This window comes from Wenzhouxiangella sp. XN79A (assembly GCF_012272825.1).
Lineage (GTDB): Bacteria > Pseudomonadota > Gammaproteobacteria > Xanthomonadales > Wenzhouxiangellaceae.
The window spans coordinates 1-53,868 of the sequence record NZ_JAAWWS010000167.1 but is presented as its reverse complement, the minus strand read 5'-3'; the positions used below and the strand labels follow the sequence as shown (position 1 = coordinate 53,868).

Below are 53,868 nucleotides of genomic sequence, written 5' to 3'. Positions count from 1 at the left end.
TGATCGGGATGGGCGCCGGCTCGGAGGGCCTGTGGGAGGCCGGTTGTGCCGGGCGAAGGGTTGCCCGACCGGTTCGCGCGGAATCCGCCCTCCCACAGTCGAAACCGACGGAGCACCCCTCTACGCCTCGGTCATCCCGGGGCGCCGAACGCGAACCCGGAGCGGTCAGAGTCGCTCGCGACTCGTCCTGACCACCCCGAGACTCGCCTGAGTCGAGACATCTCGTGACGAAACCGCCCTGCGAACCCAGGCCCCGAAGCGATCGAGCATTGAAGCAACCGTTTGATCGGACCGCAATGCGTCCGGCTACTCGGATGATTCGAAGGTCTTCCCGCCGGCGCGCTGCATGGCACGCGCCAGCCGGGCGTCAAACGTCGCCAGGGTCGAACCCGTGCGCATTGCCAACTCGAGGTAGGTTGCGTCATAGGTGCTTAGCTGAAACTGACGGCCGAGGGCCATGATGATTTCCTGGCGACGCGAGATCTCGGCATCGTCCGTGACGATGGGCAGCTTCGAGAGCCGCTGCAGGTAGTCAACCACCTGAGCCTCTTTGGCAACGCCGCGCCGTTCGGCAACCAGCAATGCATTGGCCACCTCGATGTGCCAGAGGCTGGGGACCAGGACGGGCTGGACGGCGATGGAATCAAGCAGGTGATCGGCCAGGGCGACCTCGACCGGATCCGACCGCTCGAAAACCCAGGCAAGGGCGGCGGAGGCATCGAGCACCAGGCTCATCGGCGGCCTTCGTCGATCCAGCGTTCCAACTCGGCGGCGTCCACGCCCTTGATTCTCGGCAGGGCGCGCATCGCCGCGACCGCCCGCCTGATATCGTCCTCGCCGGGACGTCCCACCGGCACGAGGTCCGCGACGGGCTTGCCGCGAAGCGTGATGGTGTAGCGACGCCCCTCGCGGACCTCGCGCAGCAGTTCCGGCAGTCTGGTCTTGGCGTCATAGGAGCCGATTTCGGGGTACATGGTGACGACCTCCGTAGACTGGTCTATTGGTTGGTCTATAATACGGCTTTTCTTCGCTGAGTTTCGGAAATTGGGTCGGCGGGCCGTCCGGTGATTGGCTGTCCTGAAAACGGGCACTCGGCCCAAACGAAAAATGCCGCCCAACGGCGGCCTCTCGATCTGCCATCCCGGCCCCCGAGCCGGGACCCAGCGACGAAGCGGCTTTCTGTCATCCCGGGCCCGACCCGGGCCCTAGTTATTCAGGATTTTTTTCTGAAAACTGAAAACTGTTCACTGAAAACTTGATTTGCCCTGCTCACTGAAAACTTAGTTTCTCCCTGCTCACCGTTGACTCCGACCCCCAGAACCTGCGCGGCACGGCCAACCCTGCGAACCGCCCTGATTCCTCCCGGCGTCCGCACGCCGCTCTTCAACTTGACACGAATCTCGTGTATCACTAAGATCGTGTCATGAAGAACGTCACCATCACCCTCGACGAGGAAACCGCCCGTTGGGCCCGCATTCAAGCGGCCAGACGGAACACCAGCGTTTCCAGAATGCTTGGAGAGGTGCTCCAGGAAATGCGCGATCTGGAAGAGCAGCGCGGGACCGCCGCCGAGCGATTCCTCGGACGGCCAACGGGCCCCCTGCGGGAAACCGACATGCCGTATCCCGACCGCGAATCTCTGTATGACCGACCGCTACTTCGTTGATACCAACATCCTGGTGTACAGCCGGGATACCCGAGATCCGACCAAGCACCGAATCGCGCGGCGCTGGCTTGCCGAACTGTGGTCATCAGGGAACGGTCGAATCAGCACACAGGTGCTCAAGGAATACTATCAGACCGTCACCCGCCGTCTGAAGCCGGGCATGGCCCGTGACGATGCGCGTGCCGACGTCCGTGACCTACAAACCTGGAAGCCGCTCGAGTTGACCGCGGCCACATTCGAACAGGCCTGGTCGATCGAGGATCGGATGAAAATCTCCTGGTGGGACGCCCTCATCGTCGCCGCCGCGCGGCAAACAGGCTGCACGTTCTTGATCTCCGAAGACCTCCAGAGCGGCCAGATCATCGAAAACCTGACCATCATCGACCCGTTCAGCACAACACTCAACGAGCCCTGATCCCTGAGCCCTGATCTTCGATCGCCACCCTTCGCCCGCCAGGCCCCGCACAAACGAAAAAGGCCACCCAACGGCGGCCCTGCTTCCTGTCGTCCCGGACTCTACCCCGGACCTAGTTGTTCAAGCCGTTCCTGAAAACTGAAAACTGTTCACTGAAAACTTGATTTCATCCTGCTCACTGAAAACTTCGCTCCTCCTGCCCCCTGAAACCTGAAACCTGAAACCTGAACCCTGAACCCTGCTAGCTTCCTTTCCCCGCTCCCCGTTCACGCTTTCTTCCGCTCTCCCCGGCTCTCCCGACCCCGAACCACCGACCCATCCCGAACCCAACAACGCCGCCCGCCAGATTCATCAGCCCATCCATCATCCGAACCTGATGCCCCGCCGACCCCCACTGCAGCACCTCCAACGCAATCGCCAGCCCACAGACCAGCACCAGCCCCGCCGTCGACCGTACGAAAACCCCAAAGACACAGCCCATCGCGAGAAACAACACGAAATGCGCCACCTGATCGAACCACCCGAATCCCAGAGCGTCCGCGACCCCCGGCACCTGTCGTGCCACCCCAAGCACCCACTCCTGCGGCAACAGCAAGATCCCCATCAAGACCACGACCGCGGCCAATACGGCCACACGCCCAGCCGTCGCCCACCGAGCGCTGACGCCGATCAAGACAGCAACCACCAACAAACTGCCAAACAGCGTCGCCATCCACATCACGATCGTCCGCAGCCGGAGGCAATCGAACCAACCCCACAACGACCATTGATCGTCAGCAACATACCCTCAACACTGTCGCCCCGAACGGGTCCCGGGGCCAAATTTCCTTGAACTGCCAACTGAAAACCGCTCACTGAAAACTTCGCTTCTCCTACCCCCTGAAACCTGAACCCTGCTACCTGCCTTTCCCCCGCTCACCGCCTCTTGACAAACTGCCCCACCTTCGAAACATTCTTCCAGACCAGCGCGCCGACACCCCCCAACGCTCCGACCCCGGTCTCCCGCATGGCCCGAAGATCCTCCCGCGACTTCCGCACGATGTTCTTCAACGACCGATTGCTGGCCCCGCCCACGCGCATCTTCACCAGCACTTCCGGAATGTAGGCCACCCGAAGGTCGTCCTGCGACAACAGCCTCAGCATCCACTGGTAATCGGCGGCAATCGAATATCCAAGATCGAACCCGCCCAGTCGCTCGTACCAGGACCTGCGCACATACAACGTCGGATGCGGCGGCATCCAGCCCCAGCGCAGCCGGGCGGGCACGAACTCGCCCGAGCGCCAATGCCGGATCACCCCACCAATATCGTCGCTCTTCACGTACTGCAGATCCCCGTACACGGCCCCCACGGCGTCATCGGCAAACGCCCCGGCCACCCGCGAAAGCACCGAAGACCCGGAGAACACATCGTCGGCGTGCAGAAACCCCACCACGTCGCCGGACGCCATCGCAACGCCCTTGTTCAGCGCGTCGTAGATGCCCCGGTCCGGCTCGCTGACGAAGCGGTCGATCCGATCGCGATGCCCCTCGAGCAGCTCCACGGTCCCGTCCGAACTGGCCCCGTCGACCACCACGTGCTCGACATTGCCATGGCCCTGCCCGCGTACCGAGTCCAGGCAATCCTGGACCGTGCCCGCGACGTTGTAGGTTGCGGTAATGACCGAGATCTTCACAGGTGTAGCCATCCCCGGAGCGATTTCCGGCCCAGCCGCTTATTTGAGGGCCGAGCGCTAATATCGCTGCTCCCGATGCCAATGCCACGCCGATTCGATGATCGCCTCGAGATCGGTGATCTCCGGTTGCCAACCCAGCTTCTTCGCCGCCAGGGCGCTGCTTGCGACCAGTACCGCCGGATCCCCCGCGCGCCGTTCGGCAACCTCGTAGGGAACATCACGCCCGACAACCTTTCCGGCCGCCTGGATCACTTCCAGCACCGAAAAACCCTGGCCGTTGCCCAGATTGAACGCGTGGAAGCCCTCCTCGCGCGTCATGAATTCAAGAGCGGCAAGGTGCGCGCGCGCCAGGTCGTCGACGTGGATGTAATCCCTTACACAGGTGCCGTCTCGGGTGTCGTAATCGGTGCCGAACACCTTCAAACGAGGGCCGCTTCCGGCTGCGGCCTTCAGCACATTCGGGATCAGGTGCGTTTCCGGGTCATGCGACTCACCGATTCCGCCGGCAAGCGAAGCACCAGCAGCGTTGAAATATCGAAGCGCCACCGCCCGCAAGCCATGCGCTGCAGCCACATCGGCCAGCATGCGCTCGACCATCAGCTTGCTGTGCCCGTAAGGGTTCAAAGGGCTCTTCGGATGGTCCTCGTCGATCAACTCCGACTCGGGCTCGCCGAAAACCGCCGCCGTGGACGAAAATACCAGCTTGTCGACACCGTGGCGCTGCATCGCCTGGACGAGGGAGATGCTGCCGCCGACGTTGTTTTCGTAGTACTCAAGCGGTTTCAGGACCGACTCGCCCACCAGCGACTTCGCGCAGAAGTGCATCACGGCTTCGAATCGGAACGCACCGAACAGTGCGTCCAATGCCGCGGCATCGCGCACATCGCCCTCCACCAGTTCGACATTCGCTATGGACTCGCGATGCCCGGTCGACAGATCATCGAATACCACCACTTCGAAGCCGCGATCGGCCAGCAACCGCACCATATGGCTGCCGATATAGCCGGCGCCACCGCAGACAAGGATCGTCCCAGTCAACGGTTCAGCCTCGGAAGGAATCCTGATTCTCCATGTACCACCGATACGTCGCTTCGACCCCTTCCCTGAGCCCGATGCTTGCCCGCCATCCCAACGCATTGACTCGCGACACGTCCAGCAGCTTTCGAGGCGTGCCGTCGGGCTTGGAAGGGTCGGTACGGATCTCGCCCTGGAACCCGACCACTTCGGCCACCATCCGGGCCAGCTCCAGGATCGAGATATCCTCGCCCACACCCACGTTGACGATCTCCTCGCCGGAGTAGTGCTCCATCAGGAACAGGCAGGCCTCGGCCAGGTCGTCGACATGCAGAAACTCGCGTCGCGGCGTGCCGGTGCCCCAGATCACCACTTCGGAGGCATCGCGCTCGCGCGCTTCGTGGAACCGCCGGATCAGCGCCGGCAACACGTGCGAGTTCTCCGGGTGGAAGTTGTCCCCGGGCCCGTAGAGGTTGGTCGGCATCAGACTGATCGCGTCGAAGCCGTACTGGCGGCGGTAGGCCTGGCACAGCTTGATACCGGCAATCTTGGCCACCGCGTACCACTCGTTGGTTGGCTCGAGCGGCCCGGTAAGCAGGTGCTCTTCCTGCATCGGCTGCGGCGCGTGCTTGGGGTAGATGCACGAAGAGCCCAGGAAGCAGAGCTTCTCGACGCCGTGCTTCCACGCCGCATGGATCACATTGGTCTGAATGACCAGGTTGTCGTGGATGAATTCCGCCGCGTAGCTGTCGTTGGCATGGATCCCGCCCACCTTGGCCGCCGCCAGATAAACCTGCACCGGTCGATGCTCGGCAAACCAGGCATCGACGGCCGTCTGATCCAGCAGATCCAGCGCATCCCGACCCGGCGCCAGCACCGGGCCCTGCCCGCTTGCCTCAAGCGCCCGACAGATCGCACTGCCGACCATGCCCCGCCCGCCGGCGACAAAAATCCGATCGTCAATAAGTTTGGAGACCTGACTTGTCATTGACCCTCATTACTGAAAACCGAAAACTGAAAACTGAAAACTGTTCTTCTCATTCCCGGAAGCTGTAGGTCTGGTACCCGTGGTCGGCGACCAGGGCATCGCGCCGGGCGCGCTCCAGGTCCTTCTCGACCATTTCGGCGACCAGTTCATCGAAACTGATCTTCGGCGTCCAGCCGAGTTCCGTCCTGGCCTTTGTCGGGTCGCCCAGCAAGGTATCGACCTCGGCCGGCCGGAAATAACGTGGATCGATCGCGACGACCTCCTTCCCCGGTTGCGCCGCGCAGTCACCCGGCGCGGCGGCCACAACACCAATCGAGTCCGCGCCGCTGCCGGACCAGTCCAACGTCATGCCCAGGCGCCCTGCGGCGGCATCGACGAAATCGCGCACCGAATGCTGCTCGCCGGTCGCAATCACGTAATCATCGGGCTGGTCCTGCTGCAGCATCAGCCACTGCGCTTCGACGTAATCGCGCGCATGGCCCCAGTCGCGCCGCGCATCCAGGTTACCGAGATAGAGGCAATCGTCCAGCCCGACGAAGATTCTCGCCAGGGCACGGGTGATCTTGCGGGTGACGAAGGTCTCGCCGCGAATCGGCGATTCATGATTGAACAGGATTCCGCTACACGCGAACATGCCGTAGGACTCGCGGTAATTGACCGTGATCCAGTGTGCATACAGCTTTGCCACGCCGTAGGGCGAGCGCGGATAGAACGGTGTGCTCTCACGCTGCGGAATCTCCTGCACCTTGCCGAACATTTCCGAGGTCGAAGCCTGGTAGAAGCGAATCCGATCTTCCATCCCGAGGATCCGGATCGCCTCGAGCAGGCGCAAGGTACCGATCGCGTCCGCATTGGCCGTGTATTCCGGACTTTCGAACGACACCGCGACATGGCTCTGTGCGCCCAGATTGTAGATTTCATCGGGCTGCACGTCCTGAACCACTCGAATCAGATTGGTCGAATCGGTCAGATCGCCGTAATGCAGAATCAACTGCGGCGCCGGCACGTGCGGGTCCTGATACAGATGATCGATCCTCTGGGTATTGAACTGGGAGGCCCTGCGCTTGATGCCATGCACCTCGTAACCCTTGGCAAGCAGGAACTCGGTCAGGTAGGCGCCGTCCTGCCCTGTTATGCCAGTGATCAGTGCTTTTTTTCTCATCATATCTCTACTTTCGCCAATGGCCGAACAGGCATTAAAGCCCAGTTAGATATCGTGTGAAACCTGCGGTCGAACATCAATCTGCAAGACGTCCAGAATCGCTTTCTCTACGGAAACATCATTGGTCTTCATATAGCGACCCACCTCAGCGACCTTCGCATCCACAAGGTACCGGTACCAGAAGCCCTGGAGAAAGTGAAAGGCCAAGCCAGCACGCCCATCGAGGAACCCAAACCTCAGAAAGTACCGGTAGAAAAAATAAGCGAATGCTCGAAATCCACCTGGGAGACGAGCATAAATACGCTCCTTCAGCCATCGCTTTATACCGGCTTGAGACCCGTCGCGGATGTTTGCAACCGAGTCATGCGGCATGAAGCCGTATCTGAGATTGAGAAGGTCGACGGCTTCTCGACTCGCATACTTGTTGTGTTTCTCGGTCCACCAGGTCAACGAATTCAGGTTGTCGTCGATCAGTTCGCCCCGAAAATTCGCTGTGGCGCCTGCCACCTTGATGTGCTCGTCCATCCAGCGGTTTTCGCACGCACCCCGGCCGGGGCGGAAGAGCCGCAACACCCGTACCGGGAACAGCCCGCCGTGGCGAATCATCCGGCCTTGGAAGGTCATGCGCCGGCCCACGTACACCCCATCGATCTCGGGCCCCAGGGTCGGCAACCGCTCGCGAATCTCCGCCGCCAACTCTGGCGTGAGGACCTCGTCCGCATCAATGCGCAGCACCCAGTCGGTATCCGGGTCGAGTTGCGTTAGTGCCCAGTTGAACTGCGTGGCGTAATTCACCCAGGGCTGCTTTACCACCCGTGCGCCGTGGGCCTCGGCGATGGCCAAGGTTTCGTCCGTGGAGAAGCTATCGGCCACCAGAACCCCGTCCACAACGCCGTGCAAGCCCTCCAAGCAGCGGCGCAGATGCCGGCTTTCGTTCAAGGTGAGGATGACGGCAGTGAGCTTCACGAAGCGATCAGGGCTTGCGAGCAACGGCAATCATCGACTTGGCCAGCGCCGGCACCCGCCCCACTCGTTCGAACCGGATGTCCACCAAGCCGGCCTCGCGCAGCAGCACATTCAACGTCCGCATGGACCAGAACTTGATGTGCCCGTGATCCCACAGCGCCGTGAAGTGGGCGTCCATCTTGCCCGTCAGCGCAAGCGCCAGGTTGTTCAAGTAGCCATGGTAGGGCGTCGAGAGGATGGCTGTGCCTCCTTCCGAAAGGAGATCGAATACAGTACGCACAAAATCTCGAGGCGCATAGACGTGCTCGATCACTTCCAGACTAAGGACCACTGGAAACTGACCGTACTTTCCGGCGAGGTCGTCGTATGCAGAGCCTTCGAAAAGTTTCAGCTCAGGGTAGGCTTCCCGTGCGTGACGAATTCCCTGCACAGACGGGTCCACGCCCGTCACATCCCAGCCCAATCGGGTCAGCGCATTCGCCACACTGCCATTACCGCAGCCCAGCTCAAACACCCTTCTCTCGCTTGAGCGGAGCGCCAGCCTTTCCAGAATATATGTCACACTCGGTAGGAGGTAACCGTGCGAATGGGTGTGTTTTGAATCGGCATAGCGATAACCATTGATCGGCGCTTCATTCATGCTTAGCAACACTCGCCGCTTGAGGTGCATTTGTCGGTGAATCCCTGAGGATTCGTGTTTTGATAACTCTTGCCGGGTTGCCGGCCACAATCTTCCATGGTGCAACATCCTCCATTACGACAGCGCCAGCCCCTACAATCGCGCCCTCGCCCACTTTTCGATCTGGCCCTACAAACGCGTCTGCGCAAATCCATGCCTGAGGGCCGATTTCAATCGGGAGCCGCAGCAACGGCAGAGTGGGATTCCGGTAGTCGTGGGTGCCCGCACACAGGTGCGCGCGGTGCGAGATTGTCGCTCCTTCGCCTATGGTCACCGGCCCCAGATTGTAAATCAATGCCCATTCTCCGATGCTGGCCTCAGCGCCCAGTTTCAGGTTCCAGGGCAGATAAATCCTGGCGCTTGGGTAGATATGTGCGTTCTTTCCAATCTGCGCTCCGAATAGTCGTAACAACATACGGCGCCACCCGAAAAACGGCCGAGGACTGAAACGGAACACAGGAAAAGCCAGGCTCCAAAGAATTCTAAGCAAGTATTCTTTCCGGCTATACGGTCGCAACCTGCGACAGGCACCGATATCCAGCTGTTTGCCATCGCGTTCCGTCATTTAAGGTCTTACCCTTATAGCAAAACTCATGATTCAATCCAGATAGACGCAGTCCCGCCTATCCCCCCTGCCCAAGCAGCAAGCGATATATATCCAGCGTCATCCGGGCTATTCTCTCCCAGGAATATTCACGTTGCATCCACTCACGACCAGCCTGTCCCATTCGGGAAAGCGACGTAGCATCCATTGCCATTGCTTGGCGCAGCGCGGCTTCGATGTCGGCCACCTCGGGATCGATCCACCATCCACAGCCGTGTTCTACCAGACGCTGCCAAGGCGCTCCGCGCGTACAAATGACGGGAGTTCCCTCAGCCAGCGCCTCGCCAACAACAAGTCCAAAGTTCTCGTTCAGGGTCGGAAGCACGAACACTTCCGCCCTCCGGTAAGCTTGTTGCTTATCGTCACCGTAGATCGGACCTTCGATGGAGACCCGTGTCGCACCTAGCGCTGTCGCCCGCCGTTCCAGCGCCTCGCCGTAGCCTTTTTCCGACGGTCCGATGATACGCAGAATCCAGTCCGGGAAGTCCCGCTCCACGCGAACCCATGCATCGATAAGACGATCGACCGCCTTCTTCGGATGTAGGCGTCCAAGATGTAGCAGTTCGCGGAAGGGGCCCGTCGCCAAGACTGGGCGATTGTCCGGTGGGTCGTCCGGCGGTAGATGAATCCCATTTGGGACGTTCACGACGGGGATGCCGCTTACCTGCGACCGGATGTCGGCGCACTCTTCCTCAGATGTTCCTTGCAGACAGGCCGCTGTCCGCAGGACCCTGTCAGCGAAAAGGAGCCGCGCAATTCGCTTCTTGGTCGGGCTGAACGAGAGCGCCACTGGCGACAGCATGCCGTGGGGCGATAGCATATAAGGACGGCCGGTGCCTCGAGCCCAGTCAGCGACGGCCTTGGACGGATACATCCAGAGACCATGCAAATGCACGAGATCCGGCGCAAGCGAATTCAGCCGGCGAAACAAATCCGGTGCATGACCGTAGACACTCGGTCCGCGGACATTAAAGACCTCTGGCGAGGCACCGCACCACAGTCCCGCGTCGCCAGCGGACCAAGCCTCAGTCGCGAGCCCAAGCACGCGGACATCCGCGCCCTGTGCCGCCTGGGCGGCGGAAAGGCCCTCGACGACGGCCTTGACGCCAGCACCCTGAGTGCACAATGCGGAAGTGACATGAACGATATTCAAGGCACGGAGTTTCTTTTGGAATCGAGCCGCGCGGTGTTCCAGATGCCCAGAAACCGCCCCGGGACCAGTTCATCGTCAACAATACGAAGGTCGGGCGAGGGAAACCGAAACGGCGCACGCTGAAGGTTTAGCATCCGAAAGTCGCCCGACGGGATGTCGCTATTGAACCAAATACCCGAATCACTCGTAACGATGACCCATCGCGCGTGACGCCTGATGTTATCAAAGGCAAAACGCGCATCCTCAAAGCTCAAGTGGAACATCACTTCCCGGCATAACACAGCATCGCAATCCGGCAGCTCTTCGGTGACAGCATCCAACTGTTGGAAATTGATGAGATCGGTGCCATAGTTAGCTTCGTTACGGTTGACAACCGCTTGAACGATGTCCAGCCCAAGATACCTGCAGGGCAGTTGAATTCGTGACATCCACGTCCAGTCCCCGCAGCCCAGATCGACCAAGCTTTTGACATTGAGCTCCGTCAGTATGCCGGGAAGCTCACTCCTAATCATCTCGGTAACGGCCAGCTCAGAGCCGAGGCCGGAGTCAGCGACCTGACCGTCTGAATGCCGCCAGACACCACGTTCATAGATTTCGTCGAACCGTTTCGCACGGTCACCAAGGGTGAGATGCTCGGTTATGAAGCCCCGTCTCTGTCGATGCTGAGAAAGGAGAGAAAAGAGGCCCGCGCGATATAGGACGTGTCGTATTACCTCCTTGATGCTCTGCTTATGATTCCAGCCAGTAAGCCTCAGGCCATTCATGGAAGCGATGCGCCTCGGAATATGCTATTTCCTTGCTTTATCTGCGACGCTTTACGCGCGGTGTCTTGAAAAACGGAGCGTTCCGGCGGACGCGCAGCTTTCCAAGGCGGCGCGGGCGGCGACGCGCCGGCCGCCGCAGCATCGAACAATCCCGATAAATAATCTGCACCGCGATCGGCGCTGAAAGCATGCGCCCAGCCGGCCAGTTGCGACCGGAACTCCGCGGAGACGCGGCCTCGCGCAAACTCGCTCTCTATGGCAGATTGAAGTGCCGTGACATCGCCAGCGGGCACTACCTCACCGCAACCGCTGGCCTGAACGGCCTCAGCCGAACCGCACCCCGCCGTTGCGATCGCTGGCGTCCCAACCATCAACGCTTCAGTCACGACCGCCCCCCACCCGTCGAATCGGCTCGGGAGGACAAAAAGATCGGCATTAGCCATCAATGCCGGGATTTCGTCGATCTTTCGGCTTCCCAACCAACTGACCAAGCCAGATACGCCGAGACGCTCGGCCATGCCCTTTAGTGCCCTCTCTTCCGGCCCCATCCCGACGACGAGAAGCTGGATGTCATCGCTGTTGGCCTTCAATCGCGACAAAGCTGTCAAGAGGACATCCAATGCCTTACGTTCTATCAGCTTGCCGACAAACATAATCCGATAGGGCCCTGGGGAGCCTCGCGCAACTGGAAGACTTCGACGTTGATCAGGGAGGAAGTAAGTGAAGGGGAAAATGCGCGCTTCGGGCATGCCTCGATCTATTACCCAGCGCGGCATCGAAAAGCCCGTTGCAAGGACCCCCTGCAAATGAGGATTCCAACGCGCAAACATGCGCCGATAGTAGGCGCGCCGCGCGAGGCACTTCCAGCCGCGGTCGTCCACCGTCTCCAGAAAGACCCAAAACGACAGGTTGCGACGTCCGAGCGCCTTGTAAGCCTGGGCCAGATAGCCGTTTCCGCGAAACCCCTGAAATAGATGCTCGATTCCCGCGTGTGCCGTATACGCCAAGCGTTCCAGCGACCTCGGGGTCGGGCAATGGACCAGCTCCGCCCGACCAAGGGACGGCGGTGTCCAGCCCAGCTCGGACCTCTCCGCAAGAGAGAGCTGCTGCGCGATATATCTGACCCGATGTCCGCGCTCCGCCAAGGCTGCCGCAAGCGGCGCCATATGTGGTGACAACACGTTCTGCCAGATCCATATCTCTCGCCTCATGTCGCCCCTCGCTGGTGTCGCCCTGAACGAGCACTGGACACAATCCAGCCGATCATAACGATCGAGAGCATCCCCATGCCACCTGAAGAAAACAGGCTTGATTCACCAAGATTCAGCGCCAAGATCGTGCTCAAGCACGCAAGCGGAGCGAGTCCACCGCGCGCACCACTCACGACCAGATACCAGCCCCATAACGCTATTAACGAGGAGCCCACGATTCCCAACTCTTCGAGAATCGCTATCGGCGTGACGCCCTTCTCAATAGCCGCAGACACCGGGATACCGGCGAAACGTTCAACCTCCATTGCGTTTGGATCGGAAGCGATCCCGAACCCAATGCCGAACATCGGCCGCTCGCGAATATTCGCCAACATAACGTTAATCAAATCGCCTCGCGACTCCTCATAGGCTTCCAGCACTGAATCCGCTTGTCTGCCCTTATTCAAAAAGCTACTGACGTTCGAGGTAATCGCCTCCATCCATATGCTGGCGAGAAGCAGGCTGACAATGGACAGCAATAAAATCGAACGACTCTTGAGGGCCGGCGCCGCCTCAAGCAGTCGTTGGCGGGACAGCGCCGGTGTAAAGACGACGCCGAGAGCGAGGCCGAGAATGGCCGCCAGAAGCGCAGTGCGGGCGCCGGTGAGAAAAATCAATGGCACTATGATCGTCAGGATGACGATTCGCGGCCAACTTGCACGTTGCAGAAGTAACGCTGACGTCCATGCTGCCAGAACCGCGAGCGTTGGCCCAAGCGCCTGTGAATGTCCAAGCACACCACGAAACAATGACTTCCCGGGCATATATGAGACTGGCGCGGGAAGCAATAGCAGGCTTGTAAACGCGATCAGCAACAGCACAAGGAATATTTCATTCGCTGTCCGATTCCGGCTCTCGGGAGTCAGCCCTTCCCACGCAGCAAGCGACGTCATTATCGCGAGCGTCCAAGCAACACCCTTCAGAACCGATATTGTAGGCTCTGGGCTAATCAGGATCGAGTGCAGAACGATGAATATCCCGAGCACCATGGTCATCGCAAACAGCCGGCTCATACGTAGGCTATTACGGATAAATGGGGACCGCAGGAGAACTGACGCTGCGGCACATAACAGCACAAGATACCGCATGACGGTTGTAGCCGGAGGCGTGGGCGCAATTGCAGGATTAAGCATCAAAAACAGCCAGGAAAACAGTAGCGCGTGGATTGCCTGACGTCGACCTAGCAATGCATAGGCGCCGAGCAATGCAAAACTCAGCGTCGCTGTTGCCGGCGAGGCGAGGCGAAGCGCCACCAGCGCACTCAATGAATATAACGTTGGATTCCAGATCCAGATCCTTGGAACGGTCAACGTGTTCACTAGAAGCCTAAAAGTTTGCTGATCTGGAGCGCATTACGCTTCCAAGTAAGTTTTTCCGCCGTCCTCCGCCCCTCGGCCGCGATTTCGGAGAGGCTCTCCGGATTATCCCAGAGCATTCTGAGCGCCTTGGACAAAGTGGCCGGATCTTTAGGTGGGACCAGTATGCCGTCTCTACCGGAAACCACAAAATCCGCGGGACCGCAATTGTCGCAACCGATCACGGGACGGCCGCGGGCCATCGCCTCCAGATATACGATTCCGAATGGCTCGGCCCAGCTGGGCAGACAAAAAAGGTCGCATTGCTCGAATGCTGCCAGCGTCCCGCTCCGATCAAGCCGCCCGACAAACCGAACATTTTTCACGATTCCCAACTGCTTTGCGAGCAGCTCCAGCGCTGTACGTTCCTCCCCGACCCCGACGATGCAAAGCTCCCAGTCAGCAAGCCCGAGATCGTTCTTGAGGAGAGCCAGCGCCCGCAAAGTGTCGTCAACCCCCTTCCATGCACATAGCCGGGAAACGCTCAGAATGCGCTTCGGTCCTGCCGTGGCATAGTTACATGAACGATAATTCGCAGGCACTTCCGTTCCATTCAAGACCAGCTGGAATTGAGATGCATCCAGCCCGATTCCTGACAGATGTCTCGTCAGAAACATACCAACTATCCCCACCGCGCTCAGTTCCTTCAGTCCGTCTTTGAGCGCGCTCAATATCGACTGATCCAGCGTCCCCTTGTCGAGCACTGGATCTACGCCATGTACCAACCCGACCGCTGGTGCTTTCAGAACCGGGCTCCAAATCGGCGCACTGGCGATCGCATAGCGCAGATCCTGCGCCAGCGCCCCATCAAGCTCGACACCCGCATCTCGGATCCTATGTATCGCATCCGCGATGAATCGGCCCGTATTCCGCACGTTCGCCCGAAAGAAGAAAGGAAGATGGCTCAACCGCTCCGGTGCCCGAATAAACAGCGGCGACAGAAGCTTCACCGAAGCGCTGTCCAGACCCAGATCCTCCAAAGAAAGTAGCCGCCGCCGTCGACCAAATGCTTGCCCAACCATGACCCAAACATTGTGGCCCAACTCGGTAAAGGCGCGAATCTGCTCAACGATGAAGATGCCGCTGATCGGGTCCTCCTCAGTTGGCCAATAGCCGCTGATTACAAGAAGATTCGCCATCCTATATTTTCAGTCCAAAGATTTTCGGTTTGGAATATTGAGCCCGAAAAGGCGACGGATGAAAGACCGGCCATTTCGCGCGGACTGGGCAAGTGGACCCCGTGCGATGAAATGCCGCTCATCGCGGATCAATAAAGGACGCGCATCTGCTGGAGTTTGTCCCGTCATCTCTCGCAAAATGCTAGTCACACGGCCGAAGACATTCTGCTCGTTCAGCACGAGGTCCCGGGCCGATCCGATAGCGGCCCGCTTTTGTTCATAAGCATCAGCCTCCAGAACATCCTCGATCGCACCTGCCATTTCGTCATATCCGTCAACTGGCAGCGCCTCGAACGCGTCACCCGGCAAATAATCTGACAGATTCGGGCATCCCCAATACAACGGATATGCCCACCCAAGATAGGCGTCAGCGAGTTTTTCGCTCCAGTAATCTTTCTCTCGGCAATTTTCGAGGACGAGATGATACTTGTAGGGCAATATGGCGTCGAGTTTATCCGGAACAGCTTTGAAACCGTTCCCGTAAACGTCGAGAACGCCTGCAAAGGTCTCTTTAAGACGCTCGACAGTCTTCAACCGTCGCTCGTGTTCACGGGTCATCACCTTGCGCGACGAGACCAGCGAAATGAGCTTCGTCTTCTTCGGCGCGGACATCCCCGCCAAACTGTCGTAGTCTTCTGTGACGCCCAGGTCGGGCCAACTCAGGCCAGCAAACCATTGCTGGCCCTGGGGGCCGTAGGTGACGCCCGGGTGCTGGATGTTTCGCTGGCACGTCAGGATCGCGGCGAACTGACCAAGAAAAAGAGGGTCGTATTCATGAACCGATGACGGCTCATAAGTAACGAAAAGCGTTCGATTGGGCGGACAGATACAGCGCTCCGCATCGAACATCCCCGCAGAAACAACCCAGAAATCTGCCCTCTCGACGGGGGCATTCACATGAAACTCGAACTCTCCCCAACGCGGGCCGCGAAGCGGCAGCTGGCGTTCGATAGGCCAATCCGGGAAGATGGAGAACTTGACTTTGTATACCATTTTGGGTTGCGTCAAGTAGTCGGCGCGCGGATCCAGTCACGCAAGTAGCTTGCCGCCCGATATCCGTGCTTCTTCACGGCCAGCACCGTGCGGTCCCGTCCACCGATTTCCAGGTCAACGAGTTTCTTTTCAAATTGCTTCGTGGCGGTATCCAGAATCGTCCGATCCGCCAACACTCGCTCTTACAGCGCCGCAAGGACTTCGGGCGCGAGCTGAGGGTCCCGCCCAACCCCGCGGTTGACATTCGCATAATATTGAATGCCCCAATCGAATAACTTGCAGCAGCACAGCAGAAAGTCGTCGAAGCGATCTACAGGTGCCGCAAGAGCAAAATGGTCGTCAAGATTCTGTAGAGCCATCGCAAGCACTTCCTCGTCGGAGCGGTCAGCAACGAATGTCTTGCGCGAATACGTCTCGACCGGCATCAGCCCGCTGAGCCACAGCGCCTGAAGATTAAGGCGTCCCGTTTCATCGGTGAAGTCAACGAAGTCAGCAAATGAATATTTTCCGGAATAGACTCTCTCGTGGTCCGGGTAGTCTTTGCGGGTCCGGACAAATTTGTAATTAGAAACCAACCTGTCGACTGGATCCCGAAGAAGTGTCACGTAGGTCCACCCCCCCCAGATATTCATGGAGCCAGAACGGGACGTGGCGCTGCACTGCAAAATAGGCGTTACGGTCATTTTCCGAGAGCTCGAAGAAGCGGTCAAGATCCGCGCGCATAGTCCGGGGCCTGGAAATCGTATACACAGCCATGCCCACAGCATCGCCACAATATCGATTTGAATGTTGATCCCGCAGCCTTCGGGATATGCATGAAGATCGGTTTCTTGGTCACGCGAGAATATCGCTCGTCAGTTGCCCGGTAGGCTGCCGCCACAGCTCTTTCGTTTGCGGAAACCGCTCATTGCAGTAATCGTAGACATCGCTGTAGAAGTCCCGGATCATAGCCGCCGTTCCGGGGTCCAGTGAACTCTGATGTTTCGGCGACGCGTTCACCCTGTTCTTGGTAAAGTCTAGGTTGGCTGGAATGCCAAGAAACGCCGACAATTGCCGTACTTCAGGTTCGGAGAACATGGTTTCGTACAATCCGATCCAGGTATCCTCACGGGGAAACACCGCCTCCAGGTTAGTAATCGTCTGCTGGTATCTCGTCCTGAATTGCATCTGGTCGGACCTGAAGGCACGGCGAAGATGGTCTGTATCGCGTTCCGTCTTAAGATGCCCGCCAGAGAGATTCAGCACCCGACGATGATGCCGAACAGCGCTCCAGCAACGTTCGACCGGATCGCTAAGCAAAAATACAACCTTAACTCGGAACCCCTTGCTTTCCATACGGGTCTTGATGGTTCTAAACGTATGCGGGTCTAAACCCGCATAACATGGGGTTATATCTCCGGCAATCCGGACGCGGCCACGGGCGAGGTTCGAGAAATAGTGTTCATAGTATCCCTCAAACCGCTGCATCAAAAAGCGAATGAGGAGTTCTTGCGACGGGTAGGGCAGGAATGCGAGGTTTGGTTTTGTCCGAAAGATCTTCTTAAGCGTCAGCTTCTGATTCGCGCACAAGTCGTGATGGAGCGCATTCCAGATGTGATACTCCTTCCCGACACCCATACGGACTTCGGCAAATGAATTTAGGTACCGGTGGAGCCACGTCGTTCCAGCCTTCTGTGCTCCCACCCCAAGTACGAAAGTGCGTTCCGGTTCAGCCGCGTTCATATCGAACCCCACCGTAGCCCTTTCACCATCTCAGTAATTCTTTTTTTCAATGTCAACTCAATCGAGCGTTCTCTCAGCAGCGGTGGCTGCGCTAAAGGAAAGCGGCTTCGTAGCATTTCCATCCGCGCTGCTCAGAGACACAGTTCCAGGAAATGTATCCAAGGCCTCCTACGAGAAATGCCGGTTTTCTTCGGAGGAAATAACTTACTAAGTCGGCCGTACGCGCTCCGAGCCTGGAACGATGCCCCATCCTCGCGCGGCAGCCAGCGAGTGCCGTCACGCTTTCGGCCTCGTAACGGGCTGCCAAGGTTTGCGACCGCTGACCGAGACGCGACCGAAACGCGGCCAGCGGTTGCGCAACGCAACACACTTCGGACTGCATGAAAAACGCGCACCATAATTCAAAGTCTCCCGCCGTCCCGCAGGTCTGCCCAACGGCTGCGCCGGCTTTTTCCCAGAGGCTGCGCCTCCAAAAGGTAGATTCTTGCTGAATATAGCCAGTGTTCCGATAACCAAACCCCAAGTGGCGCCCGTCAAGAAAACTTTCGCGCGACACACCGGGCAATGTGAAGACTCCAGTCCACATCTCGGTTTCTCCGATCTGGGGCTGGGTAAGGCTGGTGATCCAGGCGACCTGGGGGCAATCGCGGAAGATCTCGCCCACGGTTCGCAAAGTCCAGGGCAGATAAATATCGTCGCTATTGATCCAGCCCATCACGTCGCCGGTGGCATGGGCAAAACCGCGGGTTACTGCGTCGTACTGTCCCTTATCTTCGGCACTTTCCCAGTGCGCGAGGCGATCTGCGTAACGCTCGACGATCTGCAAGCTGCCGTCGTTCGAGCCGCCGTCCATCACTATGTAATCGAGATTTGGATAGCCCTGGTCCAGCACGGAGGCCAGTGTCTGCTCCAGAAACGGCGCCTGATTGTAATTCGGCGTCACAACCGATATGCGCGGCAGATCAGTGTTCATTCAAAGCGGTAGTTGAAAAAGGCAATATCACGCTCATAGGTCTTGCGGATCAGCTCAGCCGATCTGTCGGTGTAATAAGTTCGATAGTCCCGCCCGCCGCGATTTCGTGTGATATTGACCTGTGGGAGCTGCGAGGGGACACCGATTCGTTGGCAGATTTCGTTGAAGTCGTCAGCTAGATTCTCAAACCGGCCAATATAATCGACCAGCGGATCATCTTTTTCGTCTACTAGATAGTTTCTCTGGTAGTAGAGTGGGGGTGTATCGGCTCTCCACTGAGCGTATTCTTCAAATCGCATCTTGCTGACCAATTCGTGGAGAATATGCTCTGGGTGGTCTCGATACCAATGGTACAACGATACCTGCCAGTCCCAGGGGTTTCGGACAAAGGTGAACTTGAAAGCGTTGTCAAAGAACTGCGCAGGCACGCGATCGCGTAGGCGGCTCGCCCAGATATGGACGGGAAATTCGCGGTACCTGCCCGGCAGTCGTACATCAAGCCCCAGCTTTCGAATGATCCGGTTGGGCAGGCGGGTTTCGGGTCTGTTGGCATAGGGCGTCAGACTGGCCGTAACGCTTGAACCAGCCGCCTTCACAATATGTATGAATATGAAATTGTGGCTGCACGATAGGAGCATGGCGGGCTGGTCCTTTAACTCGAGGTTTTTTGTCTAAGGGCAGACGGCACGGCGGCGTTGGTTTCCAACACAGATGCGTAAAGCCGCCGGTATTGCTCGGCCACGACTGGCGCGGCAAATTTTGTTTCCGCATGCAGTCGCGCAGCTGACCCGAGGGGCGTTGAAAGGTCGCGCCGCCTTTGCGCCAAAACCCACCTTATGCCGCGAGCCAGGTCGGCGCCGTCTTGCGCGCGCGCGAGGTACCCAGTTCCTTTATGCAGAATCAGATCGGACATGCCGCCAACGTCGAATCCGACAAGCGGTGTACCGCAGGCCAAAGCTTCGACCCCGGTATTCGGCAGATTGTCCAGCCTCGAGGGAATCACTAACATGTCTGCGGCGCTATAGACCAAACGCAAAGACAAGTCGTCCCCCAAGTGCCCAAGATACCGCGCTGGGAACTCAAGTTTGGCAGCCTCTTTATTCGGCCCACCTCCAAATACGAGCAGCATGATATCGAGGTCGGTCTCCGCAGAGAGCCCGCCGAGGGCATCTTCAAGAAGATCAAATCCCTTACGTGGATCTGCGCCGCCGCCCATCGCACCGAATAGTACCAGCGGTACATCGTCCGGCAGACCCAGCGCCTGCCGGGCCACACGCTTGTCAACCGGCGCCCAATCGTTCGTGTCGATAGCGTTAGGGATGACCTCGATGGGCCAATCTGCCATCAGCGCACTACGCTGCGCCAAATCAGCCAACCAGCAGCTTGGCGCAACGATGTGCATAGGACGCTTCCAGAGGCGGCGTTTACGGGCCCAGACCCATCGATTAAGATCAAGGCCACCTTCGTGCGGCGGGCGATTGTGCCGAGCGTACCCTGCCCGCCAGCGCGTGTCGTCGGCATAGTGTTCCGCGCCGCAGAACGCCCACATGTCATGCAGTGTCCAGATTACAGGCATCGGAAGTTGAGCGATAGCTCTTATAGAGAGCATGTTGTCCGAAACCCAGTGCAGGTGCGCGATATCCGCACCGGAATTTCGCAGCTGGCGGGCACAGGCGTTAGAGAACAGAGCAGGCTCGTGCGCCACAACATTGCCCGTCTTGAGCAGGCCGGTGACTCCCCGCGTCATCCACCGCCGCACCGGTCCGGACAGCCGTTCGCTCCGATTGGACGTTGTTTCTGTCGCCGGATCACCTTGGAGCGACTGCGCGACAAGCAAGCAGCTGTCTACGCCGTTCTCTCGCACCGCGTCGTGGATTCTTGCTGCCGCCTTGGCAGCCCCGCCAAGTGCATCCGACTGATTGACATGAATGACTTGCAACGAATCTTATCTCGTCGGTTTTCGTGCTTCGACATACATCGAGCCTGTGCCCTTTCGCGGCTGATTGTTTTGGTCCAGATCCAGCGCTTCGACAGGGAATGCAGGGATTCTCGAACTCCGGCAATCGCACCGTGCTATATCCACGAAATCGCAGTCCAAGAGCACAGCCCGCAACATATGGAAGTCCCACACCCATTGATGCGTCTCACCAATTTCTGCCAGACTGACATTCTGCGACCGAAAGCCCGCGGGAAGCAGAGCGAGCCCGACCCGCAGCCTGAGGGCGGAAAGCTTTCGAGAAACGCGAGCCGCGAGACCGGGCTTTTTTTTGGAGCCGCATTCCTCAGCGACCCCGAACTCAACTAGGTTGTGGCCGGTGCGCTCGGCCACAAACGAAACCATGGCCGGTTGGTCTGCCATACGCTTGGTCAGGTCATCATAATACTGGCCTAGCTTTCCGCCACTCTCCTTGCGGACGCACTGGTCGATAAGCTCCAGTGCTACAAAATCAGCGCGGTCATCCCGCCCGGCATCTCGCTCGGCGAGATACGTCCGGCAGATGTCCTCGAGATCGGGCACCACTATGCGCAGGGAGCCGCCGGGCTTCAGTACGCGGCGGCACTCCTCCAGGAATCCAGCGACACTGTTGCGCGGCACATGTTCCAGGAAGTGGGACGTGTAAACGATGTCGGCACTGTCGTCATGGATCGGCAGGGACTGCAGGAGATCGGCCTGCCGCACATTGGGGGATAGCGGCGCAAAATCAAAGTTCACCCACCCGTCGCCGTCAACGTAGGTAGAACCGCAAGCAAGGTTCAGCTTCATTTCATATGTCCTCGTGCCTTGTCTCGCGACGCACCGGGGCCATCCTGCAGGCTCTTCGTCTGCCGCAGGTCGACATCGTACCGCTCATACAGCTGCGCCAGATCCTCCGCAAAGTACGCATCCAGCGCGACACGTGTCGCCGGCTGCATCGGCGGCGGCCTGCGATTCGTCGCGCACAGCGATAGTAGAATGTCCCTCGCCCTTTTGGTCTGGCCGAAACGCGCCGGCAACCGGGACGATAGCTTCTGCTGTACTTGGCGCGCGGCAAAGCTCAGCCGTGGGCTGATGACCTGCATCGATGGGTTCTCGCGCTCCAGCGTCAGGGCCGCCCGCTCGACCCGCAGAAATTCCTGTATCCGCGCCAATTCCACGGCAGGCCGGGCTACTAATTCGTGGAAATTCACCAGTAAAACGTTTTGTGCAAATAGCTTTGTGAAACGCTGCACCTGATCGGCATACAGCCCCGATCTGCGGTACATGTAATTCCAGAAGTACTGCGGCATGGACTTGCGATCTTGAGGATTTGCAGCGCGGGTGTCCTCAAGATCGAGCGCTGCCTCGAAACTCGGGGCCCATTCGTAACCCTCCGCCACCATCCAGAGATAGAGCGAATAGGCGCGTGAGCCGGGATTGCGCAAGACGATGATTATCCGTGCATGAGGGTTGTAGTCGTGGATCGCAGCCGCCGACTCCGGCGTAGCCAGATATGCGGTAGAACTGTCCATTCGATAGGCCCGGTCGCGGCCCTCCCGAAACAGACTTTCGTACCAGTACGTCCCACGCCCAGACGCGATGGGCGTAAAGAAAGATGGCTCCTTTTGCAACTCGTCCGCCGGGGCGAAGATATCGGGATGTCCTCTGAGTGCGGCCCACAGACTCGACGTGCCAGCCTTCGCTGCGCCCACGATAAAAAGATTGACCAAAGGCACCTCAGCCTTCCGCCGCAAGCTTGGGAACCCATCGCAAAACTAAAAAAATACAAATGATTGATTTCGCATTTGCAATTCTTATTACCGACGGCACCATCACTTTTCTGCTCCGGAAATTATGCGGCAAGCCAGCGATACCGAGGTCATTTGATCGGATGGACCGAACTACCGAGAGATTTGTAAATCTCGCAAAGCACTTCGAGATAATCAGATCGCGCGCTCGGCATCTGGGCAATGACGGTGCGCATTAACACCATTCAAGAGGACTCAGCTGCGCCGATAATCAATACGAAATTGATTTCGAGCATAACGGAGCACTCAGGTCTGCACATCTGCCACCGCGCCAGCGGCTTCAGCCCCGATTACGTCCTCGTAGGTGCCAACCGACGCCAATCGACCCTCCTCTAGTCGGATAATGAGGTTGCACTTCCGCAGCGTCTGAACCCTGTGGGCGATGATGAACAGCGTGAGATCCGGATCCAGGTTATCGACGGCCTCCATTACCGCGGTCTCCGTATCTGCATCCAGCGCACTGCTGGCCTCGTCGAACACCAGCACATCCGCCGATTTGTACAGGGCCCGAGCTATCGCGATGCGCTGACGCTGACCGCCCGAGAGTTGGACGCCGCGCTCGCCGACGCGGGTCTCATAGCCGTTGCGTCCAGACTCGATGAAATCGGCGATCTGCGCCTGTCGCGCAGCACTACGGACCCGGTCTTGGTCGATGTCATCCGGGTGGACTCCGAGGGCGATGTTTTCAGCAATCGTCGCATCGGAGAGATAAATGTGCTGTGGTACATGCGCGATACGGCGCTGCCAGTCGCGTCGGTTACCTCGATGTACGCTGACCCGATCAACTCGAATCTGACCGGCCGTAGGTTCAAGGAGCCCCATAACCACATCCATCAACGTCGACTTTCCTCCTCCGGTCTGGCCGACTATACCCACGCGGCTACCCTTTGGTATCTTCAAGGAGATATTCTGCAAAATCTCGGGCTGATCTGGCGCATAGCGGAAGCCGACATCGTCAAGTTCAATCGACTCTGAGAACGCAAGGTGAGTGCTTTTCTCGACCAATGACTCATCGACGGGCAACGCCAGGCTTTCCAGCACATCCTCCAGGACCTTCACGTTACCGGTGAATTGCGCCCAGGCCTGATAAATTTGCTGCACGAGCGGCAAGAGTCGCTGGGCCGCCAGTGCCAGCGCTGCCAGAACCGGTAGGGCTGCAACCAGGCCACCTGACTGAAGCGACAAGGTGTAAGCCAGCGCCACGATAAGCGCGATGCCGATGGCCTCGACAACAAATCGTGGCGCCTGGCCGAGAAAAGCATTAGCAGCCTGGGCATTGCGAAATCCGCGGTCCAATTCGGAGAAGGTGTGTGTGTAGTGGGCCTGGTTGCCATCGAGGATTACATCGCGAATTCCACCAAGCCCTTCCTGCACGGCACGAACGCGGCTGCCCTGCGCGGTGGCGATGACGGCACTGTTCCGTCGCAGTCGAGTGCGGAAAAGGCGGATAACCACTAAATAGATGATCACGAAGAGCAGGCCCGCAGAAAGTGCAGTAACAGCATCGACGAGCAGCAGAGCCACCAGAATGGCTACACCCAGGATGATCGCGATTACACCGTCCATAAAAGGACGCAGCACCGTGCCTAGCACGATCTGGACCTTATTTATGTCGCCAACCACCTCGCTGGTATTTCGCGAAATATGGTATGCATAATGCTGGTGGAGCATTACTGAATAGAGGCGAATACCGAGATCATGTCCGATTGCGAACACCAGCTTATTGCTAACGTAGGCAAGAAGCAGACGAATGCTGGTGGCAAAAGCCACGATTGCTACGAATACGATACTCATTGGAAGGACAAGCGAGTCGGGACGGTGCCAGCCTAGAGCGCCGAAAAGGTCTTGTAGCAATGGGTATTCCATTGCCATCCCCGGATTTGCCATGAGCGAAATGAAGGGCACGACTGCGCCGATGGTGATGATCTCCGACATCGAGCCGAGAAACATGAGCCCCAAGAGCATTGCCAGTTGCTTTTTGCGGCGCGCTGGCAAATGGCCCGCGAGCTCTCGCAAGAGTCGGGTATAGGATTTTTCTGAAGAAAACAAGTCGGCTTGTTCGCTAATTTACTCGTGTGTTTGGTTGTTATTCACGGTCGGCAAGAATGTCCGCCCCTTCCGGCTTCTGACTTCTGAGTTCCGACCACCGATTACCGGCCTTACCCGCTTTCCCCGGTCAAATACCCAAAGTTCTCGAGCTTGAGCAGTATCTGCTGCACGGCATGATCCGGCTGCACCAGGCTGGTGTCGATTGTCAGTTCTGGATGCTCAGGTTCTTCGTAGGGGTCGGAGATGCCGGTGAATTCTTTTATTTCCCCTGCCCTGGCTTTTTTGTAGAGACCTTTTCGGTCTCTCTGTTCGCAGACTTCCAGCGGCGTGCTGACGTGGATTTCGATGAAGCCGCCGTGGGGTTCGATCAGGTCGCGCACTTCGCGTCTTGTTGCGGTGTACGGCGCGATGGGGGCGCAGATGGCGATGCCGCCGTTCTTGGTAATTTCGCTGGCGACGAAACCGATGCGCTGGATGTTCAGATTTCTGTGTTCTTTCGAGAAGCCGAGTTCGCTGGACAGGTTCTTTCGAACGATGTCGCCGTCGAGCAGCGTGATCTGCCTTCCGCCCAGCTCCATCAGCTTGACCTGCAGCGCGTTGGCCAGCGTGGACTTGCCTGAGCCGGACAGGCCGGTTAAGAAGATGGTGATGCCCTGCTTCGCCCTGGGCGGGTGCGTCTTTCTGAGTTCGGCGACGACTTCCGGGTAGCTGAACCAGTCCGGTATTTCCAGGCCTTCGGCCAGGCGGCGGCGGACTTCGGTGCCGGAGATTTCTCGCACCGGTTCGTCGGGCTTCAGCTCGTCGACCGTGACGTACTGAGCGCGGCCCTCGGAGTATTTCATCTCGTGGAACGACACCATCTGGATACCGGTTTCATCTGCGTGGTTGCTGATGAGCTCCTGGGCCTCGTACGGGCCGTAGTATCCATCGCCGGTGGCTGCATTGCGGGGCCCTGCATGGTCGCGGCCGATGATGATGTGCGTGCAGCCGTGGTTCTTTCGGACCAGCGCGTGCCACAGTGCCTCGCGCGGGCCGGCCATGCGCATGGCCAGGTTCAACAGCGCCAGTTGGGTGGTCTGCTCCGGGTACCGCTTGATGATGTGCTCGTAACAGCGCACGCGGGTGTAGTGGTTGACGTCGTTGGGCTGGGTCAGGCCCACCACCGGGTGGATCAGCAGGTTGGCTTCGATCTCGCGCGCGGCGCGGAAGGTGAGCTCCTGGTGCACGCGGTGCATCGGGTTGCGCGTCTGGAACGCGATGACCTTTTCCCAGCCGCGCTTGGCAAACAGTTCCTTCAGCTGCGCCGGGGTATAGCGCAGGTGCGGGAAGTCGTAGTGGATCGGCGCTTCGACCTGCTCGACCGGGCCGCCGACGTAGACCGGCTGCGTGCGCTCCAGCAGGTGCGCCACGCCCGGGTGGTTGCGATCCAGCGTGCCGAACACGGCCTCGGCTTCGAGTTCGCGGTCGGGTTCCCAAAGATCCTCGATGGTCATGGTGGCCAGCAGGACGCCTTCGGGGTCGCGGAGGCCGAGGACATCGCCTGCCGACAGCCGTTCGGCCATATCCTCGGATACGTCCAGCATGATCGGCATCGACCACAGCGTTCCGTCAGCCAGGCGCATGCGCTCAAGCACCGACGCGTAGTCGGCCTGGCCGAGGAAGCCGGTCAGCGGCGCAAACCCGCCGTTGGTCAGTAGCTCCAAGTCGCATAGGTGGCGTGCTGTCAGGGGGAGATCTAAGGCGATCTCCTGAGATTCGGCGGGCCAAGGGCGGCTGTTTGGCGTCGAATGATTCATGAATTCGGTTTCGGGTTTACGGTTTCCGGGTTCCGGAACTGCGAGTCCGGGCTTTCCTCGACTTCCTGGCGCAATTGCTCGATTTCCTGCTCCAGCGCTTCGTATTCGGCCTGCTTTTTTGCGAGAAACGCTCGGGCGACCTGCGCCTTGGCGGCAATGCCGCTGGGGGTCAGGTTGTACATGTAGGCCGCTTTGTTCTTGCTGTTCTTGAAGTTCCTGGCTTTCACCCAGCCTTTGTCGATCAGGGCGCGGAGGCAGTAGTTCGTGCGTCCGAGGCTGATGCCGACTTCGGCGGCGAGTTCTCGCTGCGAAGCCTTCGGGTTGGCTTCGAGGGCGGTCAGGATCTGGTATTTGAGGTCGTCAGACAACAAAGTTTTCAGTGAGCAGTTTTCAGTTTCCGGTTAACAGTTTTCAGTTGTCAGTGGTGAGTCTTCAGTTGTCGGTTTTCAGTTTTCAGTCGCCAGTTTTCGGGCTTCGGAAACGAAGTCGAGGAGCTCATAGCCGGCGGCTTCTTCGCCAGCCCTGGTTTCGGTGCTGCGGATCAGGGACTGGAGCATTGCGTTGATTTGTCTGGCCTCGTCGATCAGTCGAGTCACAGTTTCTGCGTTGATCTCCCCTACTTCGCTGGCGATGCTCAGTTGGGTGCGGAGCTCTGCCGTTGAGCCCTTGGCGATGTAGAGGAAGCGAATGAATTCCTTCGTTGTTCCGCGCTCGTGGCCTTCTGCGATGTTCGAGAGAACGGAGACAGCCGAGCGGGTGATCTGGTTCTTCAAGCCCCAATCGTTACTGGATCGGAAGGCTGCGTAGATGTCGACGGCCAGTTTCTTTGAGCGCTTCCAGACGTCCAGATCTTCGAAACCTCGGTAGGGCATAGGGGCTTGTTTTCAGTTTTCAGTTGTCAGTTTTCAGTGGGCCACGGGACCAGCGTCGTGATGCGCGGGCTGCGGTTGGCCAGGACAGGGGCAACAGGCCGGCCAGGGACTCTTCGGTTTCGCCGATGGGTACGCCATCGAGTTCGATCCAGGCGTGGGCCAGGGGCTCGGATGCGCCGTCGCGGGTAGACGCTGGCCGGTAGCCCATTTTCAGTTCGGGGTCGAGGCCCTCGCTGGCCATCCAGCGAGCGAGGGTCAGGGACCTGGGTAGGCAGCGGCAGTTGGGCAGGCGCGTGGCGATTCGGTGGATGGCCCTGGCGCGGGTTTCCCAGGGCTCGACTTCGCGGCTGCTCGTCCGCGCGCCGGGCGCAGTGGTCTGCTCGACTTCGCGTTCGCTCGGTGTCGCGGCCTTCGGGGGGCCGGGCTGGAGGCGCTTGATGCCCAAAAACGGAAGCAGGGCCCAGACGAACAGCAATCGGGGCGCGGCGGCGTACAGGGCGCGGCGGTCGTCGGGCGGAAGGGCGGAGAAGCGTTTGAACACCGTTGTTGGTTATTGGTTGTTCGTTGTTGGTTGAAAATCCAATTCTTCGTTGACCTTGCCGGTGTTTTCGGCGGCCTGCTTCGAAGAGAGGTAGTGGATGAACCCGGAAATCTATCGCCCGGTTACCTCGGCGCTGCTTTGGAGCGCGGAGAACTCGGCGTTTGTTACGAAGTCAGCGTCCAGCGCCAGGTACAAGTGGGATTGCAGTTCGGTGCGGGAGCCTCGTGCAATCTTCAGGAACTGGATCAACTCCCTGCGCCCTTGTCGGACATAGCCTTCAGCGATATTCGCCATGATAGAGACCGCGGCGCGCTGCATCTGGTCGCGCAAACCGAAATCATGTGCTAGCTCACCTCTCCGGCAGATGGAATACACATCGCCGGCCAGTGCTCGAGCACACTGCCACGCTTCGATGTCTTCGAATCTGGTGATTGCTGCCATCGAGGGGATGTTCAAGCTGCGGCGCGCGGCAACCAACAACAAACAACCGAAAACCGACTTACGAAAAAGGCTCAAGCACGCTACCGCCGATGGGTGTGGGCCCAACCGGCCGCTTGGTTGCGGTTTTAACTATGCGTTCAGTGGTTGAACGCGAGGGTAGACTCGCCGGGTTTAGGCGGGATGGCAAGGGGGAAAGTCGGGTTTCGGGTTTCAGGTTTCGGGTTTCAGGTTTCGGGTTTCGGGTTTCGGGTTCTGGCGTGTCGGCCGGGATGACGAGGTGTGGTGGGCGCGGTTTGCCACTTCTCCGTCGTTCCGGGTCAATCCGGCTCGGGTGCTGATGACGGGATTCCGAACCGGGTCGCGGCCGTAGCCAGGGTTCGATCCAGGGTGATCATGCGTGCTCCGTGATCGGCGCAGACGGCCAGGTGCAGGGCATCTCCAGCACGAAGGCCGGTTTGGTACTGATCGGTCATTTGCGCTGCGGCGCGGAAGTGCGCGCTCTTGACCGGCAGCGCATTCAGGTTGCGCTCTTTCAGCGTTGCGAAGGCGGCCAGGCACTCGGCGCGATGTTCGAGTTGAAGGTGGCCGATGCGCAATTTCAGGGCCAGAGCGCTGGAAAATTCGGTGATGACCCAATCGCTGATGAAAAGATCAGCCGGCGACTGGGCGACGAGCCACCGTTGGGCTCGCTCCGTGGACGGCTCGTTGCCCAGGGCGGCGACCAGAACGCTGGTATCCAGATAGGACGGCGCTGCGCTCAATAGCGAGCGTCTTCACGCAGATCGCGCATCAACGCGTCGGCAGACGTCTGTTGCGCAGGCAGTCGAGCCGTGAGCGCGCGCAGGTCTTCGAGATCGATGGGCTCGCGCGGAAGTGTGCTGGCGGTCAGGCGAGCAACGATTTTTCCGCGCCTGGAAATCGTCACCGTTTCGCCGGCACAGGCCCGATCGACCAGCTCGCTCAGCCTGGCTTTCGCGTCCTTCAGGTTGGTGGTTGGCTCGGGCATGGCTCTAGAGTAGTTACTTTGATGGTCACTTTCAATGCCGGGCGGTGTGCGCGGGCCGGGCCGGGGAGGCGACAACCAGGGTTTCGGGGTTCAGGGTTCAGGGTTCAGGGTTCAGGGCTCGGGGGCCGGAAACCGGAAACCGTCAAGGGTCAGGGCTTCTTTTTCTTTGTGCTGCCTGCGGGGCGGCCGCGGCGTGGTGGGGCTTCGGTGTCCTTGTCGAGCACGGGAGGCAGGATGTACCGGCGTTCTTCGCTGTGCCCCAGGGATCTGGCCAGGCGGTGCAGTTTTTCGGTCACGACCATGGTTTCGTCGTGCAACGCGCGGGCCAGGCCGGCCTGCAGGGCGCCGATGCGTTCGGCCAGGTGCAGGTGGGTGCGTAACTCGGCGGCGGCGCCGCGGGCGCGGTGTACGTGGTGCAGAAAGTGCTTCAGCGAGGCGCGCTCGGCGCCTTCGGCGATCAGCGCGGCGATGCTGACGGCGGACTGGAGCATGCGGTCGGACAGGTAGTGGTGCTCGCAGTCTTCGGTGGCGTCGTGGACCAGCACCGCCAGTTCGACGGCATGGTTCCAGACATCCAGCTTGTCGAAGGCGGTTTTCGCCATCGTGTCGCCCGCAGGGTTGTTGCTTTTATTGCCGGCAAGGCTATCACGGCACGCTACCGCCGATGGGTGTGGGCCCCACCGGCCGCTTGGTTGCTTTGGAAACCATCGAAACCATGCGTTCAGTCATTGAACGCGTGGTAATCGTAGCCCGGGACGGGCGGGATGGCAAGGGACGAAAGAAAGTTTTCAGTTTTCAGTGGGCAGTTTTCAGTGGAAACCGGTTACCCCTTGGCTTTTCTGAGGTCGGTGGTGGGGAGGGTCAGTTTCTGGGGTTTGCCGAGGAGTTCGAGCAGGACCAGGGCGCGTTGTTCGCCGGTTCGGGCGTGGAACAGGCCTTTCAGGCCGGCGAAGGGGCCGGCGGTGATTTCGACTTCGTCGCCTTCGGCCAGGCGTTCGAACTCGGTCAGGTCGATGGCGCCGCCGGCCTCACAGCGGGCCTGCAGCAGGTCGATGAGTTCGTCGGGCACGCAGGGCACGTCGTCGCCCATGCGGACCAGGCCGACGACGCCGCGGGTGGAGCGGATGGGGCCGAAGTCTTCGCGGTAGTCGGCCAGCCGGACGAACAGGTAGCGCGGGAACATGGGCTCGAGCAGGCTGCGGTCGCGGCCGCGGTTTCGCTTGCGCACGCGGGCCAGCGGCAGGAAGGCGCGGTAGTCCTGGTTGAGCAGGTGCAGGTGGGCGCGTTGTTCTTCGCGCGGCTTGCAGTACACGGCGCGCCACTGGCCGCGCGGGCGCGGTTCGGGGCCCGGGCCGATGCCGGGGCCGGGGCGGCGGTCGTGGTCGGTCATGGCTGCCCTCCCCGCCTGCTGCTGCGCGGGCCGATGTGGCCGCTGCTGTGCTGGATGGTTACCGGGCGGCGCCGACCGTTCGGACCGCCGTCGGCGGCTTCGCCGTTGCGGCGGCGGCGACGGCGGTGGCGCCAGCGCAGCAGGCGGGCGGCGCGGGCCAGCAGCAGCTGGTAGCCGATCAGCACGGCGGCGGCCAGCACGAACAGCAGCGCCGGCGGCCAGCCCTGCTGCCAGCCGAGCACGCCGAACAGGCCGGCCAGCAATACCAGGGCGTGGATCATGTACACCGAAGTCGACACGCGGTAGCCGGCGCGCTGCAGCAGGTGGTGCAGGTGGGCGCGGTCGGCCGAGAACGGGCTGCGGCCCAGCCGGATGCGGCGCACGAACAGGGCCAGCGTGTCCATGGCCGGGATGATCAGCAGCCAGGCGATGGTGACGGGGTACACGCCGGCGCCTTCGCGAGTGGCGATGGCAATGGCCAGCCAGGCCATGGCATAGCCCAGCACCATGCTGCCGTTGTCGCCCAGGAACGCCCGGGCGCGCGGGCGGATCGGCCGGCGCAGGTTGTAGACCAGGAAGCCCAGCGTGGCGCCGGCCATCAGCAGCGGCAGGGCCCGCAGCCCGGCGGGGGCACCGTCGAGCAGGGCCACGGCATACAGCAGCAGGAAGGCCACGAAGGCCGCACCGCCGGCCAGGCCGTCGAGCCCGTCCATCATGTTGACGGCGTTGATCATGAACACCACGCAGGCGATGGTGAACAGGCCGGAAAACGGGCCCAGGCCGATGTTGCCCAGGCCGGCGCCGAAGACCGGGCCCAGGCTCTGCACTTCCAGCCCGCCGCCGTAGACCATGACGGCAGCGACGAAGATCTGGACCAGGAAGCGGAGGCTGGCGGAAAGCTCGCGGATGTCGTCGAGCAGGCCGACGACCAGCAGCACGGCCGCGCCCAGGGCCAGCGTCCAGAACGGCTGCCACTGCCCGCCGAAGGCGACCAGGAAGGCGGCCACCGCGCCCAGGGCCAGGGCCAGGCCGCCGGTCAGCGGTGTGGGCGCTTCGTGCTGCTTACGGTGGTTGGGGTGGTCGACCAGGCCGAGGCGGGCGGCGGGTTTGTTCAGCAACGGAACCAGCGCCGCGGCCGCGCCGAAGGCCACGGCCAGCGCCAGCAGGATGTGGGCGGTGTCGAGCTCAGGGAATCCAGCCACTGTGCCCCCCAACGCCGCCACCCACGGCGCGCACTGCGGTGTTCGGCCGTCGATGGACCGATGGACCGCTGATTCGTTTGGTGATCCAGGCTCCCATGGATTCCCCTACTGCGAGTGATGGTTCTTCGAACTACTTCGATCCAGTACGCCAGGACGTGATCGTTATTTCACGGTATCCGGATTTTCTAATTAAATCAAGGGAAGAGGGTGTGAATATTTGGTGACGGTTGGGATAGGGGGAAGCTATGGATGGGTGGGGTTCCGTGAGGGGCGGGGTTCGGGGTTCAGCGAACCGTGGGCGGGTGGCGGGGGTTCGGGGTTCAGCGAACCGTGGGCGGGTGGCGGGGTTCGGGGTTCAGCGAACCGTGGGCGGGGTGAGGTGGTGCCAGGGTTCGAGGGGCGATTGCGTCACGAGGTTCCGGGTTCGCCTCTTCGGCGCCCCGGAACGACGGAGAAGGAGGAAGCGGCATCCCGGAACGACGGAGGTATTGGACGCGGTGCCGCGAAACGACGGGAAATGGGGGGCCGGCACCCTCTACTTCCTGGTCATCCCGGGGCCGGCGCCCTCTACTTCCTGGTCATCCCGGGGCCGGCGGAGCCGGAACCCGGGATCTCGTGACGCAATCGCCCGTAGAGCCCTGCCGCCCGCGTCACGAGGTTCCGGGTTCGCCTGTTCGGCGCCCCGGAACGACGGAGGTATTGGAAGCGGCATCCCGGAACGACAGAGGCATTGAAAACGGCGCCCCGAGACGACGGAGGTATTGGACGCGGTGCCGCGAAACGACGGGGAAATGGGGGCCGGCGCCCTCTACTTCCTCGTCATCCCGGGGCCGGCGCAGCCGGAACCCGGGATCTCGTGACGAAATCGCCCATCGAACCCTGCCGCCTGCGTCACGAGGTTCCGGGTTCGCCTGTTCGGCGCCCCGGAACGACGGAGAAGGAGGAAGCAGTGCCCCGGAACGACGGAGGTATTGGACGCGGTGCCCACCACCATCGTCATCCCGGGGGCCGGCGCCCTCTACTTCTGGTCATCCCGGGGCCGGCGGAGCCGGAACCCGGGATCTCGTGACGAAATCGCCCGTCGAACCGTGGCGCCCGCGTCACGAGGTTCCGGGTTCGCCTGTTCGGCGCCCCGGAACGACGGAGAAGGAGGAAGCGGCGCCCCGGGACGACGGACGTATTGGACGCGGTGCCGCGAAACGACGGAGAAGGAGGAAGCGGCGTCCAACGGGAGGAGGTGATTCGGGGCCGGGTGGCTTCGGCTCAGGGTTCGGCGGGTTCGGGGCGGGGCTGGAGGTCGAGGTCGTCGAGTCGGAGGGTACCGGCGATGTTGCGGTCGAAGGCATTCGTGCGATCGCGGCGGACCGTGAGACGGAGCAGCCGGGTGTCTTCGGGGACGTCGATGTCGAGCTCGAAGGGCTGCCAGTCGAAGTTTGCGCCGGGGACTTCCAGGCGGGCGTTCAGCCGAGCGCCTTCGGCGGTGACCAGCAGGTAGGGCCGCGCTCGGGTGGTCAGGCCGTCGGCGCGCCAGCTTCCGGTCAGGACCAGCCGGGCGCCGGGTTCGACGGGGACGCGGGTCCAGGGGACGGCCAGGTGGATGTTGTCCTGGCCGCCGAAGTCGATGCGCAGGCTGGCCGGGGCGCTGGTGTACTCGGCGGTGTCGCGCTGGATGCGCACGCCGGCCGGGGCGCGTTCGGTGCGCCAGTTCAACCCGAGACCTTCACCGAACTCGCGATCGAAGCGACCGTTGACGATGCCGCCCTGCCCTGCAGCCGGATCGACGGCCAACCACTTCTGTTGCGCCTCGCCGACGCGGCCGGCGTCGAGCAGGGTTTCGATGTAGTCGAGGAAGGCCGGGGCGTCGTGGCCAGGCGTGGGTTGGATCCGGGCCCAGGCGGCGTCGGCCAGGTCGGGATCGCGCTGGCGGCGGGCAATGCGCAGGGCCTGGTCGAGGTAGTCGCGGCCTTCGGGCAGGACGCGGTCGAGCAGCGCGCCGGGGGCGTCGATCCAGCGGCGGCCGACGAACAGCGCGCGCTCGGTGTCCTGGGGATGGTCGCGCAACCAGCGGCGCAGCTGGCGCTCGGCCAGTTGGGGGTTGCCGGACTGCAGCGCGACCTGGGTGGCCGACCACAGCGAGCGGCGTTCGAACGGCTGCACGGCGCCGGCAACGGCCAGAAGGGTATCGACCGCTTCGGGGGTGCCGGTGACGGCCTCGATGCGGGCGCGGTCCAGCCACTGGACGGCATCGACGGGGTAACGAACGGCCGCGGCGCGCAGGGTTTCGGTGGCCGCCGTCGGATCCTGGCGCCAGGTATCGCCGGCCTGACGGGCCAGCCCGCGCCAGGCATAGCCACCCCAGGGTTGCGGCAAGGGCAGGACGTCGGTTGCGGACGGCACCGGATCCTCGGGCACGGCGCGCAGGTTGAGGTAGTCGGCCAGCATGATGTACGTGGCCAGGACCAGGGCGGCCAGGACGATGAGGGCGGGTAGGCGTGACATGGGAAAACGGTAGCAGGGAATGGGAGTGGGGGAAAGGGACCGGGGTTCGGGTTCAGCGAACCGTGGGCGGGGGCGGGGTGAGGTGGTGCCAGGGTTCGAGGGGCGATTGCGTCACGAGGTTCCGGGTTCGCCTGTTCGGCGCCCCGGAACGACGGAGAAGGAGGAAGCGACGCCCAACATTCCTCGTCATCCCGGGGCCGGCGGAGCCGGAACCCGGGATCTCGTGACGTGATCGCCCGTAGAACCCTGCCGCCCGCGCCACGAGGTTCCGGGTTCGCCTGTTCGGCGCCCCGGAACGACGGAGAAGGAGGAAGCGGCGCCCCGGGACGACGGAGGTATTGGACGCGGTGCCGCGAAACGACGGGGAAATGGGGGCCGGCGCCCTCTACTTCTGGTCATCCCGGGGCCGGCGCCCTCTACTTCTGGTCATCCCGGGGCCGGCGGAGCCGGAACCCGGGATCTCGTGACGCAATCGCCCATCGAACCCTGCCGCCCGCGTCACGAGGTTCCGGGTTCGCCTGTTCGGCGCCCCGGAACGACGGAGAAGGAGGACGCGGTGCCGCGAAACGACGGGGAAATGGGGGCCGGCGCCCTCTACTTCTGGTCATCCCGGGGCCGGCGCAGCCGGAACCCGGGATCTCGTGACGAAATCGCCCATCGAACCCTGCCGCCCGCGTCACGAGGTTCCGGGTTCGCCTGTTCGGCGCCCCGGAACGACGGAGAAGGAGGACGCGGTGCCGCGTAACGACGGGGAAATCGGGGCCGGGGCCCTCTACTTCTGGTCATCCCGGGGCCGGCGCAGCCGGAACCCGGGATCTCGTGACGAAATCGCCCATCGAACCCGGCCGCCCGCGTCACGAGGTTCCGGGTTCGCCTGTTCGGCGCCCCGGAACGACGGAGGTATGGTCGAACCGGCCCACACTATCCTTCGTCATCCCGGGGCCGGCGGAGCCGGAACCCGGGATCTCGTGACGAAATCGCCCGTAGAACCCTGCCGCCCGCGTCACGAGGTTCCGGGTTCGCCTGTTCGGCGCCCCGGAACGACGGAGGTATTGCGAGCGGCGCCCTCTACCTCCTGGCCATCCCGGAGCCGGCACCCTCTACCTCCTGGTCATCCCGGAGCCGGCGCCCTCTACTCCTGGTCATCCCGGGGCCGGCGCAGCCGGAACCCGGGATCTCGTGACGAAATCGCCCATCGAACCCTGCCGCCCACGTCACGAGGTTCCGGGTTCGCCTGTTCGGCGCCCCGGAACGACGGAAACATGGCCAGGGGCTACGGAACGACGGAGGTATTGGAAGCGGCGCCCCGGATCGACGGGGAGCCTGGCAGGCGGCCGCCGACAGGTGTTCGGGCGGGGCGGGTTCAGGGGGTGGGTTTTCGTTTGTGGGCGGGGGTGAGGAGGGTTCCGAGGTAGAGGGCCAGGACGACCTGGGTGGCGGGGATGTGCCAGCTGAAGTCGCCGAGGCCGACCAGGCCCAAGGCGGCAAGTCCGCTGTACAGCGGCAGGGTTTCGCGGGTGAGGCGGGCGTGTTTGACCAGGGCGACGGCGGCGGCGAGGAGCAGGCCGGCGCCGACCAGGCCCATTTCCAGCAGCCACTGCAGCAGGTCGTTGTGGGCGTAGTCGTACCAGCCGCGCATGTCGGCGGGCTGGACCTGTTTGAACACCGCCTCGAAGCCGCCCAGGCCGACTCCCCACAGCCACCAACCGGCCGGAACTTCGCCGATCATCCGCGAATAGACCTCGAACCTGCCCTCTTCGATCGAGGTGACGGCCAGGCGCTCGGCCAGCGGGGTAAGGCCGTACCAGGTGGCGGCGATGAGCGCGGCGAAGGCGGTGGCGTACATCGGCCAGACGGCGACGCGGGCAAGCTTGCGGCGGTAACGGGTCCAGAGCACCAGGCCGACCAGCAGGCCGGCCAGGCCGGCGGCGCTGCCCAGCCGGGAGGCCGAAGCCAGCAGGGCCGCGCCGATGATGGCCCCGGCGATCACGCTGCCGGCCACGCGCAGCTCGAACGGCAGTCGCTTGAGGCCCGGCACGTCGGGCTTCCACCAGATGGCGATGACCAGCGGCCAGGTCAGCGCCAGGTAGGCGGCGAACAGGTTGCGGTTGGAGAAGGTGCCGTGGACGTAGTCGGGGTTGTTGCGCGGCCAGATGCCGAGCACGGTGTCGGAGCCGGCGGCGTGCGCGGCCAGGCCGTAGAGCGCCTGCAGCACGGCGCCGACGGCGACGACCAGCCAGACCAGGTTGCGGCGGCGGTGGTCGAGCCGGCCGAACAGCCAGGCCAGCGTGGCCAGCGCGACGAAGGTGGCCCAGGCGCGCAGGGTCCAGGCCGGGTTGGGCGACCACTGGCCCGGCGGAGCGTCGGATTGCCACAGGGCGTCGGGATACGGGCCGAAGCTGCGGGCCAGGAATTCGACGGGCAGCACCTGCAGCACCACCCACCCGGTGAGCACGCCGCCGAAGATCCACCAGCTCTTCGGCGGTCCCGGCAGCGCCCTGCCCTTGCCCAGCCACGCCGCCATTGCCGCGACCAGCGCGCCGAGCACCAGCACCAGGCCGGACAGCGTGAGGGTGTCCGGGGTGCGGTTGCCCATCATCAACGGGAGTACGAGGACGAGGGTGGCGAGGATGGCGGTTGGGGGCATGGGCGCGGGATTCGGGATTCAGTTTTCAGTTTTCAGTTTTCAGTTTTCAGTTTTCAGTTTTCAGTTTTCAGTTTTCAGTTTTCAGTTTTCAGGGTTAAGGGTTAAGGGTTAAGGGTTAAGGGTTAAGGGTTAAGGGTTAAGGGTTAAGGGTTAAGGGTTCGGGGGTGACGAGTTTTCAGTGAGCAGTTTTCAGTTTTCAGAAATTCATCGGGTCCGGTCTTGGGGCGAATGGATTGGTTGTTGGTTGTTGGTTTTCCTGAAACCTGAACCCTGAAACCTCGAACCCCCAGGCCTTCCACTGTTCACTGAAAACTGCTCACAGTTCACTGCTCATCGTTCACCGCTCACCGCCCCGTTCATTCCACCGCCACGATCCGCAGGGCGTTGCCGGTCTCGGCCAGGCGGAAGGTGGTGCGGGGGTAGAGGTGGTTCTGGCCGGGGCTTCGGAGGGTGAGTTCGAAGTCGACCTGCCATTCGTTGCCGTTGCGCTGCATGCGGTCGACGCGCAGGTCGACGCTGCGGGTTTCGGTGGCCTGGATGAGGGCCACGTAGCGGTCGGCCGGGGGCTGGGTGCCGAACAGGCCGCGCAGGGCCAGGATGTCGCCGGCTTCCAGCGCGGTCTGGAAGGCGCTGAGCAGTTCGCCGGCCGGGTGGAAGCGCAGGGGGCCGAGGGTCAGCCGGCCGGGTACCGGGACGAGCGCTTCGCGGGTTTCCGGTTGTCGGTGTTCGGTGTTCGGCGCCGGATCGGCGATGGTGGTTGCGGCTGGCGCAGTCGGTTCGTTGTCCGGCGCGGCCTCGGGAACGGCGGCGACGGACGTTTCGGCATTCAGGGATCGGGGTCGGGTAGAAGCGGCCACGGCTGCGGCCGGAGTTTCCGGTTTTCGGTTTTCGGTTTCGAATGACAAGGCTGCGGCGTCCTCGTTGCGGGCGGACGGCCGGGCAATTTCTTGTTGTCGGTTGTCGGTTGTCGGTTCGGCGATCGCTTGGCGAGTGACCGGTTCAGCAGCGGCGGCGATGGGTGGTTCGGCCGGGGTGGACGAACGGGGTTCACTGTTCACTCCGGTCGCGCCGCGAGCGGGCGCCCTGCTCGCTTCGCTGCGTTCGATGGTCGCGCGGGCGGCCGTGGGTTCGCTGGTGAGGCGGATGCCGGCTTCGAAGCGGCGGTTGAGGCGTTCGTCGTCGGTGGGCAGGCCGAGAGCGGCAAGCTGCGCGTCGACGCTGGGCAGCGTGGCGCTTTCGGTGCGGCTCGGGCGCAGGGCTTCTCGAGCCGCAAGGGAGAGGCTCGGGGGTGGTTCGGCGGCGGAGTCGGTGGCGGGTTGCGAGCCGGAGGAAACGGCCGTTTTCGGTCGTCGGTTTTCAGCTGCCGGGAGCTCTTCGGCAGGCGCTGTGGCGATGCCGGTTTCCGGGTTCGGGGTTCGGTCGGTGGCCCGGGGTCGGCTGTTCACTGAAAACCGTTCACTGCTCTCTGCGCCGGATTCGGAGGCGGTTTCACTACGCCCTCCGCTCGCCTCCCGAGCGGACTCGTTCGACGGGCCGGGGGCCAGCAGCAGGTTGATGACCGGCAGCAGGGCGATCAGGGTCAGGCCGCCGATGAGCTTGTGGGCCAGGTAGCGGTCGTGACCGAAGCGGCGGCGCAGGTGCAGCAGGTTGCGCTTGATGACGCCGGGGCGACGCGGCGGTCGGCTGGCCGGCGACGTGCCGGCTTCGGCCTGCGGAGACGGCGGGGCCGGGCGCGCGGGGGCGGCGTGCGGATTCTTCTTGAACGCGCCGTAGGCGGTGTGCACGGCCTGGGAGCGGAGCGTCAGCCAATCGGACAGGGCCGGGAAGCGGTCGGGATGGAACACGCTGGCCAGGCGACGGAAGCGGGCCTTGCGCTGGTCCAGCGGCACCTCGGCATCGACCCCGGCGGCGTGCAGGTCAAGCGAGCCGTCGCGGAACAGCGCGGCATCGAGCCGGAACAGGACCATCTGGTTGAGCACCGGATCGTGGTGGGGGGCGCCGACGTCCTCGCGAGTGCCGGCCAGCCAGGCCAGCAGCTCATGCACCTGCTCGCGGTCGAGCCGTTCGGCCCGCCCTTCGCGGATGGCTTCGAGCAAGGTAGCGAGGTCGGACATGGACGGCGTGGTCCCGGGCCGGCGGGGATGGAAGCATTCTGCCGGAAAGGGCGGGAGGTTGCAGGGGGTGGGGGTTCGGGGCAATCGCCCATCGAACCCGGCCGCGAGCGTCACGAGGTTCCGGGTTCGCCTGTTCGGCGCCCCGGAACGACGGAGAAGGAGGAAGCGGCATCCCGGAACGACGGACGTATTGCGAGCGGCCCCCTCTTCTCCTGGTCAACCCGGGGCCGGCGCAGCCGGAACCCGGGATCTCGTGACGCAATCGCCCGTAGAGCCCTGCCGCCCACGTCACGAGGTTCCGGGTTCGCCTGTTCGGCGCCCCGGAACGACGGAGAAGAAGGGAGCGACGCCCAGCATTCCTCGTCATCCCGGGGCCGGCGCCCTCTACTCCTTGGTCATCCCGGGGCCGGCGCCCTCTACTCCTGGTCATCCCGGGGCCGGCGCCCTCTACTCCTTGGTCATCCCGGGGCCGGCGCAGCCGGAACCCGGGATCTCGTGACGAAATCGCCCATCGAACCGTGGCGCCCGCTTCACGAGGTTCCGGGTTCGCCTGTTCGGCGCCCCGGAACGAAGGAGGTATTGCGAGCGGTGCCCTCTACCCCTCCTCATCCGGGGCCGGCGCCCTCTACTTCCTGGTCATCCCGTGGCCGGCGGAGCCGGAACCCGGGATCTCGTGACGTGATCGCCCGTCGAACCGTGGCGCCCGCGTCACGAGGTTCCGGGTTCGCCTATTCGGCGCCCCCGGAACGACGGAGGTATTGGACGCGGTGCCCACCACCATCGTCATCCCGGGGCCGACGCCCTCTACTTCCTGGTCATCCCGGGGCCGGCGCCCTCTACTTCCTGGTCATCCCGGGGCCGGCGCAGCCGGAACCCGGGATCTCGTGACGCAATCGCCCATCAAACCCTGCCGCCCGCGTCACGAGGTTCCGGGTTCGCCTGTTCGGCGCCCCGGAACGACGGAGGTATTGGAAGCGGCATCCCGGAACGACAGAGGCATTGAAAACGGCGCCCCGAGACGACGGAGGTATTGGACGCGGTGCCGCGAAACGACAGGGAAATGGGGGCCGGCGCCCTCTACTTCCTCGTCATCCCGGGGCCGGCGGAGCCGGAACCCGGGATCTCGGGACGTGATCGCCCGTCGAACCGTGGCGCCCGCGTCACGAGGTTCCGGGTTCGCCTGTTCGGCGCCCCGGAACGACGGAGGTATTGCGAGCGGTGCCCTCTACCTCCTGGTCATCCCGGAGCCGGCACCCTCTACCTCCTGGTCATCCCGGAGCCGGCACCCTCTACTCCTGGTCATCCCGGGGCCGGCGGAGCCGGAACCCGGGATCTCGTGACGTGATCGCCCGTAGAACCCTGCCGCCCGCGTCCCGAGGTTCCGGGTTCGCCTCTTCGGTGCCCCGGAACGACGGAGAAGGAGGAAGCGGTGCCCAGTAACGACGGAGAAGGAGGAAGCGGTGCACCGTAACGACGGAGAAGGTGGAAGCGGTGCCCCGGAACGGCGGGAAAGTGGCCAGCAGCAGTCGTTGTAGGAGATTGTCCGATGCGCCCAATCGATGACTCGTCTAGGCTGAACTCGTGAAACAGCCATGCGTGTACCTGCTAACGAATCGAAAGAACGGCGTGCTCTATATCGGCGTGACATCCAACCTGCCTAAACGGATCGAAGAGCACCGGGGTGGATTCGTGGACGGGTTCTGCAAACGCTACAACCTTCATCGACTTGTCTGGTTCGAGCTGCATGAATGCATCAGCGCGGCGATCGAGCGCGAAAAGGAGTTGAAGAAATGGAGACGCTCGTGGAAGGTCGAAATGATCGAACGGGAGAATCCTGACTGGCGGGACCTTGCTGCAACTCTGGGGTGGTAGGTAGCGCCTATCGGTCTTCGTCATCCGGGGCCGGCGCCCTCTACTCCTCGTCATCCCGGGGCCGGCCCCCTCTTCTCCTCGTCATCCCGGGGCCGGCGCCCTCTACTTCCTGGTCATTCCGGGGGGGGCTGGCGCAGCCGGAACCCGGGATCTCGTGACGCAATCGCCCGTAGAACCCTGCCGCCCGCGTCACGAGGTTCCGGGTTCGCCTATTCGGCGCCCCGGAACGACGGAGGCATTGCGAGCGGCGCCCTCTATCTCCTGGTCATCCCGGAGCCGGCACCCTCTACCTTCCCGTCATCCCGGGGCCGGCGCCCTCTACTTCCTCGTCATCCCGGGGCCGGCGCAGCCGGAACCCGGGATCTCGTGACGCGATCGCCCGTAGAACCCTGCCGCCCGCGTCACGAGGTTCCGGGTTCGCCTGTTCGGCGCCCCGGAACGACGGAGGTATTGGAAGCGGTGCCCTCTACTCCTGGTCATTCCGGGGCCGGCACCCTCTACCTTCCCGTCATCCCGGGGCCGGCGCCCTCTACTTCTGGTCATCCCGGGGCCGGCGCAGCCGGAACCCGGGATCTCGTGACGCAATCGCCCGTAGAACCGTGGCGCCCGCGTCACGAGGTTCCGGGTTCGCCTGTTCGGCGCCCCGGAACGACGGAGAAGGAGGACGCGGCGCCCCGGGACGACGGAGGTATTGGACGCGGTGCGACGAGAGCGGCGGAGACAGGGCAGGCGGCGCCCTGCCCCTGACTCCTGAACCCCGAACCCCGAACTCCGAACCCCGAAACCCGAAACCCGAAACCCGAAACCCGGAACCCGGAACCCGGAACGCGCCGTTTCAGGCGGTCTTGCCCAGCGCCTTGGTGTCTTTGCTGTCGTCTTCGTCCGACTCGTAGTTGTAGTAGTACGCGCTGTAATAGGCATAGTCGGGGCTTTCGAGGTCGACGGCGTTGAGGACGACGCCGAGGACGGGAGCGCGGACCTGGGCCAGGCGGCGCATGCTGGACTTGATGTTGTCCTTGTTGGTCTTGCCGGCCGAGGCGACGAGAACGAGGCCGTCGACCTGGCGCGAGAGGACCATGGAGTCGGCCAGGCCGAGGATCGGCGCGGTGTCGATGATGACGTGGTCGAAGGCCCGCGTGCTCATGCCGATGATCTTGCCCATGCGCTCGGAACTGAGCAGTTCGGCGGGGTTGGGCGCGGAGTTGCCGCTGGGCATGATGAACAGGCCCTCGACGTCGGTCTTGAAGATGGAGGCTTCGTCGGCGGCTTCGCCCTGGCTGCCGGCGATGCGGTTGGTCAGGCCCGGCGACTGCGGCTTGCCGAAGTCGCGGTGCAGACGCGGTTTGCGCAGGTCGGCGTCGATCAGCAGGACCCGGGCGCCGTTCTGGGCCATGACGGTGGCCAGGTTGATGGCGGTGGTGGTCTTGCCGTCGCCCGGGCCCGGCGAGGTGATCAGCAGGGTCTTCGGCATGCCCTCCGGGGTGGAGAACATGAGGCTGGTGCGCAGCGAGCGGAAGGCCTCGGAGACCGACGACTTGGGGAAGCGGGCCGAGTAGTGGCCGACGGCGCGTTCGGGCAGCGCGATGTCGGCGTGGTCCTTGCGCTGGTCTCGTGTCTTGACCATGGGCACCAGGCCCAGCACCGGGCGGCCGGTGAGCGCTTCGAGGTCTTCGGTGCGGTGGACGGTGGAGTCGAAGAACTCCAGCACCAGCGCCAGGCCGACGCCGGCCATCAGGCCCAGCACGATGGCCAGGGCCAGGTTGCGGCTGAGGTTGGGGCTGAACGGTGCGCCGGCCGGCAGCGCGCCGTCGATGATGGCGATGTTGTTTTCCTGCACGCCTGCGGCGACGCCGATTTCCTTCATGCGCTGGAGCAGACCGTCGTAGAGCTCGCGGTTGGTCTCGAACTCGCGCCGCAGGATGTTGTACTGCACGCCCTGCTGGTTCAGCGCCAGGATGGCCTGTTCGCGCCGCTCGATCGCGTCGCGCAGCGATTCGGCTTCGGCGGTGCGGCTGTTGTAGCGGGCAAGGATTTCGCGGACCGCCAGCGCGCGTTCGTCGGCGATCTGTTCGGAGATGGTGTCCATCCGGTTGCGCAACTCGACCAGCGTGGGGTAGTCGTCCTGGAAGCGCTGCGACAGGCTGGCGTATTCGGTGGCCAGCGCGGCGCGCTGCGCCCTGAGTTCACGGATGGCTTCGCTGTCGCTGACCTGGTTGATGTCGGCGGCCTGGCCGCGCTGGATCATGGTGCGGTACGACTCGAGCTGGACCAGTTCGGTCTCGACGGTGCTCAGGCGGGCGTTCAGGTCCTCCAGGGTGGTGTTGGCCATGGCGATGCGCTGCTCGAGGTCGGCCACCTGGTTGGCCTGGGCGAAGTCCAGCAGGGCCTGGTCGGCGCGCTCGAGCTCGATGCGCATGTCGGCCAGTTCGCCTTCGAGGAAGTCGCGGGCCTGGGCGCCGGCATCCATGCGGCGCTGCATCGAGGCCCGGGTGTACTCGTCGACGACGGCATTGGCCATGCGCGCGGCGAACTGCGGATCGAAGGCCTGGACGCTGACGTTGACCAGGTTGGAGTTGCGCACCGGTTCGATCGACAGCCGGCCCATCAGGGTGCCGGCGGCGCGCTTGACCTCGCGCTCGCGGCGCTGCTCGGCGCTGAGCCCTTCGATGCGCGCGGTCGGCTGCGAGCCGAGCGCGCGCTTGATGGCGCCCGGCAACGAGCGCAGTTCGCCGATGAGGCTGCGCTGGCGGATTTCGCCGGTGAGCTCGGGGTGGTTCTCGACATTCTCGGCGCGGACCACGGCCTCGGCCAGCGAGCGCGAGCGCAGGATTTCGTACTGGGTGGTGTAGAACTGCTGCTGGGCCAGGTAGCCCTGCCCTTCGCCGGAGAAGTCGGCGTAATCCAGGATGCGGCTGTTCGGCGGCGTGATCTGGATGGTGGCCGCGGAGCGATAGACCGGGATCATCAGCGTCGTCGACAACAAGGTGGCGACGGTGATGATGGCCAGCACGCTGATGACGACCCACTTGCGCTTGACCAGGATGCGCCAGTACTCGCGCAGGTCGATGGTGTCGTCGTCGTCCGGCGGCTGGGTGAACGGGTCGTAGGGCGCCAGCTGCTGACCGCCGCCCTGGCCGACCGGGCGCAGGTGACGGCCGTTCGGGTCGTCGTCTCGATGGTCGGTCATCGTCGTTCCCCCTGAATGCCTCGACGAATCATCACAGTGGTCGGAAGCCGAGCATGGCGATGCGGGCCAGGCCGTTCCACAGGCCGATCCACGCGGTGCGGATGGGGCCGTTCTGGACCACGACGATGTCGCCGTCGCTCAGCGGCAGGTCGTTGTTCGGCGACAGGCGGATGTCTTCCATCGCGACCGTATTCTGCTGCCACTCGCCGGTGACCTGGTCGCGACGCAGCACGTGCAGGGTGTTGCGGTTGGCCTCGAACTTCAGGCCGCCGGCCATTGCGATGGCCTTGAGCACGGTGATCTCGCCGGGCGCGCGGAACACGCCGGGGCGCTCGACGGCGCCCTCGACGAAGATCGAACCGGCCTCGGGCACGTTGATCAGCGCGTCTTCGCCGAGCACCAGGTTGACGTCGGTCCGACCGCTGGTGAGGTCTTCGACGGCCACGGCGACGTTGCGCATGCCGAGTTCGCCGGACTCCGGATCGCGAACCTTGTCGGTGAGGTAGACATAACCGCCGGCGTGCTGGCCCAGGCCGCCGGCCATGGCCAGCGCCTCGATCAGGGTGATCTTGCGTTCCACGTTGTAGACCCGCGGTTGGCCGACGGCCCCGACGGCGGTGAACTGCTGGCTGCGGAACTCGACGACCGAGACGGTGATCTGCGGGTTCCTGAGGTAGCGCTCGCCGTAGCGACGCTCGAGCACGTCTTCGGCATCGGCCAGGGTGTAGCCGGAGATGTCGATCTGGCCGATCAGCGGCAGGCTGATCCGACCGTTGCCGTCGATGCGGTATTCGCCACTGAGCTCTTCGACGCCGAACACGTTCATGCGGATTTCGTCACCGGCACCCAGCCGGTAGATGACGTCACCCTCGTTGCCGACCGACAGCGACAGCAGCTGCTGGTTGACGGTATCGATGTCCGGGTTGGCGCTGGTGTACTGGCTCTGGAATTCGGCCAGCGACATCGTGTCGGCGCCGTTGTTGTTCGAGGCACAACCGGTGAGGGCCGCCAGCAGCGGAAGGGCAAGGAGAAGAAGAAGCATTCTGTTCATGAAACGACGTACGCACCCCACTGGAGAAAGCCCTTGCGGCCGTGCCCGGCGTAGCGGCCGGCCCTGCGGATGATTCGACGAAGCGCACCGATCGTCGGCGCGCGGCCGGGGCCGATGCGGCCCGGCTCCGATCGGATCAGGGCGAGACCGGCTGCGGATCGTCGTCGTCGTCGCTGGCTTCGGAGACGATGTAGACCGCGAGCGCACCGGCACCGACGGCCATGATCGGCCCCGCGAACCCGCCGCCGCCCCCGGCGCCGACGCTGGAGGCTGCGGCCACCACGGCTTCCGGGCGCGTGACCGAAAGCGGCACGAAGGCGAGGATTTCGCCGGTGTCTTCGTCGATCAGCCGGATTTCGTAATCGCCCTCGGTCCCCGGCGCGGTCTTGGCTACGCTGTTCTCGCCGCGGATGCTGGCTACGGAATCGAAGCGACTCGGCGCGGCCCCTTGCGGCGCGACGGCGAGGTAGTTGCCGTCGAGCGCTCCGGGCGCGTCGATGACGACGTCGAAGCTTTCGTTCGGGCCGACGGTTTCCGGGGCGACGATCCGAATGGCCGATTCGGCCTGGACGTCGACCGCGGCGGTGGCCGGCAGGTCGAGCAGGCCCACGGTTTCGCCGGCATCGACCTGGAGCTGCATCGCAGCACCGTTGCGCACGTGCAGCGCGCCGGACTGGACTTCGACCTTGACGTTGCCGCCTTCGAGGCGATGGACCGTGCCGACGAATTCGCCGCTGCGGGCAACGTCCACGCGGACGGTGTCCGGCGAGGCGGTGGTCAGGGTGAAGTTGCCGGCCGTGAGCACCAGCGACTGGGCGGCTTCGGGCAGCGCGTACAGCACGCGGCCGGCCTGGAGATCGACCCGGACCGCGCCGTCGTCGGCAGTCCCGACCGTGGCCTCGCTGCCTTCGTGGAAGCCCAGCCCGCCGCCGGCGTTCAGGTTCAGCACGGCCGCGCCGCGGTGGGTGCGCAGCGTATCGCCGGTATAGAACGTGGCGCCGTTCTGCGTGAAGCGGACGAACTCGGTCTCACCGGCGGCGCGCACATCGTAGGCGGCATCGGCGTCGAGCGTACCGACCGGACCGGCCCAGGCGGAGGCACAGGCCAGCGCCGAGGTTGCGAGGAAGAATTTCGAGATTCGATTGTTCACGTTGCTCCACCCTACCGGCTGATCGCCGCGTCTCGGATTTGCGTCCGGTGGACCGATTCGGTTCGCGTCGAGGCAACCGATGACAGACTGCCAATCTGCCGGAACCCGTCGCGATCGACGAACGCCCATTCCAGACATTGGGGTTCAGTGTACCGACACGCGAGCCGGCACGTCAACATGCGAACGATCGGAAATACGAGGAAAAAGCTGAAAATACCGAGGGTTGGGAGAAGGTTGTGTTCAGCGGATGAACGGGGGTTCCCGATGACCAGGTTCGCCAGTCCGGCGCTGCGGAACGGCGGAGGTATTGGAAGTGGTGCCTACTACACCTCGTCATCCCGGGGCCGGCGCCCTCTACCTCCTGGTCATCCCGGGGCCGGCGCCCTCTACCTCCTGGTCATCCCGGGGCCGGCCCCTCTACTTCCTGGTCATCCCGGGGTCGGCGCCCTCTACTTCTGGTCATCCCGGGGCCGGCGCAGCCGGAACCCGGGATCTCGTGATGCGATCGCCCATCGAACCCTGCCGCCCACGTCACGAGGTTCCGGGTTCGCCTGTTCGGCGCCCCGGAACGACGGAGAAGGAGGAAGCGGCATCCCGGAACGACGGACGTATTGCGAGCGGCGCCCTCTACTCCTGGTCATCCCGGGGCCGGCGCCCTCTACTTCTGGTCATCCCGGGGCCGGCGCCCTCCACTTCCTGGTCATCCCGGGGCCGGCGCAGCCGGAACCCGGGATCTCGTGACGAAATCGCCCGTAGAACCGTGGCGCCCGCGTCACGAGGTTCCGGGTTCGCCTGTTCGGCGCCCCGGAACGACGGAGAAGGAGGGAGCGGCGCCCCGGAACAACGGAGGTATTGCGAGCGGCGCCCTCTACTCCTGGTCATCCCGGGGCCGGCGCCCTCTACTTCCTGGTCATCCCGGGGCCGGCCCCCTCTTCTCCTGGTCATCCCGGGGCCGGCGCAGCCGGAACCCGGGATCTCGTGACGTGATCGCCCGTAGAACCCAGCCGCCCACGTCACGAGGTTCCGGGTTCGCCTGTTCGGCGCCCCGGAACGACGGAGAAGGGAGGAAGCGGCATCCCGGAACGACGGAGGTATTGCGAGCGGCGCCCTCTACTCCTGGTCATCCCGGGGCCGGTGCCCTTTACTCCTGGTCATTCCGGGGCCGGCGCCCTCTACTTCTGGTCATCCCGGGGCCGGCGTAGCCGGAACCCGGGATCTCGTGACGCAATCGCCCATCAAACCCTGCCGCCCGCGTCACGAGGTTCCGGGTTCGCCTGTTCGGCGCCCCGGAACGACGGAGAAGGAGGAAGCGGCGCCCTCTACTTCCTGGTCATCCCGGGGCCGGTGCAGCCGGAACCCGGGATCTCGTGATGCGATCGCTCGTAGAACCCTGCCGCCCACGTCACGAGGTTCCGGGTTCGCCTGTTCGGCGCCCCGGAACGACGGGGAAATTGAGGCCGGCGCCCCGGAACGACGGAGGTATTGGAAGCGGTGCCCTCTACTCCTGGTCATTCCGGGGCCGGCGCCCTCTACTTCCTGGTCATCCCGGGGCCGGCGCAGCCGGAACCCGGGATCTCGTGACGAAATCGCCCGTAGAACCCTGCCGCCCGCGTCACGAGGTTCCGGGTTCGCCTGTTCGGCGCCCCGGAACGACGGAGAAGGAGGAAGCGGCGCCCTCTACTTCCTGGTCATCCCGGGGCCGGTGCAGCCGGAACCCGGGATCTCGTGACGTGATCGCCCGTAGAACCCTGCCGCCCGCGTCACGAGGTTCCGGGTTCGCCTGTTCGGCGCCCCGGAACGACGGAGGTATTGCGAGCGGCGCCCTCTACTTCCTGGTCATCCCGGGGCCGGTGCCCTCTACTTCCTGGTCATCCCGTGGCCGGCGCCCTCTACTCCTGGTCATCCCGGGGCCGGCGCAGCCGGAACCCGGGATCTCGTGACGAAATCGCCCGTAGAGCCCTGCCGCCCGCGTCACGAGGTTCCGGGTTCGCCTGTTCGGCGCCCCGGAACGACGGAGGTATTGGAAGGGGCACCCCGGAACGACAGAGGCATTGAAAACGGCGCCCCGAGACGACGGAGAAGGAGGAAGCGGCGCGACGGAACGACGGGAACAGGGAAAGCGGCGGCCGCGACGATGGAGACGCGGCGGCCAGCGGCCTCGAAACGGCAATCCCGAATCCCGAATCCCGAATCCCGAATCCCGGAACCCGGAACCCGGAACCCGATCGTGCCTACTCCCCCTGCCCCAGCGAATAGCCGCGTTCGCCGTCGAAGGTGTAGAGGTGTTCGGTCTTGATGAAGTCCAGGCCGTCGGCGACGAAGTTGTCGAGCAACGCGAGGACGTCGGCGTGGGTGGCCGGGGTGCCGTGGGGGGTGCGGAAGCGGCAGCGCCAGTGGTCGGTGCAGCGCGTTTCTGGGAGTCCTTCGGGGAAGACCTTCACGCCGCGGTTGGTGATGATGACCAGCTCGAACGCGGTGCCGTCGGCCAGACGCTGGACGCGGCGGCCCAGGACGTCGGGATTGCGGTCGTGGGTATCCCAGTCGAGGAACACGTCGATGCCGTGCAGGGCCTTGTCGGGCCGGCGTTCGGCGCGCGGCCAGCTGTTCTCGGCCCGCGGCAGGGCGCCTTCGCTGGCGCGGATCTCGCCTTCGGGGCGGCGTCCGAGGCGCTCGATGACGGCTTCGCCGAAGGCCCGGGTGCCCAGTTTCTTCGCGCTACGGCCTTCGCGGTAGAGGTCGGCGGTGTGCAGGCCGTCGGCCAGGGTGGCCAGCCAGGCGTTGTGGATGGTTTCGGCCGTGGCGGTGTCGTCGATGTAGCGAAGCATCTCGATGGCAGCCAGCAGCAGTCCGGAGGGGTTGGCGATGTCCTGGCCGGCGATGTCGGGGGCCGAGCCATGGACGGCTTCGAACATGGCGAAGCCCTCGCCGATGTTGGCCGAGCCGCCCAGGCCGACCGAGCCGGTGATCTGCGCGGCCACGTCGGAGACGATGTCGCCGTAGAGGTTCGGGGCGACGACGACATCGAACATCTCGGGCCGATCGGCCAGCAGCGCGGTGCCGATGTCGATGATCAGGTGCTTCGCCTCGATCTCCGGGTACTCCGCGGCGATGCGGTCGAAGGTGCGATGGAACAGGCCATCGGTGACCTTCATGATGTTGTCCTTCGACAGACAGTGAACCCGGTCGCGGCCCTGCGCGCGGGCCAGTTCGAAGGCGTAGCGGATCAGCCGCTCGCTGCCCGGCTCGGAAATCAGCTTCAGGCACTGGGTGACTTCGGGGGTCTGGCGATGTTCGATGCCGGCGTAGGTGTCTTCCTCGTTCTCACGGACGATGACCAGGTCCATGTCCGGATGGCGGGTGTCGACCCACGGATGCCAGGCGCGGCACGGACGGACGTTGGCGAACAGGCCCAGCGCCTTGCGCATGGTCACGTTCAGGCTCTTGTAGCCACCGCCCTGCGGGGTCGTGATCGGGCCCTTGAGCAGCACGCGATGCTCGCGGATGGCGTCCCAGGCCGACTGCGGGATGCCGGAGGTGACGCCGTCGAGATAGCACTGCTCGCCGACGGTGATGGGGTCGAAGCGCACGCGCGCGCCGGCGGCTTCGAGAATGGCGCAGACGGCGCCGGAGATTTCCGGCCCGATGCCGTCGCCTTCGGCCAGCGCGACAGTGACGCGCTCGGGATGGGCGGCGCGCGAAAGCCGTGCGTTGAGTTCGTCGAGTTGTGCGGACATGGTCGACCCCGTTGTTGTGGTTCTGATTGGCGGGCGGAGTCTAGTGGACCGGTCGGGTGTATGAAAGTTAATATGAATGACATGATGAATAGACTTTCATCAACTCATTCCACCTGCCGTTCGACCCCGGGGCCCGGCCGATGATCCGCGCCACACTGCACCAGCTCCGGATCCTTCGCGTGGTGGCCGAGGAAGGCTCGATCGCCCGAGCCGCGCAGCGGCTGCACCTGACCGCGCCGACGCTGTCGATCCAGCTCAAACAGCTGACCGAGCAGCTGGGCCTTCCGCTGTACCAGGTGATCGGACGCCGGCTGCAGCTGACCGGCGCGGGGCGCGACGCGCTGGAAGCCTCGCGCCGGATCGACGACGAACTGAAGCGGCTGGAGCAGCGCCTGGCCGCGCGCGGCGGCATCGAGCGCGGGCGGCTGCGGATCGCGGCGGTGTCGACCGGGGAATACCTGGTGCCGCGGCTGCTTGGCCGGTTCCGCGAAGCCCATCCCGGCATCGAGGCCAGCCTGCGCATTCTGCCGCGAGACCGGCTGCTGGAGCGGCTGGACCAGGGCCTGGACGACGTCTACCTGATGACCCGTCCGCCGAGCGACCGCGACGTGACCGCCGAGCGCATCGGCGCCAACCCGCTGGTCATGATCGCCGCGCCCGACCACCCGTGGATGAGCCGCCGGCGAATCGACGTGCGCGACGTGGCGCGGGCGCGGTTCGTGGTGCGCGAGGAAGGCTCGGGCACGCGGTTGTGGATGACCGAGTGGCTGGAGCGCTTCGGCGTGGACCTGGCACCGGCGCTGGAGCTGGGCAGCAACGAGGCGATCAAGCAGGCGGTGCAGGGCGGGCACGGACTGGCGGTCATCTCGCTGCACGCGGTCGGCCTGGAGCTGGAAGCCGGGCGGCTGGCCCTGCCGCCGGTACCGCATTTCCCGGCACCGGTGAACTGGCACTGGGTGCAGCGCCGTGACATCCTGACCCCGCCGGCCGCCGAGGCCTTTCGCCGCCACCTGGCCGACCAGCTTCCGGCGCTCGACGCCATGCTGGCCGCTGTGCTGGAGCGCGAGCTGGGCGCGCGCGCGGTCGAGCGGGCCGGGCTGGAGCGAACCCGCCCGGCCCGATGAGGCGCTGCGCGGCGGCCCCGGCGCAGCATCACGGCGACGGCCGGCGGCGGATACTGGCGCAGGCCTGTCAACCCCGGGCCGGGCTGCGCGTTGTAGCTCCCAGGATCGTCCGGACGACTGCCTCTTGACCTCGGAGCCCACACTGACGATGGACAACGCGCCCGCGGCCAACGACCCGGCCGACGATGAGACGCTCGAGGCCTTTCTGGCCGCGGTGCAGCCGCGTGCGGTGGTCATGGCCCGGCTGTCGCTGGGCTCGGAGGACGACGCGCTGGACGCGGTGCAGGATGCGATGGTGGCGTTCGTTCGACGCTACGGCGATCGCCCGGCCGCTGAGCGGCGGCCACTGTTCCACCGCATCCTCGACAATCGCATCACGGACCTGCACCGCAGCCGCACGCGGCGCGGCAAGTGGTGGTGGACGCCGGGCCGGAACGTCGAGGCGCCGGACCCGGTCGAACAGGCCACCGCCGAGCCGGCGGTGCTGCCCGGGCCCGAAGGCCACGCCGAACACGAGCAGTTCGCGGGCCGACTGCAGACCGCGCTGGCCGCGCTGCCCGACCGCCAGCGACAGGTGTTCCTGCTGCGGGCCTGGGAACAGCTGGACGTTCGCGAGACGGCCGAAGCGCTGGGCGTGTCGACCGGCTCGGTGAAGACGCATTACTTTCGAGCGCAGGCCCGCCTGCGCGAACTGCTGGAGCACGAACGATGAACGAGCATCGAGATCGCGACTGGAACGACCGGGTCCGCGGCGCGCTGGACGCCGAGGCCGACGATGTCGCCCGGCGGCACGGCGACCGCCTGGCCGAGGCCCGGCGCGCGGCGCTGGCCGAGCGAACGGCCTCGGCGGCGCCGTCGCGCTGGACCGTGATGCTGCCGATCGCTGCATCGGTGGCGGTGGTGGCGCTGACCGCCGCGCTGCTGATGCCCGGTGGAGAAATGCCGGAGCCGATGCCGATGACCGACGATCTCGACCTGCTGGCCTCGGAGAGCTTCGACCTGGCCGCCGACGAACCGGCGTTCTATGCCTGGCTGGCCGAACAGGACCTCGACGAGGCCCCGGAGCGGTCCGGATGAAGCGCCTGGTGCTGGCCGCAACGCTGATCCTCGCTTCGGTCACGGCCGGTGCGCAGGACTGGAAGGACCTCGACGAGGGCCAGCAGGCGCTGCTGGCGCCGTGGTCGGAGCGCTGGGACTCGCTCGACGACGCGCAGAAGGAACGGCTGCTGACCCATGCCGAGGAATGGCGCGACATGACCCCCGAGCAGCGCGACGACGTACGCCGCCGGCTCGAGGCCTGGGACGCGATGACGCCCGAAGAGCGCGAGCGGATCCGAGGACGGATGGAGCGGCTGCGCGACCTCAGCCCCGAGCAGCGCGCGCGGCTCAAGCAGGCCCAGGACCGCCTGCGCAACCTGCCCCCGGAACAGCGCCAGGCGCTTCGCCAGCGTTGGGAGCGCATGAACGGCGGCGAACGCCGCGCCTTCCTGCAGGGCATGCAGGCCGAGCGCAGCGCCGGCGAGCGCGAATGGCGGACGCTGCTCAGCGAAGGCGAACGCGCCGCCCTGCCCGGCGTCTGGGAATCGCTGGACCGCGCCGACCGGCGCCGGCTGATGCGCACGATGCGCGACCTCGGCGACGAGGAGCGCGCCGCGCTGGCTCGCCAGCTGATCGAGGCCGAGCCGGCGGCCCGGGCCGCGATCGTTCGGCGGGGGGAGTGAACCGGGGGGAGGGCAGGTTTCAGGGTTCAGGGTTCAGGGTTCAGGGTTCAGGGTTCAGCTTCTCGGTTCTCGGTTCTCGGTTCTCGGTTCTCGATGAATGGTGAACGGTGAGCGAGGTTTTCGTTCTCGGTTGTTGGTCACCGTTCACTGTCCTTTTCCACGCTCTTCGCAGTTTCCCGGCTTCTCGTCCATCTTCTGTCGATCGGAGCCTGCGGCCACCCACGGGGCTTCGGTCGGGCGGTTCGCCGGGGGCGGCCGGCAGGTCGCAGCCGTCAACCGTTCCGGCGCCGGACCCGTTGTTGTCTTCGACGCCGACAGCGCGTCCTTTTCCCCCACCGAAGGAGCTTTTCGATGAACCGTTTTTCCCCCCTGATGCTGCTCGCCCTTTCCCTGTTCGCTGTTCCGACCGTGGCCGCGGTGGATCTCCAGCGTGACGTGACGCTGACCGATCCGGCAGGCGGGACGCTGGTCATCGCCACGTCCGGCACACTGGAGATCGGCGGCAGCGAGACCGAGACCGTCGCCCGCTTCACCGACTTCCAGCCCGACGCCGACGGCCGCAGGGTCAACGGCGAGATGGTCCGTAACCGCTACGGCGACGGCGATGCCGTGATCACCACCTACGACGGCCTGATCGAATCCGAGACCACTGACGCGGCTGGCAATGCGGTGATCAACACGCTGCTGATCGAGAACCTGACCGTCCGCCGCGCCGGCGAAGGACCGGAGTTCAGCGGCCAGGTGAGCTGGAACGGCGAGACCCTCGATGCGGCCGAACTGCCGCCGCGCGCCCGGTACGTGCTGCGCCGGGCGCTGCGGTTCTTCAAGTACGCCTGAGCGACGATCTCGAAGGTCCGGGCCGGGGCGCCTTCGGGGCCCCGGCTCTTTTCGTTCCCGGGGAACGGTCGATCGTCAGCCGGGGTTCGCCTGTCGGAGGGCGCTTGCTCGCGAACCGGCCGGGCCGCCCTTCGCCCGCAAGCGGTCTCCAACAGGCCTTCGGTCGGGCGTTGCGCGCGATTCGACTGTTGGAGGGCGCTTGCTCGCGAACCGCCCTGACCACCCTTCGCCCGCAAGCGGCCTCCAACAGGCCTTCGGTCGGGCGTTGCGCGCGATTCGACTGTTGGAGGGCGCTTGCGCGCGAACCGGCCGGG

The 53,868-nt window shown here is 63.5% G+C and carries 49 protein-coding genes; 8 read left to right on the top strand and 41 right to left on the bottom strand.

Features of this window, described 5'->3' with window-relative positions; all coding sequences use genetic code 11:
* Positions 1–306: 306 nt before the first annotated feature.
* Positions 307–735, bottom strand: coding sequence for a type II toxin-antitoxin system VapC family toxin (locus HFP89_RS14860; RefSeq protein ID WP_168718460.1), 429 nt, complete (start codon positions 733–735; stop codon positions 307–309).
* Positions 732–974, bottom strand: coding sequence for a type II toxin-antitoxin system prevent-host-death family antitoxin (locus tag HFP89_RS14855; RefSeq protein WP_168718459.1), 243 nt, complete (start codon positions 972–974; stop codon positions 732–734). The genes HFP89_RS14860 and HFP89_RS14855 overlap by 4 nt, the downstream gene beginning before the upstream one ends.
* A 449-nt stretch (positions 975–1,423) precedes the next feature.
* On the opposite strand from HFP89_RS14855, the gene HFP89_RS14850 reads away from it, so the two are divergent.
* Complete coding sequence (locus HFP89_RS14850; RefSeq protein ID WP_168718458.1) at positions 1,424–1,666, top strand: hypothetical protein; 243 nt, start codon at positions 1,424–1,426, stop codon at positions 1,664–1,666.
* Positions 1,644–2,081 carry a PIN domain-containing protein gene (locus HFP89_RS14845; protein ID WP_168718457.1) on the top strand — a complete coding sequence of 146 codons (438 nt, stop codon included), beginning with the start codon at positions 1,644–1,646 and terminating at the stop codon, positions 2,079–2,081. Before HFP89_RS14850 ends, HFP89_RS14845 begins: the two co-directional genes overlap by 23 nt.
* A 241-nt stretch (positions 2,082–2,322) precedes the next feature.
* Here HFP89_RS14845 and HFP89_RS14840 read toward each other — a convergent pair whose 3' ends face one another.
* The 35 genes from HFP89_RS14840 to HFP89_RS14670 form a co-directional block, all read right to left on the bottom strand.
* The gene (locus HFP89_RS14840) at positions 2,323–2,793 is read right to left on the bottom strand and encodes a hypothetical protein (RefSeq protein WP_168718456.1); all 471 of its coding nucleotides are present in this window, start codon (positions 2,791–2,793) and stop codon (positions 2,323–2,325) included.
* A 203-nt stretch (positions 2,794–2,996) separates the two neighbouring features.
* Entirely contained in the window at positions 2,997–3,755 is a 759-nt protein-coding gene (locus HFP89_RS14835; RefSeq protein ID WP_168718455.1) for a glycosyltransferase family 2 protein, read from the bottom strand.
* 57 nt (positions 3,756–3,812) lie between these two features.
* Positions 3,813–4,793, bottom strand: coding sequence for a UDP-glucose 4-epimerase GalE (gene galE, locus HFP89_RS14830; RefSeq protein WP_240956439.1), 981 nt, complete (start codon positions 4,791–4,793; stop codon positions 3,813–3,815).
* 4 nt (positions 4,794–4,797) lie between these two features.
* The gene (locus HFP89_RS14825) at positions 4,798–5,757 is read right to left on the bottom strand and encodes a GDP-L-fucose synthase (protein ID WP_168718453.1); all 960 of its coding nucleotides are present in this window, start codon (positions 5,755–5,757) and stop codon (positions 4,798–4,800) included.
* Between the two features lie 49 nt (positions 5,758–5,806).
* On the bottom strand, positions 5,807–6,919 hold the full coding sequence (gmd, locus tag HFP89_RS14820) for a GDP-mannose 4,6-dehydratase (protein WP_168718494.1): 1,113 nt from the start codon (positions 6,917–6,919) through the stop codon (positions 5,807–5,809).
* A 45-nt stretch (positions 6,920–6,964) separates the two neighbouring features.
* Positions 6,965–7,885 (bottom strand): glycosyltransferase family 2 protein, encoded by a 921-nt coding sequence (locus HFP89_RS14815; RefSeq protein ID WP_168718452.1) that lies wholly within the window; start codon positions 7,883–7,885, stop codon positions 6,965–6,967.
* 7 nt (positions 7,886–7,892) lie between these two features.
* Entirely contained in the window at positions 7,893–8,525 is a 633-nt protein-coding gene (locus tag HFP89_RS14810; RefSeq protein ID WP_168718451.1) for a class I SAM-dependent methyltransferase, read from the bottom strand.
* Positions 8,518–9,129 (bottom strand): putative colanic acid biosynthesis acetyltransferase, encoded by a 612-nt coding sequence (locus HFP89_RS16240; RefSeq protein WP_168718450.1) that lies wholly within the window; start codon positions 9,127–9,129, stop codon positions 8,518–8,520. The genes HFP89_RS14810 and HFP89_RS16240 overlap by 8 nt, the downstream gene beginning before the upstream one ends.
* A 58-nt stretch (positions 9,130–9,187) precedes the next feature.
* Positions 9,188–10,321, bottom strand: a complete 1,134-nt coding sequence (locus HFP89_RS14800; RefSeq protein WP_168718449.1) for a glycosyltransferase — start codon at positions 10,319–10,321, stop codon at positions 9,188–9,190.
* Positions 10,318–11,085, bottom strand: coding sequence for a class I SAM-dependent methyltransferase (locus HFP89_RS14795; RefSeq protein WP_168718448.1), 768 nt, complete (start codon positions 11,083–11,085; stop codon positions 10,318–10,320). The genes HFP89_RS14800 and HFP89_RS14795 overlap by 4 nt, the downstream gene beginning before the upstream one ends.
* Positions 11,082–12,296, bottom strand: coding sequence for a glycosyltransferase family 4 protein (locus HFP89_RS14790; protein ID WP_168718447.1), 1,215 nt, complete (start codon positions 12,294–12,296; stop codon positions 11,082–11,084). Before HFP89_RS14790 ends, HFP89_RS14795 begins: the two co-directional genes overlap by 4 nt.
* Entirely contained in the window at positions 12,293–13,600 is a 1,308-nt protein-coding gene (locus HFP89_RS14785; RefSeq protein WP_168718446.1) for an O-antigen ligase family protein, read from the bottom strand. Before HFP89_RS14785 ends, HFP89_RS14790 begins: the two co-directional genes overlap by 4 nt.
* 53 nt (positions 13,601–13,653) lie before the next feature.
* Positions 13,654–14,829 (bottom strand): glycosyltransferase family 4 protein, encoded by a 1,176-nt coding sequence (locus HFP89_RS14780; protein ID WP_168718445.1) that lies wholly within the window; start codon positions 14,827–14,829, stop codon positions 13,654–13,656.
* Between the two features lie 9 nt (positions 14,830–14,838).
* Positions 14,839–15,861, bottom strand: coding sequence for a glycosyltransferase family 10 (locus tag HFP89_RS14775; protein WP_168718444.1), 1,023 nt, complete (start codon positions 15,859–15,861; stop codon positions 14,839–14,841).
* A gap of 182 nt (positions 15,862–16,043) precedes the next feature.
* Positions 16,044–16,493, bottom strand: a complete 450-nt coding sequence (locus HFP89_RS14770) for a sulfotransferase family 2 domain-containing protein (RefSeq protein ID WP_168718443.1) — start codon at positions 16,491–16,493, stop codon at positions 16,044–16,046.
* 202 nt (positions 16,494–16,695) lie between these two features.
* Positions 16,696–17,583, bottom strand: coding sequence for a sulfotransferase domain-containing protein (locus HFP89_RS14765; RefSeq protein WP_168718442.1), 888 nt, complete (start codon positions 17,581–17,583; stop codon positions 16,696–16,698).
* 91 nt (positions 17,584–17,674) lie between these two features.
* Positions 17,675–18,556 (bottom strand): glycosyltransferase family 2 protein, encoded by an 882-nt coding sequence (locus HFP89_RS14760; protein ID WP_168718441.1) that lies wholly within the window; start codon positions 18,554–18,556, stop codon positions 17,675–17,677.
* Positions 18,553–19,194 carry a sulfotransferase family 2 domain-containing protein gene (locus HFP89_RS14755; RefSeq protein WP_168718440.1) on the bottom strand — a complete coding sequence of 214 codons (642 nt, stop codon included), beginning with the start codon at positions 19,192–19,194 and terminating at the stop codon, positions 18,553–18,555. The genes HFP89_RS14760 and HFP89_RS14755 overlap by 4 nt, the downstream gene beginning before the upstream one ends.
* A gap of 14 nt (positions 19,195–19,208) precedes the next feature.
* On the bottom strand, positions 19,209–20,495 hold the full coding sequence (locus tag HFP89_RS14750; protein ID WP_168718439.1) for a glycosyltransferase: 1,287 nt from the start codon (positions 20,493–20,495) through the stop codon (positions 19,209–19,211).
* 6 nt (positions 20,496–20,501) lie between these two features.
* The gene (locus tag HFP89_RS14745; RefSeq protein ID WP_168718438.1) at positions 20,502–21,320 is read right to left on the bottom strand and encodes a methyltransferase domain-containing protein; all 819 of its coding nucleotides are present in this window, start codon (positions 21,318–21,320) and stop codon (positions 20,502–20,504) included.
* On the bottom strand, positions 21,317–22,249 hold the full coding sequence (locus HFP89_RS14740; protein ID WP_168718437.1) for a sulfotransferase: 933 nt from the start codon (positions 22,247–22,249) through the stop codon (positions 21,317–21,319). The genes HFP89_RS14745 and HFP89_RS14740 overlap by 4 nt, the downstream gene beginning before the upstream one ends.
* Positions 22,250–22,567: 318 nt before the next feature.
* Positions 22,568–24,370, bottom strand: a complete 1,803-nt coding sequence (locus HFP89_RS14735) for an ABC transporter ATP-binding protein (protein ID WP_168718436.1) — start codon at positions 24,368–24,370, stop codon at positions 22,568–22,570.
* A 110-nt stretch (positions 24,371–24,480) separates the two neighbouring features.
* The gene (locus HFP89_RS14730) at positions 24,481–26,166 is read right to left on the bottom strand and encodes a bifunctional sulfate adenylyltransferase/adenylylsulfate kinase (protein WP_168718435.1); all 1,686 of its coding nucleotides are present in this window, start codon (positions 26,164–26,166) and stop codon (positions 24,481–24,483) included.
* Positions 26,163–26,537, bottom strand: a complete 375-nt coding sequence (locus HFP89_RS14725; RefSeq protein WP_206212399.1) for a MarR family EPS-associated transcriptional regulator — start codon at positions 26,535–26,537, stop codon at positions 26,163–26,165. The genes HFP89_RS14730 and HFP89_RS14725 overlap by 4 nt, the downstream gene beginning before the upstream one ends.
* Before the next feature lie 75 nt (positions 26,538–26,612).
* Positions 26,613–27,038 (bottom strand): four helix bundle protein, encoded by a 426-nt coding sequence (locus HFP89_RS14720; RefSeq protein WP_168718433.1) that lies wholly within the window; start codon positions 27,036–27,038, stop codon positions 26,613–26,615.
* Positions 27,039–27,057: 19 nt separating this feature from the next.
* A complete protein-coding gene (locus HFP89_RS14715) occupies positions 27,058–27,579 on the bottom strand; it encodes a lasso peptide biosynthesis B2 protein (RefSeq protein WP_168718432.1) in 522 nt (173 codons plus the stop codon).
* A gap of 111 nt (positions 27,580–27,690) precedes the next feature.
* A complete protein-coding gene (locus HFP89_RS14710) occupies positions 27,691–28,095 on the bottom strand; it encodes a four helix bundle protein (protein ID WP_240956437.1) in 405 nt (134 codons plus the stop codon).
* A 242-nt stretch (positions 28,096–28,337) separates the two neighbouring features.
* A complete protein-coding gene (locus HFP89_RS14705; protein WP_168718431.1) occupies positions 28,338–28,781 on the bottom strand; it encodes a type II toxin-antitoxin system VapC family toxin in 444 nt (147 codons plus the stop codon).
* On the bottom strand, positions 28,778–29,026 hold the full coding sequence (locus HFP89_RS14700) for a type II toxin-antitoxin system prevent-host-death family antitoxin (protein ID WP_168718430.1): 249 nt from the start codon (positions 29,024–29,026) through the stop codon (positions 28,778–28,780). Before HFP89_RS14700 ends, HFP89_RS14705 begins: the two co-directional genes overlap by 4 nt.
* 149 nt (positions 29,027–29,175) lie before the next feature.
* On the bottom strand, positions 29,176–29,628 hold the full coding sequence (locus HFP89_RS14695) for a four helix bundle protein (RefSeq protein WP_168718429.1): 453 nt from the start codon (positions 29,626–29,628) through the stop codon (positions 29,176–29,178).
* Positions 29,629–29,849: 221 nt separating this feature from the next.
* Positions 29,850–30,416, bottom strand: a complete 567-nt coding sequence (gene rfaH / locus HFP89_RS14690) for a transcription/translation regulatory transformer protein RfaH (protein ID WP_168718428.1) — start codon at positions 30,414–30,416, stop codon at positions 29,850–29,852.
* On the bottom strand, positions 30,413–31,618 hold the full coding sequence (locus HFP89_RS14685; RefSeq protein WP_168718427.1) for an MraY family glycosyltransferase: 1,206 nt from the start codon (positions 31,616–31,618) through the stop codon (positions 30,413–30,415). Before HFP89_RS14685 ends, rfaH begins: the two co-directional genes overlap by 4 nt.
* Before the next feature lie 1,263 nt (positions 31,619–32,881).
* Positions 32,882–34,117: a hypothetical protein gene (locus HFP89_RS14680; RefSeq protein WP_168718426.1), complete on the bottom strand. Its 1,236-nt coding sequence runs from the start codon at positions 34,115–34,117 to the stop codon at positions 32,882–32,884.
* Between the two features lie 1,363 nt (positions 34,118–35,480).
* Positions 35,481–36,764: an O-antigen ligase family protein gene (locus HFP89_RS14675; protein ID WP_206212398.1), complete on the bottom strand. Its 1,284-nt coding sequence runs from the start codon at positions 36,762–36,764 to the stop codon at positions 35,481–35,483.
* A 356-nt stretch (positions 36,765–37,120) separates the two neighbouring features.
* A complete protein-coding gene (locus HFP89_RS14670; RefSeq protein ID WP_168718425.1) occupies positions 37,121–38,878 on the bottom strand; it encodes a J domain-containing protein in 1,758 nt (585 codons plus the stop codon).
* Between the two features lie 1,581 nt (positions 38,879–40,459).
* Here HFP89_RS14670 and HFP89_RS14665 point away from each other — a divergent pair.
* On the top strand, positions 40,460–40,750 hold the full coding sequence (locus tag HFP89_RS14665) for a GIY-YIG nuclease family protein (RefSeq protein ID WP_168718424.1): 291 nt from the start codon (positions 40,460–40,462) through the stop codon (positions 40,748–40,750).
* A gap of 835 nt (positions 40,751–41,585) precedes the next feature.
* Here HFP89_RS14665 and HFP89_RS14660 read toward each other — a convergent pair.
* From HFP89_RS14660 to HFP89_RS14645, 4 genes are all read right to left on the bottom strand, one after another.
* A complete protein-coding gene (locus HFP89_RS14660) occupies positions 41,586–43,937 on the bottom strand; it encodes a polysaccharide biosynthesis tyrosine autokinase (RefSeq protein WP_168718423.1) in 2,352 nt (783 codons plus the stop codon).
* 31 nt (positions 43,938–43,968) lie between these two features.
* Complete coding sequence (locus HFP89_RS14655) at positions 43,969–44,988, bottom strand: polysaccharide biosynthesis/export family protein (protein WP_168718422.1); 1,020 nt, start codon at positions 44,986–44,988, stop codon at positions 43,969–43,971.
* A 136-nt stretch (positions 44,989–45,124) separates the two neighbouring features.
* Entirely contained in the window at positions 45,125–46,138 is a 1,014-nt protein-coding gene (locus tag HFP89_RS14650; RefSeq protein ID WP_168718421.1) for a hypothetical protein, read from the bottom strand.
* Between the two features lie 2,231 nt (positions 46,139–48,369).
* Positions 48,370–49,872: an NADP-dependent isocitrate dehydrogenase gene (locus HFP89_RS14645; protein ID WP_168718420.1), complete on the bottom strand. Its 1,503-nt coding sequence runs from the start codon at positions 49,870–49,872 to the stop codon at positions 48,370–48,372.
* A 140-nt stretch (positions 49,873–50,012) separates the two neighbouring features.
* On the opposite strand from HFP89_RS14645, the gene HFP89_RS14640 reads away from it, so the two are divergent.
* From HFP89_RS14640 to HFP89_RS14620, 5 genes are all read left to right on the top strand, one after another.
* Entirely contained in the window at positions 50,013–50,996 is a 984-nt protein-coding gene (locus tag HFP89_RS14640) for a LysR family transcriptional regulator (RefSeq protein WP_168718419.1), read from the top strand.
* Positions 50,997–51,144: 148 nt separating this feature from the next.
* Positions 51,145–51,708: an RNA polymerase sigma factor gene (locus HFP89_RS14635; protein ID WP_168718418.1), complete on the top strand. Its 564-nt coding sequence runs from the start codon at positions 51,145–51,147 to the stop codon at positions 51,706–51,708.
* Positions 51,705–52,073 carry a DUF3619 family protein gene (locus HFP89_RS14630; protein WP_168718417.1) on the top strand — a complete coding sequence of 123 codons (369 nt, stop codon included), beginning with the start codon at positions 51,705–51,707 and terminating at the stop codon, positions 52,071–52,073. The genes HFP89_RS14635 and HFP89_RS14630 overlap by 4 nt, the downstream gene beginning before the upstream one ends.
* Positions 52,070–52,717: a DUF3106 domain-containing protein gene (locus HFP89_RS14625; RefSeq protein ID WP_168718416.1), complete on the top strand. Its 648-nt coding sequence runs from the start codon at positions 52,070–52,072 to the stop codon at positions 52,715–52,717. The genes HFP89_RS14630 and HFP89_RS14625 overlap by 4 nt, the downstream gene beginning before the upstream one ends.
* Positions 52,718–53,068: 351 nt before the next feature.
* Positions 53,069–53,554: a hypothetical protein gene (locus HFP89_RS14620; protein ID WP_168718415.1), complete on the top strand. Its 486-nt coding sequence runs from the start codon at positions 53,069–53,071 to the stop codon at positions 53,552–53,554.
* Positions 53,555–53,868 lie beyond the last annotated feature (314 nt).

What these genes read in the sequence shown, in the direction of transcription:
- HFP89_RS14860 (WP_168718460.1), bottom strand. Translation starts at nt 735, where the DNA reads ATGAGCCTGGTGCTCGATGCCTCCGCCGCCCTTGCCTGGGTTTTCGAG.
- HFP89_RS14855 (WP_168718459.1), bottom strand. Translation starts at nt 974, where the DNA reads ATGTACCCCGAAATCGGCTCCTATGACGCCAAGACCAGACTGCCGGAA.
- HFP89_RS14850 (WP_168718458.1), top strand. Translation starts at nt 1,424, where the DNA reads ATGAAGAACGTCACCATCACCCTCGACGAGGAAACCGCCCGTTGGGCC.
- HFP89_RS14845 (WP_168718457.1), top strand. Translation starts at nt 1,644, where the DNA reads ATGACCGACCGCTACTTCGTTGATACCAACATCCTGGTGTACAGCCGG.
- HFP89_RS14840 (WP_168718456.1), bottom strand. Translation starts at nt 2,793, where the DNA reads ATGGCGACGCTGTTTGGCAGTTTGTTGGTGGTTGCTGTCTTGATCGGC.
- HFP89_RS14825 (WP_168718453.1), bottom strand. Translation starts at nt 5,757, where the DNA reads ATGACAAGTCAGGTCTCCAAACTTATTGACGATCGGATTTTTGTCGCC.
- gmd (WP_168718494.1), bottom strand. Translation starts at nt 6,919, where the DNA reads ATGAGAAAAAAAGCACTGATCACTGGCATAACAGGGCAGGACGGCGCC.
- HFP89_RS14810 (WP_168718451.1), bottom strand. Translation starts at nt 8,525, where the DNA reads ATGAATGAAGCGCCGATCAATGGTTATCGCTATGCCGATTCAAAACAC.
- HFP89_RS16240 (WP_168718450.1), bottom strand. Translation starts at nt 9,129, where the DNA reads ATGACGGAACGCGATGGCAAACAGCTGGATATCGGTGCCTGTCGCAGG.
- HFP89_RS14795 (WP_168718448.1), bottom strand. Translation starts at nt 11,085, where the DNA reads ATGAATGGCCTGAGGCTTACTGGCTGGAATCATAAGCAGAGCATCAAG.
- HFP89_RS14790 (WP_168718447.1), bottom strand. Translation starts at nt 12,296, where the DNA reads ATGAGGCGAGAGATATGGATCTGGCAGAACGTGTTGTCACCACATATG.
- HFP89_RS14780 (WP_168718445.1), bottom strand. Translation starts at nt 14,829, where the DNA reads ATGGCGAATCTTCTTGTAATCAGCGGCTATTGGCCAACTGAGGAGGAC.
- HFP89_RS14775 (WP_168718444.1), bottom strand. Translation starts at nt 15,861, where the DNA reads ATGGTATACAAAGTCAAGTTCTCCATCTTCCCGGATTGGCCTATCGAA.
- HFP89_RS14770 (WP_168718443.1), bottom strand. Translation starts at nt 16,493, where the DNA reads ATGAATATCTGGGGGGGGTGGACCTACGTGACACTTCTTCGGGATCCA.
- HFP89_RS14765 (WP_168718442.1), bottom strand. Translation starts at nt 17,583, where the DNA reads ATGAACGCGGCTGAACCGGAACGCACTTTCGTACTTGGGGTGGGAGCA.
- HFP89_RS14760 (WP_168718441.1), bottom strand. Translation starts at nt 18,556, where the DNA reads ATGAACACTGATCTGCCGCGCATATCGGTTGTGACGCCGAATTACAAT.
- HFP89_RS14755 (WP_168718440.1), bottom strand. Translation starts at nt 19,194, where the DNA reads ATGCTCCTATCGTGCAGCCACAATTTCATATTCATACATATTGTGAAG.
- HFP89_RS14745 (WP_168718438.1), bottom strand. Translation starts at nt 21,320, where the DNA reads ATGAAGCTGAACCTTGCTTGCGGTTCTACCTACGTTGACGGCGACGGG.
- HFP89_RS14730 (WP_168718435.1), bottom strand. Translation starts at nt 26,166, where the DNA reads ATGAATCATTCGACGCCAAACAGCCGCCCTTGGCCCGCCGAATCTCAG.
- HFP89_RS14720 (WP_168718433.1), bottom strand. Translation starts at nt 27,038, where the DNA reads ATGCCCTACCGAGGTTTCGAAGATCTGGACGTCTGGAAGCGCTCAAAG.
- HFP89_RS14700 (WP_168718430.1), bottom strand. Translation starts at nt 29,026, where the DNA reads ATGCCCGAGCCAACCACCAACCTGAAGGACGCGAAAGCCAGGCTGAGC.
- HFP89_RS14695 (WP_168718429.1), bottom strand. Translation starts at nt 29,628, where the DNA reads ATGGCGAAAACCGCCTTCGACAAGCTGGATGTCTGGAACCATGCCGTC.
- rfaH (WP_168718428.1), bottom strand. Translation starts at nt 30,416, where the DNA reads ATGACCGACCACGACCGCCGCCCCGGCCCCGGCATCGGCCCGGGCCCC.
- HFP89_RS14680 (WP_168718426.1), bottom strand. Translation starts at nt 34,117, where the DNA reads ATGTCACGCCTACCCGCCCTCATCGTCCTGGCCGCCCTGGTCCTGGCC.
- HFP89_RS14675 (WP_206212398.1), bottom strand. Translation starts at nt 36,764, where the DNA reads ATGCCCCCAACCGCCATCCTCGCCACCCTCGTCCTCGTACTCCCGTTG.
- HFP89_RS14670 (WP_168718425.1), bottom strand. Translation starts at nt 38,878, where the DNA reads ATGTCCGACCTCGCTACCTTGCTCGAAGCCATCCGCGAAGGGCGGGCC.
- HFP89_RS14660 (WP_168718423.1), bottom strand. Translation starts at nt 43,937, where the DNA reads ATGACCGACCATCGAGACGACGACCCGAACGGCCGTCACCTGCGCCCG.
- HFP89_RS14655 (WP_168718422.1), bottom strand. Translation starts at nt 44,988, where the DNA reads ATGAACAGAATGCTTCTTCTTCTCCTTGCCCTTCCGCTGCTGGCGGCC.
- HFP89_RS14645 (WP_168718420.1), bottom strand. Translation starts at nt 49,872, where the DNA reads ATGTCCGCACAACTCGACGAACTCAACGCACGGCTTTCGCGCGCCGCC.
- HFP89_RS14640 (WP_168718419.1), top strand. Translation starts at nt 50,013, where the DNA reads ATGATCCGCGCCACACTGCACCAGCTCCGGATCCTTCGCGTGGTGGCC.
- HFP89_RS14635 (WP_168718418.1), top strand. Translation starts at nt 51,145, where the DNA reads ATGGACAACGCGCCCGCGGCCAACGACCCGGCCGACGATGAGACGCTC.
- HFP89_RS14630 (WP_168718417.1), top strand. Translation starts at nt 51,705, where the DNA reads ATGAACGAGCATCGAGATCGCGACTGGAACGACCGGGTCCGCGGCGCG.
- HFP89_RS14625 (WP_168718416.1), top strand. Translation starts at nt 52,070, where the DNA reads ATGAAGCGCCTGGTGCTGGCCGCAACGCTGATCCTCGCTTCGGTCACG.
- HFP89_RS14620 (WP_168718415.1), top strand. Translation starts at nt 53,069, where the DNA reads ATGAACCGTTTTTCCCCCCTGATGCTGCTCGCCCTTTCCCTGTTCGCT.